Source organism: Mucilaginibacter roseus (assembly GCF_021215455.1).
Lineage (GTDB): Bacteria > Bacteroidota > Bacteroidia > Sphingobacteriales > Sphingobacteriaceae > Mucilaginibacter > Mucilaginibacter roseus.
In genome coordinates this window covers 230,685-283,430 of the sequence record NZ_JAJPWV010000006.1, presented here as the reverse complement: position 1 = coordinate 283,430, position 52,746 = coordinate 230,685, and the positions used below count along the sequence as shown (strand labels likewise).

At 44.3% G+C, this 52,746-nt stretch carries 51 protein-coding genes (1 of these 51 cut by a window edge); 27 read left to right on the top strand and 24 right to left on the bottom strand.

What is annotated here, in order from left to right; translation table 11 throughout:
• The first annotated feature begins 507 nt into the window (after positions 1-507).
• From LT679_RS17940 to LT679_RS17910, 7 genes are all read left to right on the top strand, one after another.
• Complete coding sequence (locus LT679_RS17940; protein WP_232179054.1) at positions 508-1,434, top strand: outer membrane protein assembly factor BamD; 927 nt, start codon at positions 508-510, stop codon at positions 1,432-1,434.
• A gap of 7 nt (positions 1,435-1,441) precedes the next feature.
• Positions 1,442-1,780: a DNA-directed RNA polymerase subunit omega gene (locus LT679_RS17935; protein ID WP_232179053.1), complete on the top strand. Its 339-nt coding sequence runs from the start codon at positions 1,442-1,444 to the stop codon at positions 1,778-1,780.
• Positions 1,781-1,887: 107 nt separating this feature from the next.
• On the top strand, positions 1,888-3,090 hold the full coding sequence (gene coaBC, locus LT679_RS17930) for a bifunctional phosphopantothenoylcysteine decarboxylase/phosphopantothenate--cysteine ligase CoaBC (RefSeq protein ID WP_232179051.1): 1,203 nt from the start codon (positions 1,888-1,890) through the stop codon (positions 3,088-3,090).
• Positions 3,090-3,980: a type IX secretion system protein PorD gene (porD, locus tag LT679_RS17925; protein WP_232179050.1), complete on the top strand. Its 891-nt coding sequence runs from the start codon at positions 3,090-3,092 to the stop codon at positions 3,978-3,980. The genes coaBC and porD overlap by 1 nt, the downstream gene beginning before the upstream one ends.
• 89 nt (positions 3,981-4,069) lie before the next feature.
• Positions 4,070-4,447: a BlaI/MecI/CopY family transcriptional regulator gene (locus LT679_RS17920; RefSeq protein ID WP_232179049.1), complete on the top strand. Its 378-nt coding sequence runs from the start codon at positions 4,070-4,072 to the stop codon at positions 4,445-4,447.
• Positions 4,448-4,453: 6 nt separating this feature from the next.
• Entirely contained in the window at positions 4,454-6,409 is a 1,956-nt protein-coding gene (locus LT679_RS17915; RefSeq protein WP_232179048.1) for a M56 family metallopeptidase, read from the top strand.
• Positions 6,410-6,496: 87 nt separating this feature from the next.
• On the top strand, positions 6,497-6,952 hold the full coding sequence (locus LT679_RS17910) for a PA2169 family four-helix-bundle protein (RefSeq protein WP_232179047.1): 456 nt from the start codon (positions 6,497-6,499) through the stop codon (positions 6,950-6,952).
• A 32-nt stretch (positions 6,953-6,984) separates the two neighbouring features.
• Here LT679_RS17910 and LT679_RS17905 read toward each other — a convergent pair whose 3' ends face one another.
• From LT679_RS17905 to LT679_RS17895, 3 genes are all read right to left on the bottom strand, one after another.
• Positions 6,985-7,164 (bottom strand): hypothetical protein, encoded by a 180-nt coding sequence (locus LT679_RS17905; RefSeq protein ID WP_232179046.1) that lies wholly within the window; start codon positions 7,162-7,164, stop codon positions 6,985-6,987.
• A 257-nt stretch (positions 7,165-7,421) separates the two neighbouring features.
• Positions 7,422-7,691 (bottom strand): hypothetical protein, encoded by a 270-nt coding sequence (locus tag LT679_RS17900; protein WP_232179045.1) that lies wholly within the window; start codon positions 7,689-7,691, stop codon positions 7,422-7,424.
• A gap of 23 nt (positions 7,692-7,714) precedes the next feature.
• On the bottom strand, positions 7,715-8,125 hold the full coding sequence (locus LT679_RS17895; RefSeq protein ID WP_232179044.1) for a hypothetical protein: 411 nt from the start codon (positions 8,123-8,125) through the stop codon (positions 7,715-7,717).
• A 221-nt stretch (positions 8,126-8,346) separates the two neighbouring features.
• Between LT679_RS17895 and LT679_RS17890 the strand changes: the two genes are divergently transcribed.
• From LT679_RS17890 to LT679_RS17875, 4 genes are all read left to right on the top strand, one after another.
• Positions 8,347-9,084 carry an acyl-CoA desaturase gene (locus tag LT679_RS17890; protein ID WP_232179043.1) on the top strand — a complete coding sequence of 246 codons (738 nt, stop codon included), beginning with the start codon at positions 8,347-8,349 and terminating at the stop codon, positions 9,082-9,084.
• A 78-nt stretch (positions 9,085-9,162) separates the two neighbouring features.
• A complete protein-coding gene (locus tag LT679_RS17885; RefSeq protein ID WP_232179042.1) occupies positions 9,163-10,422 on the top strand; it encodes a pyridoxal phosphate-dependent aminotransferase in 1,260 nt (419 codons plus the stop codon).
• 29 nt (positions 10,423-10,451) lie between these two features.
• Positions 10,452-11,060 (top strand): hypothetical protein, encoded by a 609-nt coding sequence (locus LT679_RS17880; protein WP_232179041.1) that lies wholly within the window; start codon positions 10,452-10,454, stop codon positions 11,058-11,060.
• An 11-nt stretch (positions 11,061-11,071) separates the two neighbouring features.
• On the top strand, positions 11,072-11,662 hold the full coding sequence (locus LT679_RS17875; RefSeq protein WP_232179040.1) for a hypothetical protein: 591 nt from the start codon (positions 11,072-11,074) through the stop codon (positions 11,660-11,662).
• Positions 11,663-11,716: 54 nt separating this feature from the next.
• Here LT679_RS17875 and LT679_RS17870 read toward each other — a convergent pair whose 3' ends face one another.
• Complete coding sequence (locus LT679_RS17870) at positions 11,717-12,433, bottom strand: hypothetical protein (RefSeq protein ID WP_232179039.1); 717 nt, start codon at positions 12,431-12,433, stop codon at positions 11,717-11,719.
• Positions 12,434-12,491: 58 nt separating this feature from the next.
• On the opposite strand from LT679_RS17870, the gene LT679_RS17865 reads away from it, so the two are divergent.
• Both LT679_RS17865 and LT679_RS17860 read left to right on the top strand, forming a co-directional pair.
• Complete coding sequence (locus LT679_RS17865) at positions 12,492-13,199, top strand: SAM-dependent methyltransferase (RefSeq protein WP_232179037.1); 708 nt, start codon at positions 12,492-12,494, stop codon at positions 13,197-13,199.
• 6 nt (positions 13,200-13,205) lie between these two features.
• Complete coding sequence (locus tag LT679_RS17860) at positions 13,206-14,813, top strand: FAD-dependent oxidoreductase (protein ID WP_232179036.1); 1,608 nt, start codon at positions 13,206-13,208, stop codon at positions 14,811-14,813.
• Positions 14,814-14,835: 22 nt separating this feature from the next.
• Here LT679_RS17860 and LT679_RS17855 read toward each other — a convergent pair whose 3' ends face one another.
• From LT679_RS17855 to LT679_RS17820, 8 genes are all read right to left on the bottom strand, one after another.
• Positions 14,836-15,528 carry a LytR/AlgR family response regulator transcription factor gene (locus tag LT679_RS17855; protein ID WP_232179035.1) on the bottom strand — a complete coding sequence of 231 codons (693 nt, stop codon included), beginning with the start codon at positions 15,526-15,528 and terminating at the stop codon, positions 14,836-14,838.
• Between the two features lies 1 nt (position 15,529).
• Positions 15,530-16,759: a histidine kinase gene (locus LT679_RS17850; RefSeq protein WP_232179034.1), complete on the bottom strand. Its 1,230-nt coding sequence runs from the start codon at positions 16,757-16,759 to the stop codon at positions 15,530-15,532.
• Between the two features lie 69 nt (positions 16,760-16,828).
• Positions 16,829-17,428 carry a tRNA-(ms[2]io[6]A)-hydroxylase gene (gene miaE / locus LT679_RS17845; protein WP_232179032.1) on the bottom strand — a complete coding sequence of 200 codons (600 nt, stop codon included), beginning with the start codon at positions 17,426-17,428 and terminating at the stop codon, positions 16,829-16,831.
• Positions 17,429-17,576: 148 nt separating this feature from the next.
• Positions 17,577-17,753 carry a type II toxin-antitoxin system RelE/ParE family toxin gene (locus LT679_RS17840; protein ID WP_232179031.1) on the bottom strand — a complete coding sequence of 59 codons (177 nt, stop codon included), beginning with the start codon at positions 17,751-17,753 and terminating at the stop codon, positions 17,577-17,579.
• On the bottom strand, positions 17,747-17,926 hold the full coding sequence (locus LT679_RS17835) for a hypothetical protein (protein WP_232179030.1): 180 nt from the start codon (positions 17,924-17,926) through the stop codon (positions 17,747-17,749). The genes LT679_RS17840 and LT679_RS17835 overlap by 7 nt, the downstream gene beginning before the upstream one ends.
• Before the next feature lie 30 nt (positions 17,927-17,956).
• Positions 17,957-18,529: a nicotinate (nicotinamide) nucleotide adenylyltransferase gene (nadD, locus tag LT679_RS17830; RefSeq protein ID WP_232179029.1), complete on the bottom strand. Its 573-nt coding sequence runs from the start codon at positions 18,527-18,529 to the stop codon at positions 17,957-17,959.
• Between the two features lie 54 nt (positions 18,530-18,583).
• Complete coding sequence (gmk, locus tag LT679_RS17825) at positions 18,584-19,150, bottom strand: guanylate kinase (protein WP_232179027.1); 567 nt, start codon at positions 19,148-19,150, stop codon at positions 18,584-18,586.
• 97 nt (positions 19,151-19,247) lie between these two features.
• A complete protein-coding gene (locus LT679_RS17820; RefSeq protein ID WP_232179026.1) occupies positions 19,248-20,123 on the bottom strand; it encodes a YicC/YloC family endoribonuclease in 876 nt (291 codons plus the stop codon).
• A gap of 102 nt (positions 20,124-20,225) precedes the next feature.
• Here LT679_RS17820 and LT679_RS17815 point away from each other — a divergent pair, with 102 nt between their 5' ends.
• A complete protein-coding gene (locus LT679_RS17815; RefSeq protein WP_232179025.1) occupies positions 20,226-20,984 on the top strand; it encodes a hypothetical protein in 759 nt (252 codons plus the stop codon).
• 15 nt (positions 20,985-20,999) lie between these two features.
• On the opposite strand, the gene rnc is transcribed toward LT679_RS17815, so the two are convergent.
• From rnc to LT679_RS17800, 3 genes are read right to left on the bottom strand one after another with little or no spacing between them, the layout of a single operon-like run.
• Complete coding sequence (rnc, locus tag LT679_RS17810) at positions 21,000-21,725, bottom strand: ribonuclease III (RefSeq protein ID WP_232179024.1); 726 nt, start codon at positions 21,723-21,725, stop codon at positions 21,000-21,002.
• A 9-nt stretch (positions 21,726-21,734) separates the two neighbouring features.
• Complete coding sequence (gene fabF, locus LT679_RS17805; RefSeq protein WP_232179023.1) at positions 21,735-22,991, bottom strand: beta-ketoacyl-ACP synthase II; 1,257 nt, start codon at positions 22,989-22,991, stop codon at positions 21,735-21,737.
• A gap of 19 nt (positions 22,992-23,010) precedes the next feature.
• The gene (locus LT679_RS17800; protein ID WP_008508386.1) at positions 23,011-23,247 is read right to left on the bottom strand and encodes an acyl carrier protein; all 237 of its coding nucleotides are present in this window, start codon (positions 23,245-23,247) and stop codon (positions 23,011-23,013) included.
• 152 nt (positions 23,248-23,399) lie between these two features.
• On the opposite strand from LT679_RS17800, the gene LT679_RS17795 reads away from it, so the two are divergent.
• Positions 23,400-23,819 carry an IPExxxVDY family protein gene (locus tag LT679_RS17795; protein ID WP_232179022.1) on the top strand — a complete coding sequence of 140 codons (420 nt, stop codon included), beginning with the start codon at positions 23,400-23,402 and terminating at the stop codon, positions 23,817-23,819.
• Between the two features lie 67 nt (positions 23,820-23,886).
• Positions 23,887-25,320 carry a pyruvate kinase gene (pyk, locus tag LT679_RS17790; protein ID WP_232179021.1) on the top strand — a complete coding sequence of 478 codons (1,434 nt, stop codon included), beginning with the start codon at positions 23,887-23,889 and terminating at the stop codon, positions 25,318-25,320.
• A 224-nt stretch (positions 25,321-25,544) separates the two neighbouring features.
• Here the strand turns inward: pyk and LT679_RS17785 are convergent, their stop codons facing one another.
• The gene (locus LT679_RS17785; protein ID WP_232179020.1) at positions 25,545-26,237 is read right to left on the bottom strand and encodes a response regulator transcription factor; all 693 of its coding nucleotides are present in this window, start codon (positions 26,235-26,237) and stop codon (positions 25,545-25,547) included.
• A 17-nt stretch (positions 26,238-26,254) separates the two neighbouring features.
• Positions 26,255-28,078: a sensor histidine kinase gene (locus tag LT679_RS17780; protein WP_232179019.1), complete on the bottom strand. Its 1,824-nt coding sequence runs from the start codon at positions 28,076-28,078 to the stop codon at positions 26,255-26,257.
• 142 nt (positions 28,079-28,220) lie between these two features.
• Here LT679_RS17780 and LT679_RS17775 point away from each other — a divergent pair, with 142 nt between their 5' ends.
• From LT679_RS17775 to map, 3 genes are all read left to right on the top strand, one after another.
• Positions 28,221-29,132 (top strand): T9SS type A sorting domain-containing protein, encoded by a 912-nt coding sequence (locus LT679_RS17775; RefSeq protein ID WP_232179018.1) that lies wholly within the window; start codon positions 28,221-28,223, stop codon positions 29,130-29,132.
• Positions 29,133-29,399: 267 nt separating this feature from the next.
• Complete coding sequence (gene uvrA, locus LT679_RS17770) at positions 29,400-32,264, top strand: excinuclease ABC subunit UvrA (RefSeq protein ID WP_232179017.1); 2,865 nt, start codon at positions 29,400-29,402, stop codon at positions 32,262-32,264.
• A gap of 83 nt (positions 32,265-32,347) precedes the next feature.
• Positions 32,348-33,109: a type I methionyl aminopeptidase gene (gene map / locus LT679_RS17765; protein ID WP_232179016.1), complete on the top strand. Its 762-nt coding sequence runs from the start codon at positions 32,348-32,350 to the stop codon at positions 33,107-33,109.
• 83 nt (positions 33,110-33,192) lie between these two features.
• On the opposite strand, the gene LT679_RS17760 is transcribed toward map, so the two are convergent.
• From LT679_RS17760 to LT679_RS17745, 4 genes are all read right to left on the bottom strand, one after another.
• Entirely contained in the window at positions 33,193-33,687 is a 495-nt protein-coding gene (locus LT679_RS17760) for a GNAT family N-acetyltransferase (RefSeq protein WP_232179015.1), read from the bottom strand.
• Between the two features lie 3 nt (positions 33,688-33,690).
• Positions 33,691-34,398: an ABC transporter ATP-binding protein gene (locus LT679_RS17755; RefSeq protein ID WP_232179014.1), complete on the bottom strand. Its 708-nt coding sequence runs from the start codon at positions 34,396-34,398 to the stop codon at positions 33,691-33,693.
• A gap of 3 nt (positions 34,399-34,401) precedes the next feature.
• Positions 34,402-35,880: a DUF5687 family protein gene (locus LT679_RS17750; protein WP_232179013.1), complete on the bottom strand. Its 1,479-nt coding sequence runs from the start codon at positions 35,878-35,880 to the stop codon at positions 34,402-34,404.
• 132 nt (positions 35,881-36,012) lie between these two features.
• Positions 36,013-37,293, bottom strand: coding sequence for a replication-associated recombination protein A (locus tag LT679_RS17745; protein WP_232179012.1), 1,281 nt, complete (start codon positions 37,291-37,293; stop codon positions 36,013-36,015).
• Positions 37,294-37,498: 205 nt separating this feature from the next.
• Between LT679_RS17745 and LT679_RS17740 the strand changes: the two genes are divergently transcribed.
• A complete protein-coding gene (locus LT679_RS17740) occupies positions 37,499-38,137 on the top strand; it encodes a hypothetical protein (RefSeq protein WP_232179011.1) in 639 nt (212 codons plus the stop codon).
• Positions 38,134-38,766 (top strand): DNA-3-methyladenine glycosylase family protein, encoded by a 633-nt coding sequence (locus LT679_RS17735; protein WP_232179010.1) that lies wholly within the window; start codon positions 38,134-38,136, stop codon positions 38,764-38,766. Before LT679_RS17740 ends, LT679_RS17735 begins: the two co-directional genes overlap by 4 nt.
• A 700-nt stretch (positions 38,767-39,466) precedes the next feature.
• Here the strand turns inward: LT679_RS17735 and cphA are convergent.
• Positions 39,467-42,097, bottom strand: coding sequence for a cyanophycin synthetase (gene cphA, locus LT679_RS17730; protein ID WP_232179009.1), 2,631 nt, complete (start codon positions 42,095-42,097; stop codon positions 39,467-39,469).
• Between the two features lie 153 nt (positions 42,098-42,250).
• On the opposite strand from cphA, the gene LT679_RS17725 reads away from it, so the two are divergent.
• The 5 genes from LT679_RS17725 to LT679_RS17705 all read left to right on the top strand — a co-directional run bounded on the left by LT679_RS17725 (position 42,251) and on the right by LT679_RS17705 (position 48,030).
• Complete coding sequence (locus tag LT679_RS17725; protein WP_232179008.1) at positions 42,251-43,171, top strand: cyanophycinase; 921 nt, start codon at positions 42,251-42,253, stop codon at positions 43,169-43,171.
• A gap of 352 nt (positions 43,172-43,523) precedes the next feature.
• Positions 43,524-44,366, top strand: a complete 843-nt coding sequence (locus tag LT679_RS17720) for an isoaspartyl peptidase/L-asparaginase (protein ID WP_232179007.1) — start codon at positions 43,524-43,526, stop codon at positions 44,364-44,366.
• A gap of 81 nt (positions 44,367-44,447) precedes the next feature.
• The gene (locus LT679_RS17715) at positions 44,448-45,071 is read left to right on the top strand and encodes a hypothetical protein (protein ID WP_232179006.1); all 624 of its coding nucleotides are present in this window, start codon (positions 44,448-44,450) and stop codon (positions 45,069-45,071) included.
• A 192-nt stretch (positions 45,072-45,263) separates the two neighbouring features.
• A complete protein-coding gene (locus LT679_RS17710; RefSeq protein ID WP_232179005.1) occupies positions 45,264-47,393 on the top strand; it encodes a carboxy terminal-processing peptidase in 2,130 nt (709 codons plus the stop codon).
• Between the two features lie 70 nt (positions 47,394-47,463).
• On the top strand, positions 47,464-48,030 hold the full coding sequence (locus tag LT679_RS17705) for a putative glycolipid-binding domain-containing protein (RefSeq protein WP_232179004.1): 567 nt from the start codon (positions 47,464-47,466) through the stop codon (positions 48,028-48,030).
• On the opposite strand, the gene LT679_RS17700 is transcribed toward LT679_RS17705, so the two are convergent.
• Positions 48,024-49,211, bottom strand: a complete 1,188-nt coding sequence (locus LT679_RS17700) for an anhydro-N-acetylmuramic acid kinase (RefSeq protein WP_232179003.1) — start codon at positions 49,209-49,211, stop codon at positions 48,024-48,026. The two genes, LT679_RS17705 and LT679_RS17700, sit on opposite strands and share 7 nt — an antisense overlap.
• Before the next feature lie 72 nt (positions 49,212-49,283).
• On the opposite strand from LT679_RS17700, the gene LT679_RS17695 reads away from it, so the two are divergent.
• Positions 49,284-50,369, top strand: coding sequence for an acyltransferase family protein (locus tag LT679_RS17695; protein ID WP_232179002.1), 1,086 nt, complete (start codon positions 49,284-49,286; stop codon positions 50,367-50,369).
• 211 nt (positions 50,370-50,580) lie between these two features.
• Here the strand turns inward: LT679_RS17695 and LT679_RS17690 are convergent, their stop codons facing one another.
• Positions 50,581-52,746: the 3' portion of a vitamin B12-dependent ribonucleotide reductase gene (locus LT679_RS17690; RefSeq protein ID WP_232179001.1), read on the bottom strand. Its footprint extends 1,167 nt past the window's final position; the window shows 2,166 of its 3,333 coding nt (coding positions 1,168-3,333); the start codon falls outside the window, past its right edge — the gene reads right to left on this strand; it ends in the stop codon at positions 50,581-50,583.

Sequence of the window (52,746 nt, the reverse complement as noted above, 5' to 3'; positions counted from 1 at the left end):
CATCTTTCTTTTCTTCTGCACAAGAATAATCTTAAAGTTTTTCTTGCCGCTCTGCTCGTCTCCGGATCACCCTCAAGCTCTCCTTCAAACCCCTCTCTTTACCTTCGCCTTACTTTCAAATAACATTCGCTTTATCTATCAAAGCGGCTGCAAAGGTACGCCATTTTAACACCTTTCCAAATACTAACCCCCTTTTTCTTTCAATACCTGTTTAAACACGCTGTGCATCAGAGAGAAAAAAATTAATGAAAAGGCAAACAAATGCAGTCAAACCGCTGTTAACGCCCTTCCACACTCCATCAACATTAAGTTATTATATTATATGGCTACTTACTCCCCTTAAAAGTCAACTATCACATATATATAAAGTACACATTCATCTCACAATAAATTTGGTTAAAAAATGTTAAAGCACTGCTGCGTTAACGTTACTTACACAAGCCGGGCTTATATTTACGCGCCGAATAAAATAATTGACTGATTTATAATATTAACTATCTTTGCAGAATGTTTAAAAAACAACTATTGTTACTGTGTGGCTTTGTAGCAGTTTTAGCGCTTGCTTTGGGCAGTTGTAAAAGCAAGTTTGAGAAGCTGAAAGCCAGTAACGATAATGCTAAAAAATACAAAGAGGCCCTACGTTACTACAACGAAAAAAACTATGGCCGTGCGCTCGAGCTGTTTGATGACCTGGTACAACGCTACCGCGGACGCTCAGAAGCTGAGGATTTGTTTTACTATTACGCTTACACCAACTATAAGCTGAGGGACTATACTTCGGCACGTTATCATTTTAAAACATTTGCCGATACGTATCCGTCAAGTAACAGGGCCGAGGAGTGCCGCTTTATGTCGGCTTACTGTTATTACCTTGATTCGCCGATATACTCGCTCGATCAGGATAATACCAGCAAAGCTATTGAAGCGTTGCAGTTGTTTATCAACCTGTACCCTAAAAGTGACCGTGTGGCCGAAGCCGGTAAGTTAATACAAAACCTGCGCGATAAGCTGGAGCAAAAAGCTTATGAAAATGCTAAGTTATACCTTACTATAGGCGATTACCAGGCAGCGGTTATCGCATTTAACAATACCCTGCGCGATTACCCGGATACTAAGTATGGCGAAGAGCTCGAGTTTTTAACCATCAGGGCGCAGTATACATATGCTGATAAGAGCACCGAGTTTAAGCAGGAAGAGCGTTACGGCGATGCTATAAAATACGCGGATGAATTTATTGAGAAACATCCAGACAGCAAACTCGTTAGAGATGCCAAAGAATATATTAAAGATAGCGAGGCCGGTATAACCCGCGCAAAGCGCATTGTAGCGCAGGCTTCACTTAACCCAAAACTGGCTAAAAAGGTTGCCGAAAAAGATACCGCTACCGCACAGCCACCATCAATTAAAGATAAGAACCCGGAATTAACAAATTAACAAAGATATGAGTACCGTTAACAATAAATCAGCTGTGGCAAGCAGCACCGTTACCCGCGACCTGCGTGAGCTTGACAAAGGAACAGACAATATCTATGAATCATTAGTGGTTATGGGCAAACGCGCCAACCAGATATCAAACAATATAAAAGAGGAGCTTCACCAAAAACTATCAGAGTTTGCCTCCGCAAATGATAACCTGGAAGAGGTGTTCGAGAACCGCGAACAGATAGAAATATCTAAACATTACGAAAAGCTGCCAAAACCAACGCTGGTAGCGGTTCAGGAGTTTTTAGATGATAAGATCTACTACCGTAACCCGGCTAAAGAAGCTAAAGAATTATAATACGGAGATCCCCCTTACAAAAAGGGGGATTTTTTTTTATATAAACTATCTTTGCAGCATACCGTTCTGCCTGAATTAAATATTTGCGCAGAACATGTTATAAATACATGCTTAAAGATAAAAACATTATTGTTGGCGTATGCGGAAGTATTGCCGCTTACAAATCGGCTCTGCTGGTGCGCCTGCTGGTTAAAGCCGGAGCCAATGTGCAGGTAGTGATGACGCCTGACGCTGCAAACTTTATTACGCCGCTTACCCTTTCCACCCTTTCAAAAAATCCGGTACATATAAAATACTTTGATGCCGAAAGCGGCGAGTGGGACAACCACGTCAGCCTGGGGCTTTGGGCGGATATGATGCTGATAGCGCCCGCTACGGCTAACACCTTAGCAAAAATGGCTAATGGGCTTTGCGATAATTTGCTGATGGCCGTGTACCTTTCGGCCAAATGCCCGGTTTACTTTGCCCCGGCTATGGATCTGGATATGTTTAAACATGCGGCTACGCTTAATAATTTGAACACGTTAAAAGCTTACGGTAATATACTGATACCTGCGGGCACGGGCGAACTCGCCAGCGGACTTTATGGGCAAGGCCGTATGGCTGAGCCGGAAGAGATAGTTGAATTGTTACAGAACGAACTAAATAAGAACCTGCCGCTTGCCGGTAAAAAAGTACTGGTAACCGCCGGGCCTACTTATGAGGCGATAGATCCGGTGCGCTTTATTGGTAACCATTCATCCGGCAAAATGGGCTTTGCCATTGCTGACCGACTGGCCGACCTGGGTGCAGAGGTTACGCTTGTAGCAGGACCTACCGCGCAAAAAGCTACAAACCGCTATATTTACAGGATAGATGTTACCTCGGCTAATGAGATGTTGGATGCCTGCCTTACGGCCTTTCCGGATGCTGACGCCTGTGTAATGAGTGCCGCCGTTGCTGATTATACACCGGTTGAAGTAGCGTCTCAAAAAATTAAGAAACAGGAGTCTTCACTGAATATCGACCTGAAAAAAACTACTGATATATTAAAAACCCTTGGCGAAATAAAACGTACAAACCAGGTATTGATCGGCTTTGCCCTTGAAACGGAAAACGAAGAGCAGTACGCCATTGACAAGTTGAATAAAAAGAACCTTGATCTGATTATATTAAATTCACTGAACGACAACGGCGCAGGTTTTAAAGGCGATACCAACAAAATAACCATGATTGACAGGCAACTTAATAAAAGTGTTTTTGATTTGAAAAGCAAAGCTGAAGTAGCCGCTGATATAAGCAATAAACTGATTGAGCTGCTAAACCGTTAATGAAGCAATACCTGTACATATTATTATTGGTGGGCTTAAGCATCACAGCCCACGCCCAGGACTTAAACGCCCGTGTACAGGTGCTTACCCCAACTATACAGGTTACCAACAAGCGTATTTTCGACGTGCTGGAAACCGCCATGCGCGATTTTTTGAATGGCCGCAAATGGACGCCCGACGCAATATTGCCACAGGAACGTATTGATTGTACGTTTACCCTGAATGTTACCGCCTGGGATGGTGCAAGCAATTTCAGTGGGGAACTGCAAGTGCAGGCTTCTCGGCCGGTGTATAACTCGGCATATACTACTACGCTGCTAAACATCAACGACCGTGAGTTTGATTTCAGCTATACCGAAGGGCAAACTATTGATTATACCGACCAAAACTTTCAGGGCAATTTGAGTGCCGTAATGGCCTTTTATGCCTACGTAATTGTAGGAATGGACTATGACAGCTTTTCGCGACTGGGCGGAACGCCGTTTTTTGCAGCCGCACAAAATATAGTGGTAAATGCGCAAACGGCATCGTTTAGAGGGTGGAAAGCGTTTGACAGTAACCTGAACCGCTACTGGCTCTCTGAAAACCTGAATAACCGCCTGTATATCAATCTACGCAATTTTATGTACGATTACCACCGCAACGGGCTCGACCTTATGGCGGATAATGTGGTAAAAGGAAGGCAAAACATTAATGCCCTGTTGCCCACCCTTGCCTCGGTTGACCGTAAACGATTAGGCTCTATGTTGCCGGTGGTGTTTTATACCACCAAGAGTAATGAGCTGGTATCCATCTACAGTAAAGCACCGCAACAGGAACGCACCGCCGCCTACAACCTGCTTATGCAAACTGATCCCTCAAATGGGTTAAAGTACGACGCGCTAAAATAATCTTCACTTTTTAAAATATTTTATTTGCAAAAATTTGCATTTACGAAAATCATCGTAGATATTTGTACGAAGAAAATCGTAGATAAGACATGAGTGACGTAAAACCAACTGAAAGCGAACTTGAAATTTTACAGGTGATGTGGGCAAAAGGCGAATGCACCGTTCGCGATGTGCACGACGAACTTTCAAAAAACAAAGATGCTGGTTATACCACAACCTTAAAGCTGATGCAGATTATGCATGAAAAAGGTTTGGTATCGCGCGATACATCATCAAAAACTCATCTGTATAAAGCCGCTATCACTCGCGAGGATGCGCAAAAAACCGCTTTAGATAAATTCATTGCAACGGTGTACAGCGGTTCTGCGTCTGATTTAGTAATGCAGGCACTTGGCCAGCACAAAACCTCGAAAGAGGAAATTGACGCTATAAAGAAATATCTCGATCAGTTTGAAAATAAACAATAAGCCGCTATGGAAACCATTGTTCAAAACATCAGCCAGATTTTAGGTGTAACCGTTATCCATTCGTTATGGCAGGGCTTGCTTATTTACCTGGTGCTTCAGTTTACGCTGGCGTTGCTGCCCAAATTAAAATCGGCCGCCAAACATAACCTGAGTTTTGGCGCATTGTTGCTCATGGCGGGTTGGTTTGTACTGACATTGATTAACGAAGCAACCCTGGTTAACTGGCAAGCGGCCGCGCCGGCTGGCGGGGCTATACCTTACCTGCCTAAATATCTGAATATATCCGAGCAATCGTACCGGCAATACCAATACGCCCTTGACCGGTATCTGCCTTACATCGCGGTGATCTACATAGCAGGTTTGCTCTTTAATTCGCTGAAACTATTTCTCGCCTGGAATCACATCAGCCAGGTAAAACGTTCGCTTGATAGAACATCCACATACAATCAAACTGTTGAGCAGCTAAGCTCGGCCTTAAAGCTCACAAAAAAGGCAGGCGTATACTTTAGCGAACTGATTGATGTACCCGGTACCATTGGTTACTTAAAACCCATTATACTGCTGCCGGTAAGCTTGTCGGCAAACCTGTCGGCCGCAGAGGTTGAAGCCATACTACTGCATGAACTGGCGCATATTAAACGTAACGACTACCTGCTGAATATGATCCAACAGATAATAAGCGTGGTACTCTTCTATAATCCGTTTACGATGCTGATTAACCGCGGCATTAATATCGAACGCGAAAACTGTTGTGACGATGAAGTAGTAGCTATAACCGGCGAGCCGCTCGTGTACGCCCGCGCGCTTTTAAAACTCGAACAACAAAAACAAAATAACCTGCAGCTGGCACTCGCGGCCACCGGCAAAAAACACTTATTACTTAACCGAATAGAACGTATCATGACAACAAAAAAGTTAACCATAAACGTAAGGCATACCCTGGCTGCCCTGTTACTGTTTACCTTTAGCCTGGGCAGCATAGCCTGGTTTAACCCGCAGATAAAAAACAAAACCCTGATTGTAAACACCGAAAAACCGGAATTTGTGCAGCAGCTATTGGGCGATACCGTACCCGCTAAAAAGCGCGTGGCAAAAACTAAACCCGATGTTGCAGCTAAAAAAAGCATAGTACGCGTTAATGGTAGAAACGTAGTTGTTAGCAACGACCCAGAGTTAGAACGATTGGGTGCCGAGATAGATAAACACAGTGCATTTATAAGCAAATTTTACGAAAGTGGCGAGTTTAGAAACCTAACCACCGAACTGGAAAAAAACGGCGAAGCGCTTGATGCTTATTATAATAGTCCGGAATTGAAAGCTTTAACCAACAGACAGGAAAAAGTTGCTGAGGAACTGGAAAGCCTGAGCAATAACCCGGAATTAGCTAAGCTTAACAACGAGATTGAAAGCCTGAGCAAATTTATTGACAGCTATTATAACAGTGCAGAGTTTAAAACCCTGCAGAAGAACTTAGATATTGAGGGAGCAAAGCTTGGCAAACTTAAACCCGCCAGCGATGCGTTTGAGCAGCAAGCTAAAAAGGTTGATGAGCTAAGTAACAAAATAACAGCCTTAAGCAACTCAACTAAAATTAAAGAGCAAACAAACCAATTGCACGAACTAAGCCTGAAACTGCATCAATACTACGAAAGCGAAAGCTATAAAAAAGTGCAGAATGCGATGCGTGCGGTGAGCGATAGCCTGCATAAAGCATACGGCTTAAAAAGCCTCGGCTTAAAGCAAGATAACATGCGCTTACTGAGCCAAAAGCTGCAAGCCTATCAAAATAACCGCGAGCTGAAGTTGCATCAGGAGGAAATGAAAAAGGCCACATTAAAACTTCAGAACTACCTAAAGAGCGATGCTTATCAGCAAAAACTAAAAAAGATACTTGCCGAACAAGCGAAGGCGGGCATTGATACAACAGCCGATGTTGACAACATTGTATCACCTGAATTTTAGTGATTGATTAACCCCAATGTTTAAAACAAAGCATATCGCTATAGGTTATTAATTTAACTTATAGTGATATACTTTAAATTAAACATAATGGCAACTACAGAAAACGCAGTTGAAATACTCAACGATCTGATAAAAATCAATAACGACCGTATTGACGGCTTTGAACGCGCCAGTACCGAACTCAGTGCTGAGGATCTGGACTTGCGTAACCTGTTTACCTTGTTCGCCCATGATAGCCGCGGCAACGCGCAGGAGCTGATGGCCGCGGTTGCGCTGCATGGAGAAACGCCCGAATCGGGCAATAGTGTAACCGGTACGCTGCACCGCACCTGGCTTAACGTTAAGGCCACCTTTAGCGGGCACGACCGTAAGAGTATTTTACAGGAATGCGAACGCGGCGAGGATGCCATCAAAAAAGCTTATCAGGATGCGTTGGCTGACAGTAATTTACCCGAAGATGTACGCACCACATTATTGCAACAGCAACAAAAAATAAACGAGGGGCACGATAAAATTAAGGCCCTGCGTGATAGCATTGCGTAAACCAGTAAAGCCTTTGATAATAATCAAAGGCTTTACTGGTTTTTTTCGATGAGCTTAACCTTGGAAGTATCGAGATGATGCTTGCGGATATACTTTATCTTGTTTTTGTTATAGATGAATACCTCATTCATATCAGGAACCATAGACATGGATTTGATCATACCTTTTTCATCTCTGATGACTTCTTTTTTAAAAGTAATAGAGTCAGGCATTAGTGCAAGATTACGTTCGATGATCGATAACTGTTTCTTTAACTCTTTGATGCTAACAGTATCGTATGCTTCCCTTAGTGAATCCGGCATTTTAATACTTAATAGCTCTGGTCGAGAAACATGTTGATCGAACTGTTTTGTTATCCTGATTATATTTTGCCTCACAAAAAGATACTTTTTTTCGATCGACGGACTACAGGCAGAGATCATCACTAAGACAATCAGATAATAACTGCGTTTATTCATCTCATATTGGGTTATTCCGGAATGACGCCCGGGAGCGATGAAGCGGAAACCGTCTCGTTTAATGTTGCAGGTTCTGATGTTCCAGTTACTGGATAAGTTTGTCCAGCTACTTTAAACGAATGATTAACTGATACCATACCAGCAAATGTTAAATTAACGAATGACTTATCCGCGGAAAAACCGCTGCCTGAACTTGCAGCTGTATATGACCAAGTATAGACGTCTTGAGCAAATAAGCCGTTCGCGAACGTATATGATGTTGTCGGAGCCATTGATTTCATGTCACTTACTGATGTAAATTTATTTACTCCTGTTCCATAAATGTAATTTGTGGTATAATACAAAGTGGCAAAATAGTTAATCTTATAAGACCTGTACTGGCTGAACCGACATTTTGTATTCCTGTCCAGGAATAAGCGCCTCCATAGGCATTTGTTTCCTTCACGAAATTTATTTTTTTTGACTCTGGCATAACCTTTAATTCAAGGAGCGCTTTTGAAAAAGATGCTAAACTGTCCTCCAACAATTGTAATTGCCCTTTATTTAAAGCTTTCTTCAAGCTTCCAGATTTTAAGGGCAAAAGAGTCAGATTTGGAAACTTTTTAATAAGCTGTTGAACTTGATCTTCTGCCGAAATACTTTGTTGCTGTTCAACATCCTTTTTACAGGATAGCAAAGTGGTTGCGATTGCAAGCATGATAATAATTTTCTTCATGAGTTAAGGTTTTTCCTAAAGTTAATGATAAGAATGGTCGTTATTATAAACGAATTCTATCCCGTTATAATTGAAATTTGCCCAAAATGAGTGTAAGCGTATGACCTCCTCACAATAAAACACACTGGTATATGTTAATATTAATGGTAATTACTTAAATTATAAAACTTATAAACCGTAACTTTGCGGCATATTAAACCGTTCATTTATAATAACTATACGTGTATATATTAATTTTCTTTTTAGCGCACTGGTTCTTGTCGCTTTTCTTTCAAACATTTTATTTGCACCGCTATGCATCACACCGCATGTTCAGCACGCATAAAATCAATGAGCGCATTTTCCATTTCCTGACATTTATATGCCAGGGCTCATCGTTCCTCAACCCACGTGCTTATGCTTTGATGCACCGCGAACACCATGCTTATAGCGATACCGAAAAGGATCCGCATTCGCCGCATTTTTTCAGGGATGTATTCCAGATGATGTATTACACCTCAAAAAGCTATGGCGAACACGTAAGGAGGCTTAAACAACCGGAGCACCGTTTTAACGGCTATTGCCCGGAGTGGACTTTGCTTGACAGGTGGGGTTCAACCTATGCCTCGCGCCTGATGTTCATCGCTTTTTACACCTGGTTTTACATCACTTTTGCTACCGCATGGTGGATGTTTTTGCTGTTACCTATCCACTTTTTAATGGGGCCTATACATGGTGCTATAGTTAACTGGTGTGGCCACAAATACGGTTACTCAAACTTTGATAATGGCGATAAATCAAAAAACTCAACTCCGTTTGACTTTTTGATGCTGGGCGAGCTATTTCAAAACAATCACCACCGTCATCCCAACAAAGCCAACTTTGGGGCCAAATGGTTTGAGGTTGACCCTGTTTACCCGGTTATGAAATTTATGCACTGGGTGCGGATAATACGATTACGAAAGCCCGTAGTGGCTTAACCATAAAAAAAGCGGCTGCCTCATACTCAGCCGCTTTTTTATTTACTTTATATTTACCACGTTTATAAATATTATACCATGAGTGCATCGTTATTAGCGCAAAACCTGCGCGGATCTGAGATTATTAAAATTGCTGCTGAAATAAACGAGCTTAAACGCCGCGGCGAAAACATCGCCAACCTAACCATTGGCGATTTCGACTCAAACATATATCCAATACCGGCAAAACTGAAGCAAGGCATTGTTGAGGCCTATAACGATAATCAGACCAACTATCCGCCTGCTGACGGCGTGCTGGATTTGCGCCAAAGCGTATCAAAATTTTTGAGCGAGCGTTATAGTTTGGAATATGCTGCCGCAAATGAGATCATCATTTCCGGCGGATCGCGCCCGTTGATCTATTCTATTTACCTGGCCATTGTTGATCCGGGCGAAAAGGTAGTGTTCCCTACCCCGTCATGGAACAACAATCACTATTGCGATTTGCTTACCGCCGATGGCGTGATGCTGGCTACACTGCCCGAAAATAACTTTATGCCTACGGCCGAGGAGCTTCGTCCGCATATAAAAGGCGCTGCCTTGCTGGCCCTTTGTTCGCCGCTAAACCCTACCGGTACCATGTTCAGCAAAGAGGCGCTTGAGGAAATTTGTGATATGGTAATCGAAGAAAACAAAAGCCGTACTGAGGGCGAAAAACCGCTGTACCTGCTGTACGATCAGATATACTCTCAACTCACATTTGGCGAACACAAACACTACAACCCGGTTAGCTTGCGACCGGAGCTGCGTGACTATACCATATTTGTTGACGGCGGCTCAAAATGCTTTGCTGCTACGGGTGTGCGGGTTGGCTGGGGCTTTGGTCCGGCGGCCGTTGTAAACAGCATGAAAGCCATTGTTGGCCACATGGGTGCCTGGGCGCCAAAAGCTGAACAGGTGGCTATGGCCCACTTCTTAGACGACAATACTGCGGTTGATAATTATCTTACTGATATTAAAGGCAATGTACAAGCCAGCCTGACCAGCTTATATCAAGGTTTTCAGCAATTAAAAAGCGAGGGCTTTAGTGTTGATGCTATTGAGCCTATGGGCGCCATTTACCTCACTATAAAGGTTGGCTACTTGGGTAAAACTACCCCGGATGGCAAGGTGCTTGAAACCGCTACTGACATAAACTTCTACCTGATTAAAAACGCGGGTATAGCATTAGTGCCATTTTCAGCCTTTGGTACAGGTGAAGATGAGGCTTGGTTCCGTGCATCAGTAGGTACAATTACCAATGAGGATATTAAACTGACTATTCCGCGAATTAAAGCGGCTTTAGAGAAATTGAGCTAATAATCAATTGCTTCAAATTGTTCAACTGAATGGATATAACAACCGACATTACCGGATCACACCACGATAGCTTTAGCGAAACTTACCAGTTGCTAAGGACAGCGTTTACCATTGAACCAACCGGTTATATTGATTTTCAGTTGAGCAATTTTGAGGTATTCAAGCAGTGTTTTGCTGTCGAACTGCACAGCTCTTACGTGATCGAAACTGGGTACGACCGCTGTTATATACTTTTTGTTGAAACCTGCACTAAAACCCGGCATGTTACCGGTGAAATAGCAGAGCATCGCGAATTGCAAACCTGGGCGCTGGCCTACCTTAAACATAATTTCGGCCGGGTTAAAATAAGGCGCGAGACTTTTACAGACAAGCTGTTTGAACTGGTGTTTCCGCTTGAAATTGATTTCAAGGATGACAAAGCATTCAGCAATACCTTTTATGTACTGGCTGATGACCTGCCTAAGGCCGTTGCCGGTATAACCCGCGATTTCCGTAACGCGGTGATGGATATACGTGAGGATGATTTTGTGATCGAAATAGCCGATCATACATTGATCATTGGCAACCGAAAACCCATATCCGGCCAAAAAGCTATCCACCTTGCCGAATTCGCCGTACGTTTGGTTGACACTTATTGACATCAGCGGATATGAAACAACTCATCTTTATCACCATCGCCGTTATCTTAACCATCGATTATACCTACGCGCAAAAACCAAACGCTGACCCAAAAGTAAACAGGCAACAAATATTATTAACTGTACAGGGCTTTTTGCAATGGTACAAAAACAACCATCAGGATATAGACACTACTCGACTGATTAAGGGCGGCCCGCCTGACAGTACGACCCGACCATCTATTGATTGGAACGGCGTGGAAAGATATTTATCTAAATTAAATAACAGCGGCTTAGTTACGCCGGCTTATCTGAATACACAGCGGGAATATTTTAAGGCGATTGATAAAGAACTCGAGGGATTTAAACCATCAAGTGAACTGACTAAGATAAATGGCATGGATGGTGATTTGATATTACACATCTTTGAGCCTGAAGCAATATTTGAAAGTGTATCCAAAGGGAAAATACATCAAATAGCCATTATCTACCGGAAAGCAATAATAAGCTATCAACTAAGCCCGTACATCTGTTTATTGTTTACGCTCACCTACGATACAAAGTGGCAAATTGATTCAATAGGATATGATAATTCCCATAAAGATAGCTTGGGCGCTATGTAATATTCAAATCGGCGCAATGGCGACTTAATGCAACAGGTAGTACTATACTTTATATCAGGCGGCGTGTGAAATGTATTTCACCAGGCTGCGTTTGGCAACCGGCAATAACGTTTGCTCCAACGGGAAACAAATATCGCTCTGTACATAATAAACCGCGGGGTTAGGCAAATGCCGATGATTTTTTATCAGGCTTAGCTTAAATGCCTCGGGCGTATTAACAATGCTTTGTTCATACGTTTCTATCAACTGTATATTAATGCCCCGGTATTTATCGTCCTTACCTTCAAAAATGGTGAGTTGATATTCATAAACAAAATTGGTGCGCTGATCGCCGTTGCGTAACGAGAAATATCCGTGATAAGGCATCAACGGAACCAGGCCTACAGGGTTTATATTTAGGCGGCTTTCCACAAAATCATATATTTCCTTTCCGGTTTGAATTGCCGGATCCATTTTATTTAATGAGTAAGTGATAATACGCTCTATCTCCTGCATCGAACTATCATCCTGTACTATTTTTTTATAGGTGAGCTTAACTGCTTCAATATCAGCCTTGGTGAGCCGGTGCGGAAAAGCTTGCTGCAATACCGACTTGTTATTCTTGAATTCTAAAAGATTATTGTAATGAAATATCAGATCGGCCAGGTTGGGGTATAGCCTGCTTTTATCAAAATGACGGTTAATTTCTTTGAGGTAGCCTAACAGAATATATTTTTTATGTTCAAAATCTATAGCTCCTTCAATAAACCAGTTAATGCCAAGCGAATTCATCTGTCTTCAATCTCCTTTCGTAAAGCTTAAATTAAATAAAAAAAGCCACTTTTGCAATATGCCAGTTGGAACACTTTACCTGATACCCGTACCTCTTGCCGACGATGCCGCGGCAAAATCGTTCACCCCCTACCTTGTTGATACCATCAACAGCATAAAGGAATACATTGTGGAGAATGAAAAAACTGCCCGCCGGTTTTTGAAAGAAGCCGGGTTGAAATCCCCGCAAAGCGAACTTATTATACATGATTACGGCAAGCATAACCGAGATAAGCTGGGCAACGATTTTTTTAAAGGCTTGTTAGCGGGTGCCGATGTTGGCCTGATGAGCGAAGCAGGCTGCCCCGGCGTAGCGGATCCGGGTGCAGAGATAGTCGCCGAAGCCCACCGTAAAGGTATTAAAGTGGTACCGCTGGTTGGGCCAAGTTCTATTTTACTGGCGCTGATGGCATCAGGCTTTAACGGACAAAGCTTTACCTTTCATGGTTATTTGCCAATAGATAAGGTACAGCGCAGCAAGCGTATTAAGGAGCTGGAAGCACAGGCCGAAAGATTCAAGCAAACACAATTATTTATTGAAACGCCATTTAGAAACAACCAGTTGCTGGAAGAAATATTGAAGAGCGGCAACCCAAAGACCCAACTTTGCATTGCCTGCAACATCACCGCGGCGGATGAAATGATTGCCACCAAAACCCTGGCCGACTGGAAAAAACAGCCCCCCGATCTGCATAAACAGCCAACTATTTTTTTGCTGTTCCGTTAACATGATATGATAACGGGCCATCAGCATACCAGTGTTTTAATTGTTGGGGCAGGCCCGTCAGGGCTAATGATGGCCGCGCAACTGTTGCGTTATGGCATACAACCGTTGATTATTGATAGCAAAAACGGCCCCACCCGCCACACCAAAGCGTTAGCAGTACAAGCCAGAACGCTGGAGATATACCGGCAAATGGGTATCGCTGATCGCGCCATTAAAGAAGGCAGGCAGGCATCAGGCATCAACATTAATCAATACGGAAAAACGCTTGCCTCGCTATCATTTAAAGGAGTTGGTGAAAAGCAAACACCTTTTCCATTTGTTTTATTTTATCCGCAGAGCAAGAACGAGCGCTTATTGCTGGATGAACTAACCACCGCATGTTGCCCGGTTTACTGGAATACATCTTTTATAAATGCTACGCAAAGTAATAATGCCGTAACTGTAACGCTGAACGAGCGGGGTAAGGAACACATGTTGACCTGCGATTGGCTGATAGGTGCCGACGGTGCAGGAAGTAGTGTGCGCAAGCAGTTGGGCATACCATTTAATGGTGATACCTATCACAACAGGTTTTATCTGGCTGACGTTGAGCTGGAAGGTGTGACTGATGATAACATTCAACTTTACCTGGCAAAAAAAGGCTTATCCGCTTTTTTCCCTTTGCCCGAAGCTGGTAACTTTAGAATTATTGGTGATATCACTAAAGAGCTAAGTGGTAAAGACGATTTACAATTGCCCGATATATTGCCCGCGCTTAGTAATGTGACTGAGCAAAACATTAATGTTACAAACTGTAATTGGTTTACCACTTACAAATTACATCACCGTATGGCGGCGCAATTCAGGCAGCAGCGCTATTTTTTAATTGGCGATGCCGCGCATGTGCACTCGCCGGTGGGAGGGCAGGGTATGAACACCGGTTTGCAGGACGCCTACAACCTCGCCTGGAAACTGGCGGGCGTTATCAATAAACAAATGCATCCGTCTATATTGGATAGCTATGAGGCTGAACGAATGCCTGTTGCCAAACAACTGCTCCGCACAACAGACAGGGTATTTAATATACTTACCTCAACCAATTGGTTCACGTTGATATTTAAAAGTTTTATACTACCTCGTGTTTTAAAGCGGCTATGGCAAAAACAAATGCGGAGGGAAAGATTGTTCTGCGTGGTGTCACAAACGGATATTAGTTACCGTGACGGCCACATTAACCTGCATTTAAGTCAGCATGACACCATTAAAGCCGGCGATCGTTTGCCTTACGTAACGGTATATGACGAGCGGACGCAGCAACTTACTGACCTGCATGCCTGGTGCAGCAAACCCGGTTTTACCTTATTGGTATTGGGCAAATTTAAGGAGATAGATATTTTTACCCTCGCCAAATGGATTACACAGAAATACAACGGCAGCATCAACCTGTTCTACCTTCCCCCCTCAAAAAATAACAGCGAAGTTTTTGAACTTTTTAATATCCGCGAGGAACAAAAAAAGGCCATCATTGTGCGGCCTGACATGCACATCGGTTACATGAACGATGTGGTGGATATTGATATGATGGATAATTATTTGTTGAATGTGTTGAAATTAGCCCCTTTTAAACTATTTTGATTGGGGGCAGACATCTAAATGCTTATTTAGCCCACCCCTTAACAAAGTCAGCATGGCTATCACTTATCGGTAGTGAAATATCCTTTAAAAAAGCCTTACGCCCTTGTATTGATTTAACTTTTTCAACGGCTACGGCATAGCTGCGGTGTATGCGCCGGAACTTACCGGCAGGTAATTTCTCTAATAGTTTTTTCATCGGCATAAGTGTAAGTATAACCTTGCCATCAGCAAGGTGTATCTTCACGTAGTCTTCCATGCTTTCCAAATACTCCACCTCACCTACCGTAATCTTCACTATGCGGTATTCGCTGTAAACATATATGCTTTGGTTATGCCCCGGGGTACCTGCATTGTATTTATAGCCGTGATATTCTACCGCTTTATCAACCGCTTTGGCAAAACGGTTAAAGTCTATCGGCTTCAACAGGTAATCAATTGCCTCCAACTCAAAACCTTCGTAGGCAAAGTTCTTATAAGCCGTTGTAAATATTACCATAGGTTTGTTTGCAAGCGAACGTACCAAATCAATACCTGTAATATCAGGCATATTAATGTCGACAAATAGAAGGTCGACCTCGTTATTACGTAAAAACTCGGCACCTGCTACGGCATTTTCAAAAATTTGCAGCATTTGCAATGCGGGAATGCGTGCCACATAAGTGCTTATGAGTGTAAGCGCCAGGGGTTCATCATCAATAGCGATACATTTTAGCATATCAATTTTTTAATATGAGATTAACTGTATAAAACTCATCATGATCATTTATGGTGAGCAAGTGCTTGCCCGGATATAAATGTTCCAGCCGCTGGCGTGTATTTGCAATGCCAACACCCTTGCGCTGCTCTTTTACACCTTCACCGAAAATACGGTTGCGGCAATAAAAACTGATCGACATAGCATTTGCCTCAACGCGTATATCAATAACAGAAGCCACATTTTTACTTACGCCGTATTTAAACACGTTCTCTACAAAGGTCATCATAACCAGCGGCGTAATCTTTTTGCTACTCGCATCGCCACTAACAATAAAATTCACTGTAGTGTTGCTGCCTGTACGCAGCTTTTGCAACTCAATATAGTCGGCAATACAATCTATCTCGTTTTGTAGGGGCACAAAATCGGCCGTTACATCGTCGGTAACATAGCGCATTATATTTGATAGCTTCATGATACTTTGCGCCGTATGCTCACTATTCATAATTGCCAGCGTATAAATATTATTAAGCGTATTAAACAAAAAGTGCGGGTTGATTTGCGCTTTCAAAAACGAAAGCTCGGCACTGGCTTTATCAGCTTCAGCTCGTGCAGCACGTTGTTCGGTAAGCAACCATTGTTGTATAATACGCATGGCTGTGCTCAGTGCCATTATCATCAAAAAAATGAATAAGCTATTGCTGTCGATGTGCCGTCGGGGCGGTTTCCTATCCTTAAACGGTTCGGGGCCATTACCCTGCCACTGTGGCGGCATATTACCGTTAGTTGGAGCTGGCCCCAAATTACTGTCCCTTTGAACGGGTAGGCCATTTGGCGGAGGCGCAATTGAACTATCAGGCGTAGGCATACCACCCGGTGGCGGCGCAAATTGGTCGTTTATACCGTTATCTTTGCTATCCTGCCCAAATTGTAGCTTATTGTACTCCTGTTCTGATCGGCGCAGCAACCTGTCGAAAGGTTGTAAAAAATAAACACCGTTAAGTAGAATTATAAAGGCAATGCCATAATCAAAATAACGCTTACGTAAAAAGAATTTAGTTAACAGCCAATAGGCGTTAATATAAAACAGTGCGATGAACGTTCCGCAAAAGAGCCAGTACTGGGGCGTGGTAAGCAGCGCAAAATTAGTACTGCTTTGCCCATGGTTATTTAAAAAAATTAGCGGGAAGGCCATAAATAACAGCCAGCCCGCTATATGGGTTATAATTACTGATGATTTAAAACGAAGCATATTCAAAGCAAAGCATTAATAACTACAGTTTAACATTGTGTCGATAACTGCCCGCTTTGTACAGACGAATTAGCCGTGTATAGTTTCCCTTTTGCCGTAATTCTGAATCACCTGGGCTTCATAATCTAAAAACTCCTTCCAGCGTTTATCTACATCAATGCCTTCGGTATATTTGCGCGCCAGGCGGATAAAGGTGGCGTAATGCGTAGCCTCGCTGACCATCAGTTCATGATAAAATTCAGAAAGCTGCTTATCATTTATATTTTCGGACAGCACCTTAAAACGCTCGCAGCTACGGGCTTCTATCATGGCGGCAAAAAGCAAACGGTCTATCAATTGCTCGTTACGGTTACCGCCTTTCTTCATGAATTTTACCAGTTCGTTTACGTAATTATCCTTACGTTCGCGCCCAAGCACATAGCCTCGCTCCAGTATAATATCATGCACGCGCTTAAAATGGTCCATTTCTTCCTGAACCAGTGCCGCCATTTCCTGCACCAGGTCAGACAGGTTGGGGTTTTGTACGATAAGTGTGATAGCATTGCTGGCCGCCTTTTGTTCGCAAAAAGCATGGTCGGTCAGTATCTCTTCAATATTACTTTCCACAACGTTTTTAACCCAATTAGGGTCGGTAGGCAGTTGTAGTTTCAAAATGGTTTTCTCGCTCACAATGGCAAAGTTACCATTTAATCGTCATCCTTAAAAACGGGGTTATTGGTAAAAGAGCGTGCGTAGTGATGGATAGTGAGAATGTTTATTTTTTCAGCAGAGATGATCTGATAGATACCAGATAATTGCCGAACACTAATTTGCGATATCAAACATTGATGGAGTATAGTACGCTGCCTGTTTCCGGCTGATGCATTAATCTATCAATAGCAGTAATTATTTTGCGTTTTTCAAGCGCTGCATATTTTACTGAATCACGCTTTATATAATCAACAATGGCTTTAAGGTCGGTTCTGGCAGTTTTAGAGAAAATGATTTTCACCATTTATCCATTTCTTTCTTCAAATCTTCCCAATCAGTACCCTCGCCGTTCTCTATCTCTTTTTCGGCTTGTTCAAGCTTTGCCGAAAGAATGATACGATCAAACACCTCCTCAACTTCAACATGATCGGGCATGTGATCTACAATTTGCTGTAATTTATCTTTGGTGATTACCATCGCAATACATTTTATATAAATATACAGCTTTTAACTATACAAGTTTTTATTGCGGATAAACTCCAGCACGGCATCAGGCACAAAATACTGCACGTTTTTTTTCTCGGCGATGGATTTTCGGATGAAGGTTGCAGACAGTTCCATCAACGGCGTCATGGTAATGGTTACGGATGGGTGCGATGCCAGTTCGGCATTCTCGTAACCCGGGCGCGGGTAAACAAATATCTGGTAATCGCGCAAAATGAGTTTGTAGTTTTTCCACTTAGGCAGCGAGATCAGGTTATCTGACCCCATTATAAGCGCGAACTCATGCTGCGGATATTTCTCTTTCAGGTGCGTGAGCGTATCAATGGTATAAGATGGTTGCGGCAGACGCAGCTCCACATCGTTTACTTCTATTGATGTAGAATTGTCAGTAGCCAATTTGGCCATTTCCAACCTATCGTACATATTGATGAGATCGCCGTACTTTTTAAGCGGGTTTTGCGGCGACACCACCAGCCATACTTTATCAAGTTTGGTATGGTTAGCCATGTAGTTGGCTATAATTAAGTGCCCTATATGTATAGGGTTAAATGAACCGAATAATAAGCCTATTTTCATCTGTATTCAGTTTGCAGTGATAGTTAGGCCCCAGCTATTATTCCCCTTTAGGGGTTAGGGGTTAATAAAATTTCTTACCAGTTCTTCAGCCTCTGCGCATGCCACATCAAGATCGTAATTTTTCAGGATAACATCAAACTTAGGCGCGTACCCAAGTTCCTTTTCAGCTTTGGCAAAACGCTCGTTAAGTTTCTCCTGGCTATCGGTACCACGGCCGCTTAAGCGCTGTTTCAGCACTTCCATTGATGGCGGCTGTACGAATATGGCTAAAGCCTGCTCACCATATTTACGTTTCAGGTGCAGGCCACCCTCTACGTCAATATCAAAGATTACCGTTTTTCCCTTGCTCCATATACGCTCAATTTCTGTACGCAGGGTACCGTAAAAAGTACCGGTATAAACTTCCTCAAACTCCACAAAGTATTTTTTGGCAATGAGGTGCAAAAACTCTTCCTTACTGATGAAGTAGTAATCTTCGCCGTGTGTTTCGGTACCGCGCGGCTGCCTGGTAGTGGCAGAAATTGAAAATTCAAGCTCCGGCATTTTAGTAAGCAGGTGATGCACAATAGTGGTTTTACCTGCTCCGGATGGCGCGGAGAATATAATAAGTTTACCTTCCATGGGTCAGCATCAGGTGGTGAGTGGTCAGTAGTTAGTAGTCAGTGATTAGCTATCAACCATCAAAATGACTAATGCCCAATGACTACCCACCTAATGACTATAATACGTTTAACAACTGTTCTTTAATTTTTTCGAGTTCTTCTTTCATGCCGACTACCAGTTTCTGGATGTTGGCGTCATTGGCCTTCGAACCAATGGTATTTATTTCGCGGCCAATCTCCTGGGTAATAAAGCCAAGCTTCTTACCGCTCGCATCGTCGGCAGCCAGGGTTTGCAAAAAGTAGTCGCAATGGCTTTTTAACCGCGTTTTTTCTTCGGTTATGTCAAGCTTATCTATATAGTAGATCAGCTCCTGCTCAAAGCGGTTATGGTCTATTATTTCAACGCCTGCTGCATCAGCCAAAAACTGGTTTAAACGCTCGCGTATAACCGGCACACGTTTAGGATCCTCAGCTTCAACAGCTTTCAAATTATCCAATATAGTACCGATGCGTTGTTTAACATCCTGTTCAAGTACACGGCCTTCATCCTTGCGGAATTGCTGAAAACCATCCAGGGCTTGTTTAAAAGCCTTTTCAACTGTTTTCCATTCCTCTTCAGATACGGTTTCCTCGTTATATTTCACCACTTCAGGCAAGGTTAACGCTAACTGCAACAGGTTGCCTGATGGCTCGCCCAACTCCGCGCTAACGGTTTTTAACTGTTGGTAATAATGCTTAAGCAGGTCGTTATCAATACCCGCGGCTTTTACGGCCGAACTGGTTTGTTCAACATTTATACTGAGATTTACCTTGCCCCTTTCAACGCTTTTACTGCAATCATTACGTAGCTGAAACTCTTTTTCAGCAAACATTTTTGGCAGGCGTAATGAAAGTTCGAGGAATTTACTGTTCAGGGATTTGATCTCCACGGTATATTTGGTACCGCCCGAGTCAACACTGGCTATTCCATACCCTGTCATGGATTTTATCATGCGCAAAGATAGGGTTTTTCCTGCTAATAACCGCTTTAACACTTTTTAGCATCTTGGTGCAAAATAGTATGGTTATGTTTACGTTGATCTACAAATCACCTAATGAGCATAAAAAAATATTTACTCGTCATATTGCTGATTGCCTTAAGCTTTGTTGTTAAGGCACAGCAAAACACGGTGAATGGCATTGTGTACCGCTACAATTCATCGGTACGTATTGCACAGGCACTGGTTACCAACCTGAAAACAAAAACCGTAATGATGACGGATGAGCTGGGCATTTTCACCATAAAAGCTAACCCAGGCGATACGCTGCTATTTGAAAAGAAGGGCTTTACAAATTACCGCCAGGTAGTCGGCAATAACAAGGAGATTGCCGTTTACATGGAAGTGATGAGCAGCCATGAGCTGGACGAGGTAAGGATTAAAGGCGTAACCAAACGACAGGAATTGAGCGAGGTAATGCGCGACTACCGCGGGCAGGGCTCCTTTTTCAATGGCAGTCCGCCGGCGCTGTTCTTTCTGGTGTCGCCGATAACCGGTTTGTATGAACTTTTTGGCAAGACGCCGGGAAGGGCAAAACGCTTTGCCAAATTTTCAAAAGCCGAGCTGGAGCAGGATGAAATAAACCGGCGCTATAATATATCTTTTATCAAACGCACCCTGGAAATCGGCGATGAAGAAGCCGAAAAATTTATCAATTACTACATGCCCTCATACGAAGATATACACGTATGGAACGATTATGAACTCATCAAGCGTGTTAAACGCCAGTACGAATATTACAAGAGCAATAAAGATCCGCTTAAAGTAAATCCATTTTTGGTTAAACCTGCTGATACCGCGCGGAGAAGTGATTGAGTAATCAACTCCAGCTTAAATACCCAAAGCCTCGCAGGCTTTTTCAGCTGATAGCTTTTCGGCGTTTTTCTTGCTGAACTCCTTACCCAGTCCAAGTGGTTCGCCATCTACAATAGTTTGTACAGTAAAAAGCTTAGTACTCTCTCCTTCCTGGTTGCTGATGAGGTCAAAACTAATATCCTTACCATGCCGCTGGCACCACTCAATAAGCTTGCTCTTAAAGTTGGTTTCGGTCATCTCCAGCGTGTGGATATCAATGTGCGATTTGATGATGTGGTTGATCAGGAAATCCTTAGTGAACTCGTAACCCTTGTCCAGGTAAACAGCGCCGATAAGCGCCTCAAAGGCATCACCAAGTAATGATCCTTGCCTGCCGGTGCTCAGTATACGAGTATCATACTCAACCAGTTGCTCAAAGCCCAGCTTACGGCCAAGTTGATTAAGGTTTACCCGACTAACAATTTTTGAACGTAGCTCGGTTAAAAAACCCTCATCCTTATAGGGGTATAATTTGAAAAGCACCTCGGCTACAACGCTACCCAATACAGCATCACCCAGAAACTCCAAACGCTCGTTGCTGTTCTTTACGCCGTTCTTTACGTTTTGCGCTACCGACTTATGGCGAAATGCCATGCGGTATAAAGACAAATTGCCCGGCACGAAGCCGAGCAAGTTCTTTAATGTTTTAACGTATTTTCTGTTAGGCGATAGATAAAGCTTGTAAAACCGATTTATAGGCATTCAAAATACTTAATCTTCGTACTTTTTAAATATTACAGATGCATTGTGGCCACCAAAACCAAAACCATTACTTTGTACAGCCCGCATGCCTTCGCGTTTTTGAGCTGTGTTAAAAGTAAAGTTAATGCGAGGGTCAAACGCCGGATCATCAGTAAAGTGATTGATGGTTGGCGGGATGATGCCGTGTTTAAGCGCCAAAATTGAAGCAATTGCCTCAACAGCGCCGGCAGCACCCAGTAAGTGCCCTGTCATTGATTTGGTTGAGCTGATGTTGATACGGTAAACATCTTCGCCATACACATCATGTATCGCTTTAATTTCCTGTGGGTCACCAATCGGGGTTGATGTACCGTGCACGTTTACGTAATCAATATCAGCAGGGGTCATGCCTGCATCTTCAAGCGCGGCTTTCATTACGCGCGCAGCACCTAAACCTTCAGGGTGTGGGGCTGTCATGTGGTAAGCATCGGCACTCATGCCGCCGCCAACCATTTCGGCGTAAATCTTTGCTCCGCGTGCCAGTGCATGTTCAAGCTCTTCCAGTATAATGGTACCTGCACCCTCGCCGGCCACAAAGCCATCGCGGTCAAGATCAAACGGCCTTGATGCGGTTGCAGGATCATCATTACGGGTTGAAAGGGCATGCATGGCGTTAAAACCGCCAATACCGGCTTCATTAATAATCGCTTCCGATCCACCAGTTATAAACATATCGGCTTTACCAAGGCGAATGTAATTAAAGGCATCAATAAGCGAGTTGTTTGATGAAGCACAAGCTGATACGGTTGAAAAATTTGGCCCGCGCAAACCATATTTTATTGAAATATGGCCCGGCGCTATGTCCGCAATCATTTTAGGAATAAAGAACGGATTGAAACGCGGCGTACCATCACCTTTTGCAAAATTGGTTACCTCATCCAAAAACGTTTTAAGGCCGCCTATGCCCGAACCCCATATAACACCGATACGGTTAGTATCAAGCGCTTCAAAGTTCAGTTCAGCATCCTTAATCGCCTCTTCGGTTGAAAATAACGCGTATTGTACAAACGGATCGAGTTTACGTGCGTCTTTACGGCCCAGAAAAGCATCCGCATCAAAGCCTTTTACTTCGCAGGCAAACTGGGTTTTGAAGTTCGTTGCATCAAAACCCTTTATCAAGGCAGCACCACTTACCCCATTGATCAACCCGTTCCAGTATTCTGCAACATTGTTACCAATCGGAGTAAGTGCTCCAAGCCCCGTTACTACTACTCTTTTAAACTCCATTTAGTGTTATTGGGAGTTCTTATTTAACGTTTTTCTCAAGGTAAGCAATTGCCTGACCTACAGTGCCGATAGTTTCTGCCTGATCATCAGGAATAGCTACGTTAAATTCTTTTTCAAACTCCATGATCAGTTCTACGGTATCTAAAGAGTCGGCACCAAGATCGTTGGTGAAGCTTGCTTCAGGTGTTACTTCACTTTCATCAACACCTAATTTTTCTACAATAATAGCCTTTACTCTTGATGCGATATCAGACATAGTCTTAATAATTTAATGATTAATAATTTTTTCGATGCAAAGAAAAATAAATTCTGTTAAATATCAAATGTAAAACTTTTGCATAATTATGAGTAACAAAATTTTATCTCAACGGTTTCAATTACTAATTTTACAACGCAAAAATAATGATTTTGAACAGGAAAGTACTAAAGTTTGAGATCGATCTGGATTTTGTACTGATAGCAATAACCACTTCGTTAAAGGATTATCGCATCTGCTACCTTATTAATAAGCACCTTAATTTTAATTTTATTAAAGGTAACGACCTTGAAATTGATATAAATGCTGGCAAAGAACCCGCCTACTTCTCTATATATAACGATAGTTGGGAAGCCAGTGAAACCGACTTTTATTTTATAGCCAATAAAGGTACCGACGGCTACCTTGTGCCCGAAATGCGCAGCACCGATTATTTTATAATGATAAAAAATTATATTGACAGTGATGACCTCGATACGCTTATAACCTCGTTAAATAGGATCCCCGAAATAGTTGCCGCCGTAAAGATTGACCCTAAAAAGTTAAAATCCCGTGAAAATCTACTATTTTAGCGCCGGATTTTTTGAGTGTTCAACTAACACCATAACCTATATTAATATACAATAAATCAACCCATATATGAAATTAAACTACAACCGAACAAAGATTGTTGCCACGATGGGCCCCGCATCGGCACAAAAGGACGTACTGTTGTCAATGATAAAGGCAGGCGTTAACGTTTGCCGGCTTAACTTTTCGCACGGTAAAACCGAAGACCACAAAAAAACGATTGACCTGATCCGCGAGATCAACGAGCAATATAAAACCAATGTGGCCATCCTTGCCGACTTACAGGGGCCAAAAATTCGTATAGGATTGGTAAAAGATGGCGGTGTACACCTGATTAATGGTTCAAAAATTAAAATGACCACTCATGAGTGTATTGGCGACGACGAGCAGATTTACATCACTTACGAAACCTTTCCGCAGGATGTAAAGGTTGATGAGATCATTTTGCTGGACGACGGTAAACTGCAACTGCGCGTACTTGAAACCAACCGCATTGACACTGTGATTTGCGAAGTTGTACACGGTGGTATACTTACATCACGCAAAGGTGTTAACCTGCCAAACACCAAAGTATCTATCCCAAGCTTAACTGAAGAAGACCTTTCAAACCTGCACTTCGCGCTTGATAATGATGCCGAGTGGATCGCGCTGTCATTTGTTCGCGAGGCTGAGGATATTGTACATGCACGCCGTGTAATTAACTCACGCAACAGCCCGGCGCGCATCATCGCTAAAATTGAGAAGCCTGAGGCTATTGATAATATAGACGAGATTATTGCCGTTACCGATGGTGTAATGGTTGCCCGTGGTGACCTGGGTGTTGAAATGCCGATGGAGCAAGTGCCATTGCTGCAAAAAATGATAGCCAGCAAATGCCGTGCGGCCTCAAAACCGGTTATTGTAGCTACGCAGATGCTGGAATCAATGATCACTACCCCGCGCCCAACCCGCGCCGAGGTAAACGACGTGGCTAACTCTGTACTTGACGGTGCTGACGCGGTTATGCTTAGCGGTGAAACATCAGTAGGTGAATTCCCGGTTATTGTTATTGAAACAATGGCCAAAATAGCCCGCAATGTTGAAGAGTTAGGTTATCCGTTCTACAACAAGAAAGGTAAGCTTGACAACCAGGCCCCAACCTTTTTAAGCAACGCCATTTGCGGATCGGCTGTTTACCTTGCCGAGCAAACTGATGCTGCAGGTATCGTAGCCATGACTACTTCAGGTTATACCGCCTTTGAAATATCAAGCCACCGCCCTAAAGCGCCAACCTTTATATTTACATCTAACAAGCAGCTTTTAAACTCACTAAGCCTTGTATGGGGTGTTAAAGCATTTTATTATGACAAGCTGGACAGCACTGACCAAACCATCAGCGATGTAAATAACGCCCTTAAATTAGAAAACCTGATCCAAACCGGCGACATCGTGATCAATACGGCATCAGTGCCAATTGTAACGCAGGGCAAAACCAATATGTTAAAAGTAAGCGTTGTTGAATAAGCAACCGCAAAGCATAAAAACAAAAAAAGAGCTGTAAGTAATTGCAGCTCTTTTTGTTTTCAGTAAATCCTGGCAGCACAAACCTTTTCAAACAGTTTATCGAGGCTGCCAAAATAGTAATCGTAGTAAGTTCTCACTATTTTCATGGCATTTTAAATTTCAAGTTTATCGTAAATGCAATATAACAAAAACGTTACGATAACAACAAAATTTTATTAATTGTTTTAATTGATAAGCAGCTTATAACCACGGCCATGCACGTTAATAATCTCAACATTGGGGTCGTCTTTCAGGTACTTGCGTATTTTACTTAAAAACACGTCCATACTGCGGCCGTTAAAGTAATTATCGTCATGCCATATGTTCAGCAAGGCCTCTTCGCGGGTTAGCACCTCGTTTTTGCGCATGCATAGCAACCTCAGTAATTCAGCCTCTTTGGTTGATAGCTTTTGCACCTGCTCGCCAATGGCAATGATCTGCCCTTTATAATCAAAATTATAGCGGCCTATCTTGAACTGGGTCTGCTGTTCTTCGGTCTTTTTCTCACTGTTCTCTGATCGTTTTAAAAGCGCATTTATACGTAACAACAATTCCTCAATGCGGAATGGTTTGGTTATGTAATCATCGCCACCCAGGTTAAACGCCTCCGTTTTATCCTCTATCATGCCCTTTGCCGTAGCAAAAATGATCGGGATGTGCTGGTTTATCTTCCTGATGTCCTTACCCAGCGTAAAGCCGTCCTTTTTAGGCATCATTACGTCAAGTATCAGCAGGTCATACGTGCTTTTAGTAAATGCCTTGAGGCCTTCGTCGCCATCTTTACATAGTACAACATCAAACTTGCCCTTAAGTTGCAGGTAATCCTGTAACAGCAAGCCCAGGTTCGGGTCATCTTCAACAAGCAGTATCTTCTTCATTTGTGGGGGTAAGGTAATTATGCCAGCGGAAATTTCAATTCAAATTCCGAGCCTTTTTCTTTTTCTGATCGTACGCTGATGGTGCCGTTAAGCTTTTTAACTATGGAGTTTACGTAGCTTAAGCCTAAACCAAAGCCTTTAACATCGTGCAGGTTACCGGTAGGTATGCGGTAAAACTGTTCGAATATTTTGGCTTGCTGATCGCGGCTCATGCCGATGCCCTTATCGGCTACTTTAATTACAATGCTGCCATTTTTGTTCAGGGTGCTGATGTTGATCACCGGCGCATCCTTACTATACTTAATGGCATTATCAATCAGGTTATATAACACGTTCGAAAAATGCAGCTCATCGGCTATAATCACCGGCTTTTCAGCTTCCAGACCGGTAGTTACTTCAGCGTCGCATTTTTGCAGCTTAAGCGACATGCTGTCCAGCACCAGGCACACCATTTCGTTCACGTCAACCGGTTTAGTATCCAGTTTAAAGTCGTCCTTCTCCAAACGGGCAATGTTCAACACCCGCTCAATATGGCTGCCCAGGCGTACATTTTCTTCGTAAATAATGTTAGCCAGGCGCGATACCCTGGCTTTATCACCGGTCATCTCATCATCCTTCAGCGCCTCGCTGGCTATCATGATGGTTGATACAGGGGTTTTAAACTCATGCGTCATGTTGTTGATGAAGTCGATCTTCATCTCCGATATCTTCTTTTGTCTGATGATAGAGAATATGGTATAACCAAAGCAAAACACCAGTACCAGCAAAAGACCGGCGGTTGTTGCCATGCTTGCCCCCATCCTGCCCAATATAAGCGAACTTTTTTGCGGAAAGGCAATCCTGATCTTACCCGGATCATTCACCATCTCGTTGCTGAAAATAGGCGTTTGATAGGTGTTCGCCGCTACAAATACCGGCTTGGTACCTTTGTTGGTATCCATAGCGTTTGCAAATATCAGCGAATCATTAGTAGCGGTAAGCACCTCGTAGCTAAAGGGCAGGTAAATACCTTTATTATGCAGCTCAAACCTCAGCAGCGAGTCAATCCAGAATTTGCTTACACGCTTGGTAAGCGGCTCGTTTGTTTTGCTATATTCTTCGGCCAGGTTTTCGATCACCGTGGTTTTCGCCGTACTCTTAACCTCGGGCATTTTTGTGGCGGCCAGGTTTTGCAGCGAATCCACCTCGAGCAGGCGTTTAATTTTATTAAGTTGCTCCTCTTTACGGATGCGGTCCTGCTCCTGCTGCCAAAGCGGATTTATACGAGGCACGGAAATAATTTGCTTACCAAACTGCGGATCGAGGTAAACGTACCGCAGGGTATCATATTTCTTGATCTTGATCTTTTTTGAACGCTTTTCGGGCTTAAGATCGCGGCGAACCACTTCAGGTATCATACGGCCATATACATCGCCATACTCATCAGTATATTCCTCAACCCGTATCCTGAAGTTATATACATCCTGCAAAAGCTCTTCCTGCGTTTTACGCAGGCTCATGCGGTTAAGGCTGTCGCGCAGTAGTGCCCGTTTTCTTTGATCGAGCTTTTTATTGTTTTTCTTTAGAGTGGGAGTCGCATCAGCGCTTTGCGTAATGGTTACCTGTTTTTGTTTTATCCTTACAATGCGGTCGTTATCATTCGCCTTGGCATTCAAAAACTTCATGGCATCCTGTTTGGCCACCTTGTCTGCCACGTTATTCAGCGCCTCGTTAACGGTTTGATCAAACAGTTCGGACTGCATAAGGTATGATTGCCGCAAAAAATAAAATTGCATGGCCATCACCCCCAACAGTGCAAAACCCATCAGGCCAATTATTAATCCTATAGTCCTCTTCTTCATCCTTAGCTACAAATGTAGGGCAATTACCTTTTTTGTTAAGCCATTTAACAATATTTAACAATTGAACTCAACCATTTAACATCTTGGTATTTAACTGATTGATAGCTTTGTAAAAACCAAACACATACTTAATTCCCATATCATGAAAAAGCTGCTATCAAACCCCGGCTTCGAGAGCATATTTGCTTTGAGCCTTGTTGCCATTATTGGCCTGCCACCGCTGGTACTTGCGCAGGACAAAAATAAAGATCCCGAAAAAATTGTAAGCAAGCGCATAGAGGTGCGTATTAAGGATGGCGATACAACCATTAACGGCAAAAACATTAAGGACCTTAAAGGTAAAGACCGCGACGAGGCACTTAGCTACCTGCCGGATACTGATGGCGCACATTTTGGTTTTGTTGACGGAGATAATAAACGTCATGTGATTATAAAACGCAAAGGCAAAGGCGATGATAAGGATGTCATTATAGAGCGCCATGAACTGAATAATGGCGACATTCGCTTTTTTAGCGATAATGGTGTTTTAGTGAATGATAGCCTTGCCAAGAATATTGATGTTAAAATTAAAAGACTGGGCGACCCTGCGATTGCATTTAATTACCGTGGAAATTGGATGAACGGCTCTCCTGAACACACATTGCTTAGTTCGGAAAGGTTACCTGTTAATTATCGTCGCCGAAATACGCAAAGCTTTAATTACAGCAATGTAGACAATGAAGGCATAAGCACCAATATCAGCTACAGAGTAATTGATGCCCCGAACGCGGCAAGTGCGAAAACCGGTAAACCGGATGCAAACATTCTTGATTTGGAAAGCATTTACCTCACGCCGAACTTTTCTACAGGCAACACCATTCTTAGTTTCACACTTGATAGTAAAGCAACCGCCGAAGTAACCTTTAAAAACAGCGACAATAAAGTGTTATGGACTGATAAAGCACCCAACGGCAAGTTTACCAAAGCATTCGCCCTGCCGTTAAACGGCGCTTATTATTTGACCGTAAAGCAAGGGTCGAAATCTATCACAAAAAGAATTGTTAAGGAAGATTAAGCTTAAAACGATACATTATTAAAAGCCATTTTGACCTGTGCAGGTTTGCCGGGGCATGATGGCTTTTTTGTTTATATTAATTTCAAAACAAACTCCTGAAAGCGACGATAGTTTAAATGACATTAGCCTACATGAAATGATTTGCTTTTTGCTAAACATTTTAGGATTTTTGCACTTTCTTACTTTAGTCGATAGCTGATAGACCATAGACCATAGTTTATGCCATATCTTCACCATTGACTATGGACCATTGACCATAAGCTGCTAATGATAAACGAAGCCGAAAAAGACGCTCAACAAAATATCATCATAAAAGGTGCCCGCGTGCACAATCTCAAAAACATCGACGTTGCCATCCCCAAAAACAAACTGGTAGTAGTTACGGGTATGTCGGGGTCGGGCAAATCGTCGCTCGCGTTTGATACGCTGTATGCCGAAGGGCAGCGCCGGTATGTAGAAAGCCTTTCATCATACGCCCGCCAGTTTTTGGGCCGCATGAACAAGCCCGATGTGGACTATATTAAAGGCATAGCCCCGGCTATCGCCATTGAGCAGAAGGTGATCACCTCCAACCCACGCTCAACCGTGGGTACATCAACCGAGATATACGATTACCTGAAACTGCTATTTTCGCGCATCGGCAAAACCTATTCGCCGGTATCAGGGCAGATTGTTAAGAAAGATAGCGTTACCGATGTGATCAATTTTATTATGGCATTGGCCGATGATACACAGGTAACCATTTTAGCCCCGCTGCATCCTCATAATAACCGCAGCCTTAAAGAAGAACTTGCCGTACTGCTGCAAAAGGGTTTTGTACGGGTGGAGTATAACGGCAAATTAGCCCGCATTGAGGCCTTGCTTGAAGATGAATCTATCGCGGCTGATAAAGAAATTGATGCCAAGCCCAAGAAGAGCAAAGCCAAAAAGGAAGAACCGGAACCGGCAACCTTTGAGGTACGCATTGTAATTGACCGCGTAACCAAAAATGCCGAAGAAGAAACGGTAAGCCGTTTGGGCGACAGCATACAAACCGCATTTTTCGAGGGCAAGGGCGATTGTTTTGTACGCTGGCAACAGCCGGATGAAGATGCCGAGCAGGAACGCTTTTTTTGCGACCGCTTTGAGCTGGACGGAATGCGCTTTGAGGAGCCCTCGCCAAACTTTTTCAGCTTTAACAACCCGTACGGCGCCTGCAAAAAATGCGAAGGCTACGGCAAGGTGATCGGTATTGACGAGGATCTGGTTATCCCCGATAAAAGCAAGACCGTTTACGAAGGCGCCATTGCCCCATGGCGCGGCGAAAAGATGCGCGAGTGGAACGACCGTTTGGTGAAGAGTGCAATTAAATTTGATTTCCCAATACATCGACAATATAACCAGTTAACACCCGAGCAGCAGCAACTGCTTTGGAAAGGCAACAGCTATTTCCAGGGGCTTGACGCCTTTTTTAAGGAACTGGAAGAGCAAACGTATAAGATACAATACCGCGTGCTGCTATCGCGCTACCGTGGCAAAACAACATGCCCCGAGTGTAAGGGCAGCCGTTTACGCCAGGATGCCTCGTATGTTAAGATTGATGGTAAATCTATCACTGATATTGTACTAATGCCATTGGATACGGCTTATGATTTCTTTAAAAATCTGAAGCTATCTGAGCACGACGAAACCATTGGCCGTCGTTTGCTTACCGAGATCACCAACCGCTTGAATTTTTTGAACGATGTAGGCCTGAGCTATCTAACCCTTAACCGTTTGTCTAACACGCTTTCGGGCGGCGAGTCGCAGCGTATAAACCTGGCTACCTCGCTGGGTAGCAGCTTGGTGGGTTCAGTTTATGTACTGGATGAACCAAGCATTGGCCTGCACCCGCGTGATACTAACCGGCTGATCGGCGTACTCAAATCTCTGCGCGATGTGGGCAACACCGTATTGGTTGTTGAGCACGAGGAGGAGGTAATGAAAGCCGCCGACCATATCATTGATATTGGCCCTGAAGCAGGAACACATGGCGGCAACCTGGTTTTTAGCGGCAATTACGGCGAAATAATTAAGGATGAAAAAAGCCTCACCGGCAAATACCTGAGCGGCCGTGAAGAAATTGCCATACCTGCCCATCGCCGTAAATGGAACGACTATATTACCATTAAAGGCGCAAGAGAGAATAACCTGAAGCACGTTACGGCCAAATTCCCGTTGGGGGTATTAACAGTGGTTACCGGTGTATCGGGCTCGGGTAAAACCAGTTTGGTAAAACGCATATTGCACCCTGCCCTGCAAAAAACTTTAGGTAACTACAGCGGCGAACAAACCGGTGCCTATGATGCCATTGAGGGCGATTACAACAAAATTGAGCAGATTGAATTGGTTGACCAAAACCCGATAGGTCGCTCGTCACGCTCAAATCCGGTTACCTACGTTAAGGCCTGGGATGAGATACGTAACCTTTACGCGGCACAACCAGCAGCTAAAGCGGGTGGTTTAAAACCTTCGGCATTTTCCTTTAACGTTGAGGGTGGCCGCTGCGATGTTTGCCAGGGCGAAGGCGAGGTAAAGATTGAGATGCAGTTTATGGCCGACATATTTCTGACCTGCGAAGCCTGCAATGGCAACCGCTTTAAGCAACATATACTGGACGTTACCTATAACGAAAAGAATGTAGCCGAAGTACTCAACCTGACCATTGATGAGGCGCTGGAATTCTTTGCCAAGGAAACCAAGATCATTAACAAAATAAAACCGCTGGTTGATGTTGGTTTGGGTTATGTACAGTTAGGACAATCATCCAACACGTTGTCAGGCGGCGAAGCACAGCGTATCAAGCTGGCATCGTTCCTGGTTAAGGGTAACAATACCAATAAAACTCTGTTTATATTTGATGAGCCAACTACAGGTCTGCACTTTGCTGACATCAAAAAGCTGTTAAAATCATTCGACGCACTATTGGAGCATGGTAATACCATCATCGTGATAGAACACAATATGGACGTGATCAAATGTGCCGACTGGGTGATAGATATTGGCCCTGAAGGCGGCAACCGTGGCGGCAATGTGGTATTTGAAGGGCTGCCCGAAGATCTGGTTAAGGAGAAAAACTCTTACACCGGGGAATATTTAAAGGAGCGGTTTTAATAATTATTTAGCCCTATCTTCCTAATTTTACATCGGGGATGTGTTGTTTATTTTAACGCAGCATCCCTTAGCTATTTTAAACTATGTCTATTACAACCGAAGAAGAATTAGCCGGAATGAAAGCCATCAGCGAGGTATGTGCCATCACGCTAAAGAAAATACGCGAAGCTGCTGTACCTGGTATCACCACTAAAGAGTTGGATGAGTTAGGCAATCAAATACTGGAAAGCTACGGCGCACGTTCAGCACCTTATTTAACTTATAAGTTTCCGGGCTATACCTGCATCAGCTTAAATGGTGAGGTAGCGCACGGCATCCCCGGCGAAAAGGTTATTCTAAGCGGCGACTTGATCAACATCGATGTTTCAGCAGAGATGAATGGTTTTTGGGCTGATAATGGCTGTTCATTTGTGGTTGGTGAAGATATTCACGGTCATCAAAAACTGGTGGATGCCTCAAAGGCGATCCTGAAAAAAGCCATATCACAAATAAAGGGCGGTGTTAAAATAGCCGACATTGGTTTACTGATAGAAACCGAAGCTAAAAAAGCGGGCTACACCGTTATAAAAAACCTGACCGGCCACGGCGTAGGCCGGAGCCTGCACGAAGAACCACACGAGATAGCCAACTACCGCGACCGTTTTAACATAACCCGTTTTAAGAAGAACTCAACAGTTGCCATTGAAACTTTTATATCAACCGCATCAACCATAGCCGAAACCCAAAGCGACGGCTGGACATTGATAGGCAATAAGGGTGGTTTTGTAGCCCAGCATGAACACACTATCCTGGTAACCGGCGGCGAACCGGTTATACTTACCGCCAACAACAGCGTTTGGGATTAGAAATCAGCATTGCATCCCCATAAAAAGGAGGAGAGATATCTATCACGTTAAATAAAAGCTGACATAAATCCGACAGCTATTAACTATAGCTCCTTCCGCATAACATAGTCATTCATAAAATATGGCCCGATGGGTATATCTTCCTCGTATATCACCTCAAATCCCATCTTTTCGTACATGCCTTTGGCTTTGTTATAGCGGTTAACGTTGAGGTCGAGTTTGTCAGCTCCGGTGGCTTTAACCTGCGTAACTACTTCGTTTATCAGCGCCTTGCCATAGCCTTTGCCCTGCATGGCAGGCAAGCAGTATAGTTTATGCAACTTGTATACTTCGTAGTTATCTTCCCGCTGCGAGTAAGCGGCAAATCCCACCGGCTGATCATCCTCCAGTAAAAGCAAAAAGGTTTGTTCGCCTGTTTCAACCTGCCGTTCAATTACCTCCGGCGCATAAATAACCCCCAACATGTATTCAATCTGCTCTTTTGCTAAAATAGGCGAATAAGTTGGCCACCAGGTGTCATTAGCCAATTGAACAATGGTAGCCGCATCATCTACGTTAGCTTTGCGTATTGTGTACATCGTTTATAAACTTTGGCCCACCGCGAAATAGTCTTCCAGTTCAGCCAGGGTTGACGAACTGGTGGCGATGTCTTTTATAACAACGCCCTTTTCCATCAAAATAATACGGTCGCTTACGTCCGTAATGTGGTTTAGGTCATGGCTTGATACAATGGTGGTAACCCCACGCTGGCTGCCCAGTTCTTTCAAAATATTTTTCAGCCTGATTTGTGTAGATGGGTCAATATTCGCAAAGGGTTCGTCCAGCATCAGCAACTCCGGTTTTTGCAGCAGGCAAGCGGCAATACCTACTTTTGCCTGGTTACCTTTGGATAGATCGCGGATGTATTTACCGCGTTTCAGTATCTCGCCGTTAAAAAACTCCGCAAGCGTGGTCAAAAAATCGTCAACGTGCGCCTTGGTCTGCCCGTGCAGGCCGCCAATAAAGTATAGGTATTCTTCAGGCGTCAGGTAATCAATCAAAAAGCCTTCATCAAGGTAAGCGGCGGTATAGTTCTTCCAGTTTTCGTGCCCCGCAACAGGCTCTCCTTTTGATAGGATCTCACCCTTATCTGCACGGATCAGATCAAGCACCATGCGGAACAGCGTGGTTTTGCCAGCGCCGTTATTGCCTACCAGGCCAATGCTCTCGCCTGCCTTAATTTCAAGATGAGGTACATTTACAACGGCCTTGCCGGCATATACCTTTACAATATCTTTTACTTCAATCATGATTTATTTTGCTCTGAAGCCTTCGGCTATTTGGAATTTCTTTTCTATAAAGTCCTGTTCCAGTTTTTTAATCCAGAACGGGCGTAATGCGATACATATAACACCAACGGCAGCAAGCACTGCCAATGCTACATCGCTATTCACAAAGTATTTTAGCGGTGCATAAAGTACAAACGGCGTTACCAGTAACGGAATAGATACCAGCAGTTGCGTAGCGCCAACGCCTTCCCAGTTAAAGGACGCACCCTTACTCAGGTCAATACGCCTGTGGTTGCGGTTGGCAAAGTATAATATAATGGTGGTATTTACACCAAGGTTCCACAGGTACATTACAAAGTGGATCAACACAACACGCCAGCCAAAATATATGTATGGTATGGTAAGGATAAATGCCACGGTAGATACTCCTGTAAACAGCAGGTATTTAGCCTTTAAAAAATCGGTAAATTTAACCTTGCTCACCAGTATACCATCAAAGTGCGAGGCCTGCCAGCTGAACATGAACTGGCCGTAGTTAATGATGAAAATACCCGTCATGAACATGCCAACGAATACCTTGAACGATTCATTGTTTTTGAACGCCGGGTTAGGATAGAAGAACAAGCCATACAGCATGAAGAACAAACCCATAATGAGCGCCGAACGAGGGCGTTTATTGCGAAAGATCAACTTAACTTCATTAGCTACCAGGTCGCCTACGCTGCCAAAGCGGTTAAGTATCGGGTAGTCTGTGCTGTTTTTATAGGATGATGCCTTGTTGGAGTTTAAATCCTCAAGGTAAAGGTTAGCTTTTAGGAACAAAAAGTTGATATAAAACATCGCCGCCGCCAAAGCAACCGGTATCAGCGCCAGCGCCGGTGTTGTCATCAACCTGCCAAAAAAGCTGTATGAAATATCTTTAATGGAATAAATATGCCACAGAAAATCACCCAGGTTAATGAGGATAAGCACTGCCGATACGGCCAGAAATATCCAGCCGTTTAAGTTGGATTTGCGTTTGATATAAAGTGCCAGGTAATTATTAAATACCATGAATCCGGTTATGGCTACAAAAAAAGCCAAGGCGGCAACCCCACTATCAGGCGCGATAACCTTGAATATAAAAAATGAAAACAGCAGGTATGGCCAAAGGTTAAAAAACGATAGCATGGATACCGCCGATAAATACTTAACCACGGTATTGCGCTTTACCGGCAGATGCAGATAAGGTTGGACTTTTAGGGTGGGTAGCTCCTGCAGTTGCAGCCTCAACAATAAATCAAATAAGTAATAGAGTAGCAGGATGCCGCAAAAGGGTGCCAATACATCCTGATTTTTGTAAATCTCCTCAAGTACTTTGTCGAGTGCGAAGCCTATGAGCAGGATACATACTAACAAATAAAGTATTAACAGGCCCATTACTACCCTTACCGCGATATTTTTACCGGTATTCTTGGCCCGCCAAAACGATTTTAATTCGTGGCTGATGAAAGTTGAGGTCATTGCGTTAACAGAGGTTTTGATTAAGATTATAAAACTACCCCATTGTTACAACGGCATCAGTTTTTGCCATGCAAGGCAAGGCCGTGCAGCAATAGGGGAATTGGCTGTAAAATAGTAAAAATTACGTAATGGTTAATATTTGTAGCGATCGCCCCAAAGTTTTTTCAGTTTTTCCCTAATCTCGTTTTCCTTAGCATTTACGCCCGGCTGGTAAATTTTGCGCCCCTTGATAGCTTCCGGCAAAAAGTCCAGATCGGCAAAATTTCCCTCGTAGTTATGCGCGTACTTGTAGTTTTTGCCATAGCCGATGTTCTTCATCAGCTTGGTAGGCGCATTGCGCAGGTGCAAGGGCACAGGCAGGTCGCCGGTTTGCTTAACCAGGGCTATGGCCTCGCCAATGGCTGTAGTGGCCGAGTTACTTTTTGGTGACGTAGCCAGGTAAATGGCCGTTTGCGAGAGAATCAGTTGCGACTCAGGCATGCCGATCTTATTTACCGCCTCAAAGCAGCTTTGCGCCAGCAGCAGGGCGTTGGGGTTGGCATTGCCAATATCCTCTGATGCCAGGATGAGCATACGCCGGGCGATGAATAGCGGGTCCTCACCCCCAACAATCATGCGGGCCAGCCAGTACACGGCGCCATTGGGGTCGCTGCCACGCATGGATTTAATGAATGCCGAAATGATATCATAATGTTGCTCACCGGCCTTATCATACAACGCCATGTTTTGCTGCACGTGTTCAAGCACTACGTCATTATCCAGCTCGATATGGTCACCGTCAAACGCATTAATCAGCAGCTCAAAAATGTTCAGCAGTTTGCGGGCATCACCACCGCTCAGGCGCAGCAGTGCTTCATGTTCCTTTATGGTGATGTGTTTTTCTTTCAGCACCACATCTTCTTGCATGGCTTTTTCAAGCAGGTTCACCAGGTCGGCCTCGGCCAGATGCTGCAAAATATATACCTGGCATCGTGATAGCAACGCCGAGATTACCTCGAATGAGGGATTTTCGGTAGTCGCGCCTATCAGCGTAACTATTCCACGCTCCACGGCGCCCAGCAGTGAGTCCTGCTGCGATTTAGAGAAACGGTGTATCTCATCAATAAACAGTACCGGCAGTATTTCGCCCTGCTCTTTTAATAATGATGCCTTTTCGATCACCTCGCGCACATCCTTAACGCCGGAATTAATGGCGCTCAAGGAAAAGAACGGGCGGTACAGCGATTGCGAAATGATGTAAGCCAGCGTGGTTTTACCCACCCCCGGCGGCCCCCAGAATATCATGGATGGCAGCGAACCGCTCTCGATAGCCTTGCGCAGCACAGCACCGGGACCAACCAAATGTTTTTGGCCCACATAATCATCCAAAGTTGCCGGGCGCATACGCTCGGCCAGCGGCGGCAGATTGTTCATACCGTAAAAATCAGAAAACTATGGAGTATATCCTAAAAAAGTTAGTAATATTACATTGATCCTTCGACAGGCTCAGGATGACAGGATAGTTGGATAGGTATAAACTGTTTTGTCATGGTGAGCTTGTCGAACCATTAAGAAAGCGAATTTAGAAAGTTATAATATGTATCGAATTAGCTGTTTGGTTGTATTTGTTATGTTGCTAATGGCATGCAAAAGCAAACGTGATATTACAGGTTTATATAATTTAAAAGGATCAAGCTACGACATCATTAAATTAAACTCTGATTCTACTTTTCAGTTTGAAAAATTCAATCTGAATAATTTTGACCTTGAAACATTTCAACCTAAAAAAGAACGAGAACCACATCGTTTTGCAGCTTCCGGAGTTTGGAGTAGAATAGGTACGGATTCAATACTACTAAATAGTGTAAATACTATAACTGACACTTCGTATTATTGGACTGTAATTAAGCAGCCAAATAGCACCGGTAATTTTAAGTTTACTTTTAAATCATTGAGTGGTGTTAATGTTGGCATTTTTCAAATTTCAAGAGATCCGGACTTCAAAAACTTTATCGCTACACGATTTCACGGAGGCTTTGAATCTTTTGAAATGGAGCCGGAAAGATTTGATACATTGTATTTTAATGATGGTAATCAAAGTTTATTATATCCTATTTGGCGTTTTGTTAAAGGGAGTAATTTACCGGCTCATTATGTCATGACGCTGAAACCGCCTCATGTTAATAGCTATTTTAAAAGTAAGGTTGTTCCTATTAAAAACAATAAAATAGAATTCAGCAAGGACTCAGTTTACAAGAAATTTACCCCATCCCGATGAACACCTTCGACCGATCAAACTTTCATGCCCTTTGCGATGAGCTTGCCGGTAAGGATGCTGACCTGAAAATGGTGATCGATACATACGGTTATCCGCCCATGTGGAGCCGGCCAAACACGTTTGAAACGCTGGTGCATATCATCCTGGAACAGCAGGTGTCGTTAGCCTCGGCTTTGTCTGCCTTAAATAAATTGCGTGAGCGTATTCAGGAAATCACGCCGTCGCGGTTATTGCTGTTAACAGATGAAGAGCTGAAAGCCTGTTATTTTAGTCGCCAAAAAACCATATATGTACGTTATCTGGCCGAAGCCATGTTAACCGGCGAGATCAACCTGAAGCATATTGCCACAATGCCCGATGATGCCGTGCGCAACTGCCTTACCACGCTTAAAGGTATCGGCAACTGGACGGTGGATGTTTACCTGATGTTTGTTTTGCACCGCGCGGATGTATTTCCATCCGGCGACCTGGCCGCGGTAAACGCCCTGAAGCGTATTAAGCAACTCCCGCCGGAAACTACAAAAGAGGCTGTTGCCCTGATAGCCGAACAATGGAAGCCCTATCGCACTGTTGCCACCATGATGCTATGGCATTGGTATCTGTCGTGCCCAAAGAAAGCAAGAGGATAACCACCAAACTACTTGCAAGGAAGGTTGATAAAGCATCTTCACTACCTGTCCTAAATTTCTTTTGAGCGATCAAAAGAAACAAAAATCGCCGGCTACGTCCTGCCCGGTGAAAGGTTTTGCTTTGGCGCAGCTTGTGCTACTCCGGGCATTCCTGATGCCGGTTGCTAAGGTTATCGCGAGACTGTGCTTTTGCATAGGTAAGATATTTTAAAAAACGCGTAGTCCTGCCGGAAAACCGGGCAGGGAGTATGGCCTGTGCGGCTGAAGGTTTTTTCCGGCTTGACTTTTGGTTACTTTGTGTCTAAGACAAAGTAACTGGACCCTGCGCCCAAGAGCAGACTAACGATAATAATTGCATTGGCTTTATCTCAGTGTAAAGCTCGTAAAAGCACAGTTCACTACTGCCAACTATTTAATTATTTGAAAAGCATTGCAATCACCTGCTACCCGAAAATTAAGAGGCCGGACGGTGTGATTATATCAGTTACTTCAATGACCGTCGGCTACCGGGGGATTAGTGTAAACAGGGTGTGCTTTTGCTTTCTAAACAAATTTGTCATTCCGAACGAGGTACGGGGAGTAATCTGCCGCCTTGCTATGAACGCGGTTAGATTTCTCGCTATCGCCCGAAATGACAAACAAACTAAAACCCGTCATAGCGAATCATAATGAAGCAATGACTCGTTTACTAACGGAGATATCACCCGTTGATCGATTGATCCCTCTCCTTTTCCTGGAAGCGCTGAACGATACCTATCGCTCCTTCAACTGCATCGCTTAGCACGGTGATGAACGAGCCGGGTTGGGCAAGGCTTATCACATGCTCAATCGATTCAACCGGTTTGTGGGTAATGATCTCGTATGTTATTTCAGGTTTTACTTCCAGCATACCCTCAATCATCAGCCCGGTGATGTTCTCTTTGGTTCGGCCACGTAGGTGATGTTCCTGTCTTAGCACTATATGGTCAAACATGGAGGCGGCAATGCGGCCAAGTTCACGCATATCTTCATCGCGACGGTCACCGGTACCGGCAATCAGGCCAATTTTATGCGGAGAGTCTATTTGTGATAAAAACTCGCGCACGCCGTTGTACCCGTCAGGATTGTGCGCGAAGTCAACCATAAAGCGGAAATCCTTAAAATCGAAAATATTCATCCGCCCCGGTGTTTGTATGGCTGATGGTATAAAGGTACTTAGCGATATGCGTATGTCCTCCGTTTTAAAGCCCCATAAAAACGTAGCTAAAGTGGCCGCCATCACGTTATCAATCATAAACGGCACAGTGCCGCCAAAGGTTAGCGGGATGGCAATGGTGCGTTCAACCCGTATCTTCCAGTCGCCTTTTATTATGGTGATAAAGCCATTCTCGTGTACGCAGGCAATTCCGCCGCGTTTACAATGCTCTTTAATTACCGGATTATGCTCGCTGCGGCTAAAGTAGGCGATGTTGCAGTCAGCCCTTTTACCAATGCGTACACAATAAGGGTTATCGGCATTTAATACACCCCAGCCATCCTTTTTAACCGAATTGATCACCACGCTTTTAACGCGGGTCAAATCGTCCAGGTCGTGAATGTCTGATATACCGAGGTGGTCTTCCTGTATGTTGGTAATTACACCGATATCACACCGTGTAAAGCCCAGGCCCGACCTTAGTATACCGCCACGCGCGGTTTCCAGCACAGCAAAGTCGACCGTAGGGTCTTTCAATATAAATTCGGTGCTCACCGGGCCGGTGGTATCGCCTTTTACCAAAAGGGTATTTTGTACATAGATACCGTCGCTGGTGGTGTAACCAACACGCCGGCGGTTATTTTTAACAATGTGGGCAATCAGGCGTGTAGTAGTTGTTTTACCGTTGGTGCCGGTAACCGCTATAATAGGTATACGTGCTGATTTTCCCTGCGGATAAAGCATGTCCAGCACATGCCCTGCAACATTACGCGGCAAGCCCTCGCTTGGGGCGACGTGCATCCTGAAACCAGGCGCGGCATTAACTTCCAATACCACGCCGCCGGTGTTAGGCAGCGGCTCGGTGAGGTTTTCGGCCATTATATCTATACCGCAAATATCCAGGCCGATGATCTTGCTGATGCGCTCGGCATAAAAAACGTTTTGCGGGTGTACATGGTCGGTAACATCAATGGATGTGCCGCCGGTGCTCAAATTGGCGGTCGATTTCAGGAAAACCTGTTCGCCATCAGCAGGTACAGTATCTAAGGTATAGTTCTTTTTCTCGAGCAGGTCGAGCGTGTCGCGGTCAACGGTAATTTCGGTGAGAACATTTTCGTGCCCGTAGCCTCGGCGCGGGTCGCTGTTTTCCTTATCAATAAGTTGTTGTATGGTTAATGTGCCATCCCCTTTAACATGAGCCGGTACACGCAGCGCGGCAGCTACCATTTTATTATCAATAACCAGCACCCGGAAATCGTACCCGGTTACATAACGCTCCACAATTACCCTGCGCGATATCTTTGCCGCGTGCTCATAAGCCGCAATAGCATCCTCACGTGTTTTAATATTGGTGCTGATGCCCCGGCCATGATTGCCATTCAGCGGTTTAAACACCAGCGGAAAACCCACCTGGCTGATCACTTTATCCACCTCATCTGCCGAGGCAATGGTCATGCCCTTTGCAACGGGAATGGCCTGTTCCTGCAACAAGCGCTTGGTTTCCTCTTTATTGCTGGCAATATCAACGGCGATGCTGCTGGTATGCTCGGTCATGGTAGCGCGTATTCGTACCTGGTTTTTGCCATAGCCCAACTGCACCAACGATTGGTTGTTGAGCCTGATCCACGGTATATCCCGGCTTATGGCTTCCTCAACAATGGAGCCAGTGCTTGGCCCCAGGCGGGTTTGCTCGCGTATTTCGCGCATTTTCTGAATGTCGGTTTCCAGGTTGTATTCCCGGCTTTCAATCAATGCCTCGGCAATACGCACGGCGGCTTCGGCGGCGTAGATGCCAACCTTTTCTTCAACATAATTAAATACTACATTATAAACACCGGCGGTTTTAGTTTGCCGGGTGCGGCCAAACCCGGTATACATACCGGCCAAAGTTTGTATCTCCAGGGCGATGTGCTCAATTACATGGCCCATCCAGGTGCCGGCAATTACGCGCTCAAAAAAACCACCCGGTACGCCGGGCGAGCAGCGGTGATTATACATAGAGGGTAAAAGCGCTTTTATGCGCTCATAAAAGCCATCTATGGCGTTGGTAGGGCGGTGTTCCATGTCTTCCAGATCGAGCCGCATTTGTATAAGTTTTTTTCGGCTGATGCTCCAGATGTTCGGACCGCGTAACACCTGTATATTTTCTATTTTCATGGATGATTTTCGAGGCTGATTGTTTTGTGCTAAATCTACTGAAACGTATCAACGCTGTAAAGTTTTTAATGTTTATCAGTGTATTAATTTTAATTTAAAGCGTTGATTTAGGGCTATTTTATCTTACTTTGTGTAAAAACGGAGGTAAAAGGCATGGATGTCCCGAAAGGAAAGTTAATCATAATAGGCGGAGCAGTTGATATGGGCAGTAACGTTAGCGCCCAGGAACATATTTTGCAACCTGATTATATCAAGTTTTTTGAAAAGGGCATTCTGCGCAGAATTATTACCGAGTCGGCCAAACACGAGGGCTCAAGGGTAGAGGTAATCACCACGGCCTCACAAATACCGGAACTGGTTGGCGAGGAGTATATCAAATCATTCAACCAGCTTAATGTGGAGCATGTAAATGTACTGCACATTAAAAGTCGTGAAGATGCGGCGAACGAGGAGTATCTCGACCGTATACGCAAGGCCGATGTAGTGATGTTTAGCGGTGGCGACCAGCTTAGGCTTACCGCTATTTTTGGCGGCACCCAGTTTTTGCAAATATTAAAGCAACGCTACCAAAAGGAGCACTTTGTTATAGCCGGAACGTCCGCCGGTGCCGCAGCGGCATCTACACACATGATCTACCGTGGGCAAAGTAATGAGGCCCTGGTAAAGGGTGAGGTGCAGATAACCGCGGGTTTAGGTTTTATTGACGGGGTTATTGTTGATACGCACTTTGTGCAGCGTGGCCGCATCGGGCGTTTATTTTACGCGGTAGCCAGCAACCCCGGCATACTGGGTATAGGTTTGGGTGAAGACGCAGGCCTGCTGATAACAGAAGGCAATGTTATGGAAGCCATCGGCTCCGGACTGATTATACTGGTGGACGGCAAAAGTATTGTAGAGACAAATATTTACGATGTGGAGATAGGAAGCCCGGTATCTATCGAAAACCTGAAGGTGCACGTAATGTCTATTTTTGATAAATACGAGTTACACCAGCACCGAATGGTGATTAAAAAAGCAGTAAAGTTAGAGGAAGGTGTATTTTTAACAGTGCCTGATACTAATGACTTGCAATAGAATGGTGAGGGGTGAATGGTGAGAGTGAGTAAGTAGGGATGAGAAATGACATCCTGAGCTTGTCGAAGGATTGAACGTGAGGCTTGTCACTTTTTGGTGGTTCGACAGGCCCACCATGACAGGCTGGATGTGCAGATGCGAAAACACGCAGATGTGCAAATAAATACGTGAATTATGCGTGTCATCCTGAGCTTGTCGAAGGATTGAACGTGAAGCCTGTCACTTTTTTAGTGGTTCGACAGGCTCACCATGGCAAGCGGTGTCATACCAATCATAAACCATATATTTTTGCGTTAATACCTGAATGAAATGTGAGCAATTCATTCAATTAGTAAACCTCAGTTAACAACAAATGAAATTGATCGTTCACGGTGGGTTCTTCAGCGAATCACAAACTAACCAGGAGGTTAAGCAGGCCAAACAGGCTGCCTTGCGGGATATTGTACAGGCTGGTTACAAATACCTGGAAACCCATAACGCTTTAGAAACTGCTGTGTATACCGTGCGTTTGTTAGAAGATTGTGAGCTTTTTAACGCGGGCACGGGCTCACAGATCCAAAGCGATGGTAAGATACGCCTCAGTGCTTCGCTGATGGATGGCAAAACGCAGCGTTTTTCAGGTGTTATTAATATTGAGGATGTTAAAAACCCGATTTGTATAGCCGAGAAACTGATGGCGTATGACGACCGCGTGCTCAGCGGCAAAGGCGCGCTTGATTTTGCCCGCGAAAACGGTTTTAAATACCATAACCCCGAAATACCCCAACGCCGTAAGGAATACGAGAAGAAACTGAGCGACTCTATTCGTCTGGGTACCGTAGGCTGCGTGGCACTTGATATTTACGGCGACATCGCGGCAGCAACATCCACCGGAGGTAAGGGTTTTGAAATACCCGGCCGGGTGAGTGATTCGGCCACGGCAGCGGGCAATTATGCCAATGCTTTTGCAGGGGTATCGTGCACCGGTGTGGGCGAGGATATTGTGAGCGGCGCCATTGCGGCTAAAATTGTTACCCGCGTTACCGATGGGTTTACGCTCCATGCAGCGTCAGACAAAACCCTGGACGAGTTAAAGCCGTATAACGGGTTCGCAGGTATAATAGCCATTGCTGCCAATGGCGATATTTACCACGATGATACCCACCCCTATATGGTTTGGGCCCTGCATGATGGTGAAGTTGAAGTGTTTGAGTAACAGGCGCAAGCTATTGTTTATCTGCTAATTAGTTTTATATTTGATAGTTTAAACCATTGTAAATCCGCTACAAAGCAGTACATGAAGTATTTTTTATTTCTTTTTTTATGTTTTACCGGTCTTTCTGCCTCGGCGCAGTGGTGGCGTATCGGCCCGTTAAAACATAAACGCTACCCGCAGATAGCACCTGTTAAAAATTATGTTTTCAATAAAAACTATATACTCGGTTCGTCGCAGGTAAAACCGGTGCCCATTAAGCCGGTTAAATTGCGCAGCTATTACGACCTTACCCAGGCCGAAAACCGCTTTATGAAAAGCGCTCAGCATAATATGCGCTTTCGCGAGTATAATATCGCCAGCTATAACTTCAGCGATCTGGCGAAGGTTTATATGGAGCTCAACCGCCTGTCAGAAGCCAAATGGTTTCTCTTACAAAGCAACCGAATATCCCGTTTACAGAATGACGACCGGCACACTTTTTTAAACCTGATTTCGCTGGCATCAGTGAAGATTGACATGGGCGATGTTAGCCTGGCCCGCGAAGACCTGATTGAGGCGCGTGGCATAGCCAACGCACGTGGCTGGCGCAATGAGTCGGCAGAAGTTGACAAAAAGATACAATCCATAAAAAATGTAAGTAACTCGGCACCCAAAGCCGAACTTAAATATGCCGATATGCCCGCGGCAGAAACCAAATCAAAATAAATTAAGCTTTTTGTAACAAAAGGGTAATTTCAGGCATCAATTACAATAGAAATCAAACAATATCGTATTATTGTTATTCAATAGTTTACGAGACAGGACAGCCCGGATGGCTGTCTTTTTTTACATTATTAATTTACAAAGGCACAAGTATTGATGTTGGTTATAAACCCCGACCTAAAAACGGTAAAAGATATGTTTAAGAAATTATATGCTGTGTTGGTTATCGGCGCTGCGCTCTCTTGCCAGGCTTCTCCATCAAAACCTACAAAAGTACCCGGCTCAAATGATCTGCAGCCTGATGAGCAGCAATCCATTGTGTTACAAAACGTAACCGAGATGGTTACCAAATACAACTATAAAAAGATCGATCTGAACGATTCAATCTCCGGGGTGATATTTGACCGTTACATAAAAGCGCTTGACGGTAACCACAATTACCTGCTGGAGTCGGATGTTAAGGAATTTGAAAAATTCAGGCTGATGCTTGATGATGATATGAAAGCCGGTAACCTGGCTAACGTGTTTTATATATTCAACGTTTACCAAAAGCGTTATAACGACCGCATTAACTACTCAATCAAAAAGATCAACGATAATTTTGATTACACTACCAACGAAACTTTTACTTACGACCGTGAAAAACTACCGTGGGTTAGCTCGGCACAGGAACTGGATAAGTTATGGACAGGCCGTGTAAAGTATGATCTGCTTAACCTTAAACTGGCCAATAAGGATATGGCCAAAAACAAGGAGACGCTTCGCAAGCGCTACCAAAACCTGCTTTCACAGTCGAACAAGCTGTCAAATGCGGATGTATTCCAGATATTTATGGATTCATTCACGGAGTCGGTAGACCCGCACACCAATTACTTTACGCCATCAAACGCTGCTAATTTTAATATTGAAATGTCGCGTTCGGTACAGGGTATAGGTGCTTCACTGCAGTCAGAAAATGAGTATGTAACTATAAAAACCATTGTTCCGGGCGGCCCGGCTGATAAAAGCAAGCAAATAAGCGTTGACGACCGTATTGTTGGCATAGCTCAAGGCAAAACAGGCGAGTTTCAAAATATTATCGGCTGGCGGATAGAGAATGCCATAGCTATCATCCGTGGCACGAAAGGTACTGTTGTACGTTTGGAGATTTTACCTGCAGGCGCAACCGCGGGCAGCAAACCTAAGGTGGTTGAAATGGTGCGCGAAAAGATCATCCTGAAAGATCAGTCGGCTAAAAAAGAGATTAAAACATATAATCAAAACGGTAAAAACTTCAAGATCGGTATCATCTCCATCCCGGCATTTTACCTTGATTTTGATGACTACCGTTCAGGCAACCCGAACTACAAAAGTACAACCCGTGATGTTAAGCTGATACTGGACAGCCTGAAGCAAGCCAAGGTTGACGGTGTGGTTATTGACCTTCGCCAAAATGGCGGCGGCTCGTTAACCGAAGCTATTGAGCTTACCGGTTTGTTTATTAAAGATGGTCCGGTAGTACAGGTTAAAGATGCCCGTAACCAGATTGAGGTTGATAAAGACGAAGATCCGGATATTGCTTATAGCGGCCCGCTACTGGTAGCTGTTGACCGCTTCAGCGCCTCAGCTTCTGAGATTTTTGCCGGCGCCATTCAGGATTACGGCCGTGGTATTATTGCGGGTACGCAAACCTACGGTAAGGGTACTGTACAAAGCGCTATCAACCTGGATAAAGTGATCACTACCACCTTGAGCGAAAAAATATCATCACTTGTAGGTAAAACAAAAACGGTAGGTACCGGCAGCCAGAATAAATTCGGTCAGCTAAACCTTACCGTAGCTAAGTTTTACCGTATAAGCGGCGGCTCAACCCAGCATAAAGGTGTAATGCCTGATATCAGCTTCCCTTCTATCATTCCGTTAGATAAATATGGCGAGGATACTGAGCCTTCAGCATTGCCCTATGACGTAATTGCGAAAAGCCAGTACAGCAAGGTTGGCGACTTTGCTACGGTATTACCTCAGCTAAAAAAACAACATGAGCAACGCATGGCACAAAGCGCAAGCTATAAGTACCTGCTTGAAGATATTGCTGAGTTTAAAAAGACAGAAGCTGAAACCAGCGTTACCCTGAACGAGCAAAAGCTTAAAAAGGAACGCGATGCCGACGAGCAACGCAACTTTGAACGCGCCAACCAGCGCCGTGTAGCTATGGGCTTACCGGCACTTAAAAAGGGACAAACCAAGCCGCGTAATGAAGACCTGGACTTTGTAAAAGTGGAAGCCGGCCAGATATTGATTGACTATATCAATACAGATAATAAGCTTACTACTGTTTTTAAATAAAATGTAGCTAAATTACTGGTTAACAGCCCGCACCATAAACAAGTGCGGGCTGTTTGCGTTTGTATTAAACATGAAAGAGAAAGTGGTTATATGGAAGCGCCTTGCAGACTACAAATCGGTGGAGCATTGTTTGGTTACGGCATCAGCTACAGATATTACCGTATCATCAGCCATTGCCGGTACGGTAGATGAGCGGGCTTTTGAAATCAACTACTCTTTACTGCTTGATAGCAGCTGGATTGCCAAAGAAGTTTATATCGAATATATCATCGACGGGAGTCCGCAAAGCTGGCACTATGTCAATATTGCCGGCGGCTGGCTCGGCGGTAATGATGCTCAGCCCCTGCATTGCGATTGTATTGACGTTGATATAAGCGTTACGCCTTTTACCAATAGCCTGCCTGTTAATCGTCTTAATATAAAACCCGGCCAATCTGCGCAAATTGAAGTGCTGTATTTTGATGTAATGGCGCGGAACGTATTTACAACTAAGCAAGCTTATACGTGCATTGATGAGCAGACCTATAAATTTGAGGTAGCAGATGGTAGTTTTACAGCTGAGCTTACCGTTGATAGTGATGGTATGGTAACCAATTATCCCGGCCTGTTTGAACGTATGTATAGCTATACTCAATAAGGAAAGCTGAATTTTCCCATCAAAACCGCCGGGTTATTACCGATAGCAATAGGTTCTCCGCCCAAGGCTTCGTTACCTAAAAGCGCGAATAATATAGCTTCCTTTGCATCCGGATTAATACCCAGCACGTTTGTATTTGATATTTTTGACTCAGGAAGACGTTTTTTCAAATAGTTAATAACGGCCGGATTACTTGCTCCTCCGCCACTTACGTAAATGTTTACGTAAGTACTTACGTATTTACTTACGAATTGTGCGATGCTTTCCGCAGTGTAGGCTGTTAGGGTGGCAATCAGGTCAGCCGGTTTTATTTCATGAGCTTTTAAGGTGGATATTACCTGTTCAACAAACGCAAGGTTAAACACCTCTGGTCCTGTGGTTTTAGGTAACCCTTGTTCAAAGAAAGCATGCTGTAACAGCGCATTTAATAAGGTCTCATCTACGATTCCGGACAGGGCAATCGCGCCGTCCTTATCATACGGTTGATCAAAGTGTTTTTTGCAAGCGGCATCAATCAACGTGTTACCGGGGCCAATATCGGTACTAAACACTTCGCTCAAATTTTGCGAAGCAGGTAGCCAGGTAGCGTTGGCTATGCCACCTATGTTCAGTAACAACCGGCCTTCACCTGCTTTGCTGCCTAATAACACATCGCCGTATAAAGCAAGTGGCGCGCCCTCGCCGCCGCCTGCAATATGCTTTTGCCTAAAATCACTGATGGTAATGATGCCTGTCTTTACTGCTATATGGTCGCCGTCGCCTATCTGCAAGGTGGCGTCCGGGTAACCGGTTCTATTATGTTGCCTTGCAGGTGCGTGATAGATGGTTTGGCCGTGGCTGGCAATGTAATCAACTTCGGCAGGGTTTATTTTCCATTCATCAAACGCTTGCAATATCAATTCAGCATGATAGCGGCCTATCCGGGCGTTCAATAGGGTGAGCAGCTCAAGATCGGCCTGCCTTTTAGCGAACACCTGTCTTATTTCGCTTTTAAATTTATCGTTATAGGGAATGGTTACAAAGTTCAACAATTCAAACTGCGTTTGCATACTATGCCCGGTAAATCGGCACAGGGCAATATCCAGTCCATCCAGCGACGTGCCCGACATCAGGCCTACGCCCACACGATTATCTTTTTGGGCGATGTTGAATAATTGCTGCAAGTTGCGATTAAGTGCCATGTTCAATCAAAGTTATTACAATCGGCGTTTTTAATTGCTATAATTTTTTATGTTTGAGAATAAACTATTTAGATGGACCAGCCTGTTTCAAAACGCCTTTTATCGCTTGATGTTTTTCGTGGCGCTACTGTTGCCGCCATGATACTGGTTAACAACCCCGGCACCTGGGAGCATATTTATGCTCCGCTTGAACATTCCAAATGGAATGGCTGCACACCAACCGATCTCATCTTCCCGTTTTTCCTGTTCATCGTAGGCGTATCTATCGTTTTTGCGATGGAAAGTAAAAAAGCGGATCCGGCCAATCATGGTAAAATGATACTGACGGCCTTTCGCCGCATGGCGGTGCTGATTATAATCAGCCTGGGCACACACTTGCTTTTCCATCCGGGCCTGGCTACCATGCGTATACCGGGAGTATTACAGCGCATTGCAGTGGTATTTTTCATCTGTACCATACTCTATATTAAAACCTCACAGCGTACGCGCGATTGGGTTTTCGCATTATCGCTGATCGGCTATTATATCATCATGTGCTTTGTGCCGGTTCCAGGCCATGGCCCGGCCAACCTGGAGCCCGAAACAAACATGGGTGCCTGGCTGGATCGTTTAGTATTTACCGAAAACCATTTATGGAGCCAGGCGCGCACCTGGGATCCGGAGGGCTTGCTGGGTACCTTACCTGCCATTGGCACAGGCTTATTCGGTATAAGGGTAGGCTCGTGGCTTAAGCAAAAAGGTGCCGAGGACAGTGTTAAGGTAACCTGGATGCTGACTTACGGCGTTGCTGCTGTAGTACTGGCGCTTGTTTGGGATATGTTCTTCCCAATTAATAAAGCCTTGTGGACAAGCTCATTCGTGTTATATACCGGCGGTCTGGCAACCATCGCCCTCGCAATTAGTTATTGGTTGATTGATGTAAACGGCCGTAAGCGTTTCACCGCCTTTTTTATTCCGTTTGGTGTGAACGCTATAACCGCCTATATACTTTCCATGTACATACCACATTATTTGGGCAAGCTCAATTTATACCAGTTATGGTTTGAGCCTTACCTATCACCATTAAACGCTTCGTTGGCAATGGCCTTGTTTTGGGTGCTGCTTATTTGGATTATTATGTGGGTGTTGTATAAGCGGAAGATTATTATTAAGGTATAATATACCCAATTCTTGTTGTAAATGAAAAGTGCTTAAAAATACTAATTCACAAATCGCCAACTATTGCTAAGTAATCTTTTTGGGAAAGATTAGAAAGGTAAAAAAGCCCTGCAAGCTTTACGCAGGCAGGGCTTTGGTGTATAATTAACTATTATAGAGGGCTGAAAGCTTTAGGCCAAGCCCTTTGCTTTCAGCGTTATCTATTGCTTTGTTAAGAGCAACCCATAGAGTTACCGCAGTTTAAACACTTGTAGCAGGTGCCCGAACGTACCGTGGTATGGCCGCAAACGTTACAGCTTGGCGCATCGCTTTGTACACCCATGCTCAGGTCAACTGATAGTTGCGGCTTAGCGCCGCCCTTGCTCTCGGTAGCGGTTACCGCTTTAGCCGGCTCAGGTGTGTACACGTTGGTTTCGTCGGTATTGTAATCGCTGTCGTCAAAACCGTGGCCAACTACCGCTTTATCTTCGGTAATTACGTGCACCAGGTCGGTACGGTTAAGGTACTCGTAACCCAGCATCCTGAAGATGTAGTCGATTATAGAAGTAGCGCTCTTGATGTTAGCGTGGCCCATTACCATACCTGCCGGTTCAAAGCGGGTAAAGGTAAATTTCTCCACGTATTCCTCCAGCGGCACACCGTACTGCAAACCAACTGATACAGCAATGGCAAAACAGTTCATCAGCGAGCGGAAGGTTGCGCCCTCTTTGTGCATATCCACGAATATCTCCCCTAATGTACCATCCTCATATTCACCTGTGCGAACAAATACCGTTTGCCCGTCAACACTGGCTTTTTGCGTATAGCCGCGGCGTTTAAACGGCAGATTTTTCTTCTGCACCACGCGCGATAGCTGGCGCATAAAGCGGGTATCTTTTGATTTTTCGATGATGGCCATCGCGGCTTCCAAAACCTGGTCGGCAGTAAGGTCGCTCAGCTTCACGTTGGCAGCTTCGCCCAATACTTCCTCAACAGATTCAAGAGATTCTTCGGCCTCTTCCTTAACGTCAGATTTGGTGGAAAGCGGTTGCGATAATTTACAACCATCACGGTAAAGCGCATTAGCCTTTAGGCCCAGTTTCCATGATAGCTCGTAGCAATCTTTTATCTCATCAACCTTAGCCTCGTTTGGCAGGTTAATGGTTTTTGATATAGCACCTGATAAGAAAGGCTGAGCGGCAGCCATCATTTTGATGTGGCCATGCGCGTGGATGTAACGCTCGCCTTTAGCGCCGCATTTGTTAGCGCAATCAAATATCGGGTAGTGCTCCTCTTTAAGGTAAGGGGCGCCCTCAATGGTCATGGTACCGCAAACGTATTCGTTAGCCTCGGCAATTTGCTTTTTGTTAAAACCTAAAGCGCGCAGCAGGTTAAAATCAGGCGCGTTGTATTGTTCGGCGGTAAAACCAAGGCGCTTGATAGCTTCTTCACCCAATGTCCAGATGTTGAACGCGAATGATATTTCGAAAGCAGATACAACCGCTTTGTCCAGTTTCTCCAGTTCAGTATCGGTAAGGCCTTTTGCCTTCAGGCTCTCCAGGTTAATATGCGGTGCGCCTTTAAGCGTAGCGGCACCTTTGGCATAGTTTACAATAGCGGTAATTTCGTGCTCTTTGTAACCCAGGTTCTGCAAAGCCTCCGGCACGGCCTGGTTAATGATCTTAAAGTAACCACCACCTGATAGTTTTTTGAATTTAACCAGCGCGAAGTCGGGCTCGATACCGGTCGTATCACAATCCATCACCAAACCAATGGTACCTGTTGGCGCAATAACAGTAGTTTGCGCGTTGCGGTAACCGTATTTCTCGCCCATTTCAACGGCCTTATCCCAGGCGTTGCAAGCAGCAGAAAGCAGGTAATCCGGACAAACCTTCTGGTCAATTCCCGGAGGCAGTATCTCCAGGCCTTCGTAGTTCTCGGTTGAATTGTATGCCGCGTAGCGGTGGTTGCGCATTACACGCAACATGTGTTGTTTATTATCCTCGTAACGGCGGAAGGTACCCAGCTCACGGGCCAGCTCGGCCGATGTAGCGTATGCAGTACCCGTCATGATAGCGGTGATCGCGCCGCCAATAGCACGGGCTTTATCACTATCGTAAGGGATGCCATTCACCATTAAGGCCGAACCCAGGTTGGCATAACCTAAACCAAGCGTGCGGTAGTCGTATGATAATTCGGCAACTTCTTTTGACGGGAATTGCGCCATCAGTACGGAAATTTCCAATACTACTGTCCATATACGGCAGGCGTGCTCGTAGCCTTTTACATCAAACACACGGGTTTCCTTGTTAAAGAAATGCGCCAGGTTGATGGAGGCCAGGTTACATGCGGTGTTATCCAAAAACATGTACTCTGAACATGGATTTGACGCGTTGAT

What these genes read in the sequence shown, in the direction of transcription:
- LT679_RS17940 (WP_232179054.1), top strand. Translation starts at nt 508, where the DNA reads ATGTTTAAAAAACAACTATTGTTACTGTGTGGCTTTGTAGCAGTTTTA.
- LT679_RS17935 (WP_232179053.1), top strand. Translation starts at nt 1,442, where the DNA reads ATGAGTACCGTTAACAATAAATCAGCTGTGGCAAGCAGCACCGTTACC.
- coaBC (WP_232179051.1), top strand. Translation starts at nt 1,888, where the DNA reads ATGCTTAAAGATAAAAACATTATTGTTGGCGTATGCGGAAGTATTGCC.
- porD (WP_232179050.1), top strand. Translation starts at nt 3,090, where the DNA reads ATGAAGCAATACCTGTACATATTATTATTGGTGGGCTTAAGCATCACA.
- LT679_RS17920 (WP_232179049.1), top strand. Translation starts at nt 4,070, where the DNA reads ATGAGTGACGTAAAACCAACTGAAAGCGAACTTGAAATTTTACAGGTG.
- LT679_RS17915 (WP_232179048.1), top strand. Translation starts at nt 4,454, where the DNA reads ATGGAAACCATTGTTCAAAACATCAGCCAGATTTTAGGTGTAACCGTT.
- LT679_RS17910 (WP_232179047.1), top strand. Translation starts at nt 6,497, where the DNA reads ATGGCAACTACAGAAAACGCAGTTGAAATACTCAACGATCTGATAAAA.
- LT679_RS17905 (WP_232179046.1), bottom strand. Translation starts at nt 7,164, where the DNA reads ATGCCTGACTCTATTACTTTTAAAAAAGAAGTCATCAGAGATGAAAAA.
- LT679_RS17900 (WP_232179045.1), bottom strand. Translation starts at nt 7,691, where the DNA reads ATGAAATCAATGGCTCCGACAACATCATATACGTTCGCGAACGGCTTA.
- LT679_RS17895 (WP_232179044.1), bottom strand. Translation starts at nt 8,125, where the DNA reads ATGAAGAAAATTATTATCATGCTTGCAATCGCAACCACTTTGCTATCC.
- LT679_RS17885 (WP_232179042.1), top strand. Translation starts at nt 9,163, where the DNA reads ATGAGTGCATCGTTATTAGCGCAAAACCTGCGCGGATCTGAGATTATT.
- LT679_RS17880 (WP_232179041.1), top strand. Translation starts at nt 10,452, where the DNA reads ATGGATATAACAACCGACATTACCGGATCACACCACGATAGCTTTAGC.
- LT679_RS17875 (WP_232179040.1), top strand. Translation starts at nt 11,072, where the DNA reads ATGAAACAACTCATCTTTATCACCATCGCCGTTATCTTAACCATCGAT.
- LT679_RS17870 (WP_232179039.1), bottom strand. Translation starts at nt 12,433, where the DNA reads ATGAATTCGCTTGGCATTAACTGGTTTATTGAAGGAGCTATAGATTTT.
- LT679_RS17865 (WP_232179037.1), top strand. Translation starts at nt 12,492, where the DNA reads ATGCCAGTTGGAACACTTTACCTGATACCCGTACCTCTTGCCGACGAT.
- LT679_RS17860 (WP_232179036.1), top strand. Translation starts at nt 13,206, where the DNA reads ATGATAACGGGCCATCAGCATACCAGTGTTTTAATTGTTGGGGCAGGC.
- LT679_RS17855 (WP_232179035.1), bottom strand. Translation starts at nt 15,528, where the DNA reads ATGCTAAAATGTATCGCTATTGATGATGAACCCCTGGCGCTTACACTC.
- LT679_RS17850 (WP_232179034.1), bottom strand. Translation starts at nt 16,759, where the DNA reads ATGCTTCGTTTTAAATCATCAGTAATTATAACCCATATAGCGGGCTGG.
- LT679_RS17840 (WP_232179031.1), bottom strand. Translation starts at nt 17,753, where the DNA reads ATGGTGAAAATCATTTTCTCTAAAACTGCCAGAACCGACCTTAAAGCC.
- LT679_RS17835 (WP_232179030.1), bottom strand. Translation starts at nt 17,926, where the DNA reads ATGGTAATCACCAAAGATAAATTACAGCAAATTGTAGATCACATGCCC.
- nadD (WP_232179029.1), bottom strand. Translation starts at nt 18,529, where the DNA reads ATGAAAATAGGCTTATTATTCGGTTCATTTAACCCTATACATATAGGG.
- gmk (WP_232179027.1), bottom strand. Translation starts at nt 19,150, where the DNA reads ATGGAAGGTAAACTTATTATATTCTCCGCGCCATCCGGAGCAGGTAAA.
- LT679_RS17820 (WP_232179026.1), bottom strand. Translation starts at nt 20,123, where the DNA reads ATGATAAAATCCATGACAGGGTATGGAATAGCCAGTGTTGACTCGGGC.
- LT679_RS17815 (WP_232179025.1), top strand. Translation starts at nt 20,226, where the DNA reads ATGAGCATAAAAAAATATTTACTCGTCATATTGCTGATTGCCTTAAGC.
- rnc (WP_232179024.1), bottom strand. Translation starts at nt 21,725, where the DNA reads ATGCCTATAAATCGGTTTTACAAGCTTTATCTATCGCCTAACAGAAAA.
- fabF (WP_232179023.1), bottom strand. Translation starts at nt 22,991, where the DNA reads ATGGAGTTTAAAAGAGTAGTAGTAACGGGGCTTGGAGCACTTACTCCG.
- LT679_RS17800 (WP_008508386.1), bottom strand. Translation starts at nt 23,247, where the DNA reads ATGTCTGATATCGCATCAAGAGTAAAGGCTATTATTGTAGAAAAATTA.
- pyk (WP_232179021.1), top strand. Translation starts at nt 23,887, where the DNA reads ATGAAATTAAACTACAACCGAACAAAGATTGTTGCCACGATGGGCCCC.
- LT679_RS17785 (WP_232179020.1), bottom strand. Translation starts at nt 26,237, where the DNA reads ATGAAGAAGATACTGCTTGTTGAAGATGACCCGAACCTGGGCTTGCTG.
- LT679_RS17780 (WP_232179019.1), bottom strand. Translation starts at nt 28,078, where the DNA reads ATGAAGAAGAGGACTATAGGATTAATAATTGGCCTGATGGGTTTTGCA.
- LT679_RS17775 (WP_232179018.1), top strand. Translation starts at nt 28,221, where the DNA reads ATGAAAAAGCTGCTATCAAACCCCGGCTTCGAGAGCATATTTGCTTTG.
- uvrA (WP_232179017.1), top strand. Translation starts at nt 29,400, where the DNA reads ATGATAAACGAAGCCGAAAAAGACGCTCAACAAAATATCATCATAAAA.
- map (WP_232179016.1), top strand. Translation starts at nt 32,348, where the DNA reads ATGTCTATTACAACCGAAGAAGAATTAGCCGGAATGAAAGCCATCAGC.
- LT679_RS17760 (WP_232179015.1), bottom strand. Translation starts at nt 33,687, where the DNA reads ATGTACACAATACGCAAAGCTAACGTAGATGATGCGGCTACCATTGTT.
- LT679_RS17755 (WP_232179014.1), bottom strand. Translation starts at nt 34,398, where the DNA reads ATGATTGAAGTAAAAGATATTGTAAAGGTATATGCCGGCAAGGCCGTT.
- LT679_RS17750 (WP_232179013.1), bottom strand. Translation starts at nt 35,880, where the DNA reads ATGACCTCAACTTTCATCAGCCACGAATTAAAATCGTTTTGGCGGGCC.
- LT679_RS17745 (WP_232179012.1), bottom strand. Translation starts at nt 37,293, where the DNA reads ATGAACAATCTGCCGCCGCTGGCCGAGCGTATGCGCCCGGCAACTTTG.
- LT679_RS17740 (WP_232179011.1), top strand. Translation starts at nt 37,499, where the DNA reads ATGGCATGCAAAAGCAAACGTGATATTACAGGTTTATATAATTTAAAA.
- LT679_RS17735 (WP_232179010.1), top strand. Translation starts at nt 38,134, where the DNA reads ATGAACACCTTCGACCGATCAAACTTTCATGCCCTTTGCGATGAGCTT.
- cphA (WP_232179009.1), bottom strand. Translation starts at nt 42,097, where the DNA reads ATGAAAATAGAAAATATACAGGTGTTACGCGGTCCGAACATCTGGAGC.
- LT679_RS17725 (WP_232179008.1), top strand. Translation starts at nt 42,251, where the DNA reads ATGGATGTCCCGAAAGGAAAGTTAATCATAATAGGCGGAGCAGTTGAT.
- LT679_RS17720 (WP_232179007.1), top strand. Translation starts at nt 43,524, where the DNA reads ATGAAATTGATCGTTCACGGTGGGTTCTTCAGCGAATCACAAACTAAC.
- LT679_RS17715 (WP_232179006.1), top strand. Translation starts at nt 44,448, where the DNA reads ATGAAGTATTTTTTATTTCTTTTTTTATGTTTTACCGGTCTTTCTGCC.
- LT679_RS17710 (WP_232179005.1), top strand. Translation starts at nt 45,264, where the DNA reads ATGTTTAAGAAATTATATGCTGTGTTGGTTATCGGCGCTGCGCTCTCT.
- LT679_RS17705 (WP_232179004.1), top strand. Translation starts at nt 47,464, where the DNA reads ATGAAAGAGAAAGTGGTTATATGGAAGCGCCTTGCAGACTACAAATCG.
- LT679_RS17700 (WP_232179003.1), bottom strand. Translation starts at nt 49,211, where the DNA reads ATGGCACTTAATCGCAACTTGCAGCAATTATTCAACATCGCCCAAAAA.
- LT679_RS17695 (WP_232179002.1), top strand. Translation starts at nt 49,284, where the DNA reads ATGGACCAGCCTGTTTCAAAACGCCTTTTATCGCTTGATGTTTTTCGT.